Source organism: Sphaerisporangium album (genome assembly GCF_003323745.1).
Lineage (GTDB): Bacteria > Actinomycetota > Actinomycetes > Streptosporangiales > Streptosporangiaceae > Sphaerisporangium > Sphaerisporangium album.
This window is the reverse complement of record NZ_QOIL01000009.1, coordinates 115,344-172,318: the sequence shown is the minus strand read 5'-3', so window position 1 is coordinate 172,318 and position 56,975 is coordinate 115,344. Positions and strand designations below refer to the sequence as shown.

Here is a 56,975-nt window from a genome sequence, read left to right as displayed (position 1 = left end):
CCTCGCCCGGCTGGAGCCCCACGCCCTGGAAGCGGGCGGTGTCGTCCAGGCCGCCGCCCTGCTCTTCTTCGCGTTCGCGGGATACGCCCGCATCGCCACGCTCGGCGAGGAGGTGCGCGACCCGGCCAGGACGATCCCCCGGGCCGTCCCGCTCGCCCTCGGCGTCACGCTGGTCACCTACGCCGCCGTGGCGGTCGCCCTGCTCGCCGTCCTCGGCCCCGGGGGGCTGGCGCGGGCCGCCGCGCCGATCGCCGACGCGGTGCGCGCCGCCGGAGCCGCGCCGCTGGCACCGCTGGTCACGGCCGGGGCGGCGGTCGCGGCGCTCGGGTCGCTGCTCGCGCTGCTGCTCGGCGTCTCTCGGACGGTCCTGGCGATGGCCAGGGACGGGCACCTGCCGCGCGTCCTCGACGCCGTGCACCCGCGCACCGGCGTGCCACACCACGCCGAGACGGCGGTCGGCGCGGCGGTGGCCGTCGTCGCCGCGGTCGCCGAAGTGCGGGGCGCGATCGGCTTCTCGTCGTTCGGCGTGCTCGTGTACTACGCGATCGCCAACGCCTCGGCCCTGACGCTGTCCGCCGCCGAGGGCCGGCCGCCCCGCGCGATCCCGGTCGTGGGGCTGGCGGGTTGTCTGCTGCTGGCCTTCAGCCTGCCGCTGTCCGCCACGCTGACCGGCGGCGCGGTGCTCGCCGCCGGCCTGGTCGTGTGGGCCGTACGCCGGGCGCTCAAGCGGCGCTGACCCGACGTCGGCCTTGCCCCCCGGCTCAGCCGGGCTAGGAGAGCAGGGAATCGTAGGCGACCGAGTGCTGCTGCCCGGACATGAAGGACACGAACCGCCTGACGAAGGCGCTGCGCGAGTAGCCGTCGCCTCCGCCGGTCAGATCGCGGTGGAAGGCCGTGCGGAACAACGTCCGATACTCCTGGGCGTCGATCATCTGGTCGTCGTCGACGTCGGTGACGTCGAACAGCACGTCGGCGATCTTGATCAGCCCGGAGCCGGGCAGAAGGGCGGCCGAGGCGGCGTACTCCCGGCGCGTGACGCGTCCGTCGCCGTCGGTGTCGAGCTCGGTCTGCAACTCCCGCCACCAGGCGGCGTAGGCGTCGTAAAGCCGCTCCTCGTCCTGTTCACCCAGGTCGAGCCGGGTGGCGACCTCTCTGGCCATGGCGGCCAGGTCGGGCCAGGCGAGGTAGCCGTCCCCGGTCTGGTCCAGGACCTCGGCGAAGAACCGGTCGGCCGAGCGGGTGACTTGATCCATCTCGTCGGGAGCCGGGGAGAGGAGCCTGAGCAGGGCCGCGGCCTGATCGGCCCTGCGGCGCACGTTCTGCCACGGCCCGGAGCCACCGGCGTGGTCGGGATCCAACAGGCTCATGAACGAGCCGACGTGCGTCCAGCCGTCAGGAAGCAGGCGGGTGGCGAGCCCGGTGGCCAGGTAGGCCCCGTGCATGAGCGCCCGCGCCCCTGGGAGGTCGGGCAGGGCGGCACGCCGGCAGAACGATTCCGGCAGGGACGCGATGGTGATCGCGGCGGCCACAGGGCCTGCCACGGCCCGGCCCGCGGCCCACACCGCGGGATGGCCGCGCAGCAGGGGCGGCGCGGGCACGTTGGCGAAGAGCCGGTAGAGGATGACGCGCACCGCCTCGGTGTTCTCCAGGCGATGGTCGATCATGTCGTCGTAGTAGTCCCAGAACTCCCGCAACGTCGCGGGGAGCCGGTCGCTGTCGCCCTCGATCAGGGCCAGGACCGTACGGAACTCGGCGTAGAGCCGTTCCATCGCCGGCCCGTCGAGGGACTCGCCGCTCAGCCGGTACATCGTCACCGCCGACTCGAACAGGGTCGCCACCACCCAGGCGCGTGCCTCGGCGTCCATCGCGTCGTAGCGGCGGCCGTGCGGGTCGGTGCCGGAGATGCGGGCGTGCAGGCGGTTGAGGCGAGCCGCCTCTCGGCCGCGAACGTGCCGGTCAGGGTCGAGCATCCGCTGCGTGCTCACCACGGTGTTGCGCAGACGCCGCCACGGATGCGTCACGAACGTCGAGTTGCCGATCAACGCCATGCCGATCTGCGGGTGCGCGGCCTCCAGAACCGTGGCGCGGGCGACCGCGAGGCTCCAGCGTGCCTCGTTGACGAGGCGGCGCAGCATCGAGTCCGGCCCGAAGACGTCGACGGTCTCCTCCGCGGTGGTCTGGTTCATCGAACTCCCTCTCCCGTCGTGGCGGCCGGCCGGCGGACATCGCCGAAGCGGCGCTGGCGCCGCCGGTAGGCGTCGAGGCATTCCCAGAGGTGGGTCGCGCGAAAGTCGGGCCACAGCACCCGCGGGAAGACCCATTCGGCGTAGGCCACCTGCCAGAGCATGAAGTTGGAGATCCGTTGCTCTCCGGAGGTACGGATGACCAGGTCCACATCCGGCGTGTCGGAGTAGGGGAGGTGCCGGGCGAAGGTGGCCTCGGTGACCTGCTCGGCGGGCACGGCCGCGCGGATCAGCGAACGGGCGGCCTCCACGATGTCGCGACGTCCCCCGTGGTCGAAGGCGATCGTCAGCGTCATTCGCCTGTTGTCACTGGTGAGCGTCGTCAGATCGGTGATGTCCTGAGCCAGCGGTGGTGGGATCCGCGGATCGGCCATGCCCAGGAACCTGCACCGGACGCCTCGCGCGTGCAACGCCGGTGCGTGCTTGCGGATGGTCCGGCGCACGAGCCTCATCAGGACGTCGACCTCGCCCGCCGGCCTCTGCCAGTTCTCGGTGGAGAAGGCGTACAGGCTCAGCCACTGGATGCCGGCCGAGCGTGCCGCCTCGATCGTGTCGATCACGGCGGCCTCCGCCGCCTCGTGGCCCGCGGTGCGCGGCAGCGATCGCCGCGCGGCCCACCGCCCGTTCCCGTCCATCACACAAGCCACGTGACGTGGCAATCCGCTGACAATCTCCATAGCTAGGCGTGACTATAGCATTACCAAGAGTATCGCCGAGTCCGTAACCGCCGGACAGCGGCGGAGCCTGGGTACCCGGCCGGAACGGCTCAGAAGAGCCAGTCCAGCAGGCCGCCGCTTCTCTTGCTCTTGGTGGGGCTCGGCGCGGGCTGCGGCGCCTCGGTCGTGGGCGGCGGCGGAGGAGGCGTGGGGGACGCCGACTTGGTCGGCTCGGGCTCGTCGGAGGTCTGCGGGTCCGGCACCTCCGGCTCGGCGGTGCCCCGCGGCCGCTGCGGGTCCTGCGTGCGCTCGCGGGTGCGGGTGGGGGACGGCCGCGTCGTGGGCGGGTGGCTGACCCGCGCCGGAGCGGTCGTCCGCGGCGCTCCGGTCGTCTCGCCGGGCGAGGGCGTGGTCGCCTCCGGCGTCGGGGTCGGCACGTCGGTGGGACCGGCCGTGGGGTCGAGGCTGGGCTCGGTCGTCGGGGAGTCGCTCAGCGCGGGCAGCGGGTCGCCCGCGGGGGCGCACTTGGACGGCGGCGAGCACGCCGCCTGCGGCTTGGAGCCGACCGAGGACGAGACGATCCAGCCGCCGGAGACGGCGAGGACGACGATCGCCACCATGGCGAGGATGAGCCGCCGGTTCTGGCCGCCCTTCTCCTCCTCCTCGGGGTCGCTCTCGCCCGTCCAGCCGGAGCCGAGGAAGCCCGTGCGCGGCTCGGACTCGGGGTCGTACTCGGTGCGGTCGGGGCCCCAGCCGTCGTCGTCCGGGCGCGCGTAGCCTTCCGGCCGGTCGTAATCCTCGGCCGTGTCGTACGCGCGCTCGCCCGCCTGCGGTTCGTCGCCGTGCTCGCGGTCGTCCTTCGCGTAGTGGTCGGCGCCCTCGTACACGGAGCCTTCGTACGCGGAGCCTTCGAAGGCCACGCCCTCGTAACCGGTGCGGTCGTAGTCCGAGTGCTCCCGGTTCTGCGTGTCGTCCCCGGGCAGGTGGGAGGGCTCGTGGCCCGGAGTCCAGCCGTCGGACAGGACGTCGCCCGCCGGGGTCTCCGGCTCGCCGGTCCACGTGACGCCCAAAGGACCGGTCTGCTTCAGAGGATCCTCTTCGTGGGATCTCGGGGTGCCGTCGCGGTCCATACCGAGCCTCTCTGTTGTACATTTCGGCCGCGCATCTTCTTAGCAGGTCCGACAGCGCGTGTCCGGAAACTTCACAGATTTTCGCATGAATCGCAACCTTTCCATGACTCCCATCTGTCACGTCCGTCACCCCCTGGAGCGCGGAAAACGGGACCTGACCGGCGGAACCTGCGAAGCTTGATCCCGGTCCCTGAACGCAATGGAGCCTGCCGTGTTCGACGAAGACCGTCCCGGCCGCGTGCTGGCCGGGCTGCGCGAGTTCTACGAGACCCGCCCGGCCACGACCCCCGGCCCCGGCGCCGAGACGGCGCTGGCCCTGTTCCACGATGTGGCGGCGACCGTCCCCGCCTACGGAAGCTTCCTGCGCGACCACGGGGTCGACCCGGCGGCCGTCCGCACCGTCGAGGACTTCGCGCGCCTGCCCCTGCTGGACAAGGAGTCCTACCACCGCCGTTACCCGCTCCCGCAGCTGTGCAGGCACGGGCGGCTGGACGCGTGCGACATGGTCGCGGTCTCCTCCGGCTCCTCCGGCTCGCCGACCGTCTGGCCGAGGTCCGTCCTCGACGAGCGGCACGTCGCCGCCCGCTTCGAGCAGGTCTTCCGCGACGGCTTCCGCGCCGCCGGGCGCAGCACGCTCGCCGTCATCTGCTTCGCGCTCGGCAACTGGGTGGGCGGCATGTACACCGCCGCCTCCTGCCGCCACCTCGCCGCCAAGGGCTACCCGATCACCGTCGCCACGCCCGGCAACGACCTGGACGAGATCCTGCGCGTGGTCGGCGAGCTCGGGCCGCACTTCGACCAGGTGGTGCTGCTGGGCTACCCGCCGTTCGTCAAGAACGTCGTGGACGCCGGGCTGGCCCGGGGCGTCGACTGGCCCGCGTACGACATCCGCCTCGTGCTCGCCGGTGAGGTGTTCAGCGAGCAGTGGCGCGACCTCGTCGGCGGCCGGGCGGGCATGACCGACCCCTGCCACGACTCGGCGTCGCTCTACGGCACCGCCGACGCGGGGGTGCTCGGCAACGAGACGCCGGTCAGCATCCGCGCGCGCCGGTTCCTGGCCGGTCGTCCCGAGGCGGCGCGCGAGCTGTTCGGCGACTCCCGGTTGCCCACCCTCGTGCAGTACGACCCGGTGAGCCGCTACTTCGAGACCCGGGACGGCACGCTGCTGTTCACCGGCGACAACGGGGTCCCGCTGATCCGCTACCACATCGCCGACGAGGGCGGCGTCGTCCCGTTCGACGCGATGGTGGAGTTCTGCCGCAAGCACGACTTCGATCCCACGGCGGGGCACTCCGGGGACGAGGCCGTGCCCAAGCTGCCCTTCGTGTACGTCTTCGGGCGCTCGCTGTTCACCGTGTCGTTCTTCGGGGCCAACGTCTACCCCGAGAACGTCACCGTCGGCCTGGAACGCGCCGACATCGGCGAGAAGGTGACCGGCAAGTTCGTGCTGCTGGCCGAGGAGGACGCCGACCGCGACCGCCGCCTGTCGGTCGTCGTCGAGTTGGCGCCCGGCGTCCGGCCGGATCCGGGCCTCGCCCCCGTGATCGCCGAGTCGATCAGGGCCGAGCTCCTGCGGCTCAACAGCGAGTTCGCCCACTACGTCCCGCCGGAGTACCAGACTCCGGCGGTGGTGCTGCGGGGGACCGGCGACCCGGAGTTCTTCCCTCCCGGGGTCAAGCACCGCTACACCCGTCCGAGCGGGGCCAATTAAGTCCAGGCGATTCCGGTACGAGTCCGGCATCCGGCCCGGCCGCGAGGTGAGTTTTGGATTTCTTTGGGCTTTCCGGCCCGCATAGTGGGCAGTTCACGACCGGATCGTCACCCGCGGCGTGCGCGCGTTTCCGCGGGGCGTTCCGTCGGCGGGCCGGTATACCACCGGCTCCCGCGGCGTCGTACGTTAGGGGTTAGGTGGTCACCATGCGTAGGAAGGCGCAGGTGGCGGGCAGGGCCGAACGTCCCGCCGTGAGGCGCCGTAAGACCCTGTCGGGTCGCTCGTCCGTACCCGACGCTGGATGGAGATTCCCTGACAGGGAGGTGCAATATGCGATCCTTGGCCAGGTGGACGACGCGGTGTGTTCGCCGTTATCGGTTCGACCACAACCCGCTGCGCCGGCGATCTGATCGGGTCGAGTCCGTCGCGGTTCTCATCACGCTGCTGGCCCTGATGGTGAGCCTGTGGCCCGCCCTCGTGGCCGGCCGCCTCGTCTACGAGCGCGGCCTGACGGCCGAGCGCGTGGAGCCGGGCCTGCGCCAGCCCGTGACGGCCGTCCTGCTGGAGGACGCCCACAGCACGAGCCCCGTCTCCTCCCAGGGAGCCGTGCTCGGGGTCAAGGCCAAGGCCCGCTGGTTCCTCCCCGACGGGAGCGCCCGGGAGGGCGTGATCTCGGTGCCCCCGCACGCCAAGGTGGGCTCCTCGCTGGAGATGTACGTCGACGGTTCCGGCAAGCCCACGGCCGCCCCGCGCACGCACGCGCAGACGGTCGCGGACGCCGTCGTGGCGGGCTTCGGCGTCGTCGCCGGGGCCGGAGGGCTGCTGTTCCTGAACCTCGCGCTCGTGCGGTGGATGCTGGACCGCCGCCGCTACGTCGAGTGGGAGAACGAGTGGAACGCCGTCCACGACCGCTGGCGGCGTCCGAGGCAGCCGTGAACGACGTGTCCCGGCAGCGCCGGGAACCGACGCCCCGGCGGTAGCCGCGGGGGAGGAGGCACCATGAGCGGACACGTCACCGTCGGCGTCGACGGCTCGTCCGCCTCGATGGCCGCCGTCCGCTGGGCCGCCGACGACGCGTCGCGCCGCCGCGCCGGGCTGCGGCTGGTCCACGTCACGGAGCCCTGGGTGTACATGCAGCCGCCGGCCATGCCGTCCGGCGTGGAGGAGTCCCTGGCGGAGGCGTCGCGCGCGCTGCTCGCGCGGGCGGCGGAGCTGGCGCGCGAGCGCGTCCCGGGCCTGGAGGCCGAGACGGTGTCCCGGCTGGGCGACGTCCGCACCGAGCTGCTGCGCCAGGCGCGCGACGCCGAGACGCTGGTCGTGGGCCGCAGGGGGCACGGCGGGTTCATGGAGCTGGTGCTCGGCTCGGTGTCCATGGGCGTGGCCGGTCATGCCGCCTGCCCGGTGATCGTGGTCCCGCATGCGGAGGACGCGCCGGAGGAGCCCGAGGAGTCGTTCGAAGAGCACGGCGAGATGGTCGTCGGCCAGGACGGGGCTCCGGAATCGGAGCCCGCGCTCCGGTACGCGTTCGAGGAGGCCGCGCGGCGCGGATGCCGGCTGCGCGCCGTCTACGCGTGGGAGGAGTCCGTCTTCCTGCCCATGTTCGCCAGCTACACCCCCGACCTGGAACGACTGTACGACCTCGGGCAGCGGGCCGCCCGCGAGCAGCTCCTGCCGTGGGAGGAGAAGTACCCGCAGGTCGAGGTGGTGGAGTCGATGGTGCGGGCGCATCCGATCGAGGCGCTGTCGCGGGCGTCGTCCAGGGCCGACCTGGTCGTCGTCGGGTCCCGGGGCAGGGGCGCGCTCGGCTCGGCGATCCTCGGATCGGTCGGCCACGGCGTGCTCCACCACGCCCGGTGCCCCGTAGCCGTCGTACGGGTGTGCCCCGCCTCCCAGGACGACGCCTCTCAGCAGGTCGCCGCCTCTCAGGACGCCGCTTCGCCGGGGGGCGGGCGGAAGGAGGGCCAGGGCACATGAAGCAGAGCCTGCGCCTCGGACGCGTCGCGGGCATCCCCGTGGGGGCCCACTGGTCCACGCTGCTGATCGTGCTGCTGATCGGGGGAGTGCTGGCGAGCACCGTGCTGCCGCAGGCGATCCCCGGCCAGCCCCCGGGGCGCTACTGGGTCGTGGCGGCCTTCACCGCGATCCTGTTCCTGGCGTCCCTGCTGGGGCACGAGCTCGCGCACGCCCTCGTCGCCCGACGCAGGGGCGTGCCGGTCACCTCGATCACGTTGTGGCTGCTCGGCGGGGTCACCGAGTTCGCCGGGGAGTCGAGGACGCCGAGGGACGAGTTCCGGATCGCCGTGGCCGGGCCGCTGGTCAGCCTGATCCTGGGCGCCGTGTTCTTCCTCGCCGCCACGCTGCTCGCCGGTCCCGCGCTGGTGGTGGCCGCCGTCCGCTGGCTGGCGCTGATGAACGGCGTGCTGGCCGTCTTCAACATGCTCCCCGGGGCGCCGCTGGACGGCGGGCGGGTGCTGCACGCCGTCCTGTGGCGCCGGACCGGGGACCGGGCGCGCGCGGACCGGGCGGCCTCGCGGTCCGGGCAGGGGCTCGGCATGGCGCTGATCGCCGTCGGAGCCGCCCAGCTCGTCCTCGCCGCCTGGACGGGCGGGCTGTGGATGATGCTGATCGGCTGGTTCCTCGTCAGCGCCGCACGCGGCGAGGGCATGATCAGGGCCGCGCAGGAGGGGCTCAAGGGGTGGCGGGTCCGCGACGTGATGACGCCGTCGCCGGACGTCGCCCCCGCCTGGCAGGACGTCGACGACTTCATCACCACCACCGCGCTGCGCTCCCGCCAGAGCGTGTTCCCCGTGGTCGACTTCGCCGGCGGGTCGGCGGGGGTGCTCACGCTCCAGGCCCTCACGGCGGTCGCGCCCGAGAGACGGCACGACCTGCGGATCGCCGCGCTGGCGCGCCCGCTGACCCCCGAGCACCTGATGTCCCCGGACGACGACGCGAGCCGCATCCTGGAGCGGTCCGCGTCCTCGGGCGAGCTGATGGCCGTGGTGACCGAGGCCGGTCACGTCGTGGGCATGGTCACCAAGGCCGACTTCACCCGCGCGCTCCAGCAGGCGGTGCTGCGGACCATGACGGAGCCCGAGCACGCGCCGGACGCGCGGCCCGGCCAGCCGGGCGAGCCCCTGCGTGACGGTCCCGGCGGCTGAGCGCCTGTCCCGCGGCGGGACACGTTCCGGCCGGCCGGGGTCACCCGTCGCGGAAGCGGAGCAGCAGCATCGCCGCGTCGTCGTGTAGGGGCGCGTCGACGTGGTGGACCAGGTCGAGCCTGAGCGCCTCCAGCGCGGCCTCCGGGTCGTCGTCCTTGAGCAGGAACGCCCGCTCGGCGAGGGGGTAGAACCGCCCGGCGCGGTCGCGCGCCTCGATCACCCCGTCGGTGTAGAGCAGGATCTGGTCTCCCGGCCCGAACGCGACCTGGTGGGGGTTCGGGCCCTCGACCTCCAGGACGGCGAGGCCCAGCGGCGGCGCGCTGTCCGCCGGCTCGGCCAGCGTGATCGTCCCGTCCGCGTGGATGATCAACGGCGGCGGATGCCCGTAGTTGAGCAGCGTCAGCTTCCCGGCCGGATCGGCGTCCACCAGGATCGCGGTGACGAACTCCTCGCCGGACAGCCGCCGGTTGAGCGCCTTCTCCAGGCGGCCGCTCACGCCGCGCAGGTCGGTCTCGTCGTGGGCCGCCTCGCGGAACGCGCCGAGCACGAGCGCGGCGGTCTCGACGGCCTCCAGCCCCTTGCCCTGGACGTCGCCGACGATGGCGCGAACGCCACCGGGGCCGGTCACGACCTCGTACAGGTCGCCGCCGATGCGGGCCTCGGCGTTGGCCGAGGTGTACGACACGGCCGCACGTAAGTGGCCGGCGCGGCGCGGGACCGGCCTGAGCAGCACGCGCTGGGCGACCTCGGCCACCGACCGGACGTTGGCCAGCTCGCGCTCGCGCCGCTGGCGGCCCACCGTGGCGAGGATGCTCGCCGCGGTCACACCGGTGATGCTGACCAGGCTCATGTTGCTCTGCCGGTCGCCGAGCAGGCCGTTGTACCACGCGAGCACCAGCGAGGTGACCAGCGCGATCACGCCGATCAGCACGGTACGGCGCACACCGCCGACCAGGCTGGCGAACGCGGGCCCGACGGCCAGCAACGACAGATAGCCGAGGTCCGGCCCGGTCAGGACGTCGACCGCCGCGACGACGCCGAGCGACGCGAAGGGCAGCGCGCCCATGAGGCGTTGCGTTCTGCGGTTCACCTCGGCCATCGGCACTCCGCAGCCGTGACGGTCGGGGGACGCTTCAGGTCGCTCGTCACAGGGTGCCTCCGCGGGATTGGTCATTTCGGTCGATTGTCGACCAGACTTCCCGGTGCTCCGCGGCCACTGTAACAAGACCGGGAATCGGCGAACAGCGTGGCGACCTTACGTGCGAGTCACAGGTATGAGTGGTACGGGTTCGGGCGCGACCGGCGGGAGCGCGTCGCGTGGCCGGAAAAGGGCCCGGAAACGGGCATCGCGGAAGGCGCGGTGGCGACGCCCGCGTATGCCAACGGTGAACGGGATGGAAGCGGGATAATTTTGACCATTTCGCGCCTACGTGAGCAAGCACTCGACGACCTCACAGAACCTACGAACCGGACGCCGGTGGGCGTCTGAAAGCCGGACCGAGCCTGCCCGAGCGTGATTCGCGCCGGGAGGTCTCTGAAGGGCTCATGAATCGAACCTTACTCTGGGATCAGCCAACTGGGACCGATTCGATATAGGTCTTGAAGTTTCCGCGCGCAGTACAGGCTAAATTGGGCCTATAACCCGATCGCGCGAAATATGCGGATCAAATGGGAAATTGTGGCGCGATCAATCAGGGCGTCGCCTCGTCCCGCGCGACGGGCCTGAGGTGAAGTTCGTCCAGCAGGGCCTGCGTCGCCGCCGCGATCGTCTCCACGGCGCGGTCGAAGGCCTCGGCGTTGCGGGCGGACGGGGCGCGGAACCCCGAGATCTTGCGGACGTACTGCAGGGCCGCGGCCCGCACGTCGTCGTCGGTGACGTCGCTGGTGTAGGGCTCACGCAGGGTTTTGATGCTTCGGCACATGCAATGGACCGTACGTCATCCGGGGCGGGGGCCGCGGCTCGTACACGAGGCCGGGGGAAAGTCCAGGTCAACCATGGTTACCGGACATGTCGGCAGGGGGATGTCCCTAACCGTCCCGACTCAGGAGGCCCGCCATGGCGCAGACGACTACCACCGCCCCACCCCGCCAGACGCGTGCGCGGACGACGGGCACGACCCGGGGCCCCGCCTCCGGCGCCGCCGCCACCCGCCGCGGCGAGGACAGGCGGCACCACCGCCTTCCCGTGGGCGTCATGTACGAGATCAGGCTGCCGTTCATCGGCATGGTGGCGATCCCGTCGATCGAGAGGCTCACGTACTACGCGGCCCTGGCGGCGCTGGCGGCGTTCCGGCTCATCGACTGGCGGCTGGCGCTGATCATCGGTCTCGGGCACGCGCTCGCCGAGCAGAACCTGTTCCGCTCGCTGAAGGGCATCGGGCAGGCGGCCGAGGCCGTCTAGGCAGCCCTCGGGCAGGCGGTGCAGGCCATGAGCAGATCGTCCGTCCGCCGGCTCATCGCGGCGGGGGCACTGGCGGGCGCGGCGGGGACCACCGCCCTCTACACGGTCACCTACCTGGACCAGGTCGTCCGGGGCCGGCCCTCCAGCGACCTGCCCGCGCAGACCGCGCGGAAGCTCGCCGGGACGGTGGGAATCGAATTCGGCGAGGACGAGCGCGCGCGCAGCCGCGAGGAGGGCGCGGGCGCGCTGCTGGGCATCCTGGTGGGGGTCGGGCTCGGGGCAGCGTACGGGCTGCTGCGCGCCTCCGGCCGGGAGATTTCCGCGCCGGTGGCGGGCGTTGGGCTGGGCCTGGTGGCGATGGCGGCGGCCGACGCGCCGATGACGCTCCTCGGGCTCACGGACCCGCGTACCTGGGGGGTCGCGGGGTGGCTGTCCGACCTGATCCCTCATCTCACGTACGGGCTGGTGACCGTGTACGCGTTCCAGCTGATGGCCGAGGAGCGGCGGTCGCCGCGGGGACGGGCGCGGTAGGGCCGCGACTTCCGGTGTTCACGGCTCCGGCGGGGGTCGATTCGATGAACGGTGGATTAATCCAGGGTGAATGACCGGCAATGTCATCACCCAACCGACCGTCCGAACCTGAAATGCGCAGAACCGCGCGCCGGCCGGGGAATCGGTGTGAGGTACCGCCCCAGACGCGTTCCTGAAGCTTGGCGTGTCACTCTTTCGCCGTCGACTCAGAACAGAGCCGGAGTAGTCACGACTTTTCCCTGTTTATCGGCAATCCGGAAGCGTGCGCGACCCCTCGGGGGCCGCGCACAAACCGGTCAGTCGCCCTCCTTTTTCCCCATTGCCCGCCGGATGACGTCCCGGGCCCGGTCCATGATCGCGGCCGGCGTGCCCAAGACGATGTTCTTCGTCGCCGACTCCACCCCCGGGTGGGGATGCGTCGGGGCGAGGGACTCGGCCGCCTTGACGCCGAGCGCCATCGTCCGGCGCTCGCTGTCGCTGGTCTTCCTGACCAGCTCCGCGAACTCGTAGCGCTCCTCGTTGTCGGCGTGCTCGATCACGGACGTGCGCAGCTGCCGCAGGTTGGCGGGGAAGGACGCGTCGTCGGTGCCCTTCTCCTCCATGATCGTGAGCAACTGCTTGGCCTCGTTCTCTTCGCGCAGGCGCGCCTCCACGATGGCGTCCCCGTCGTCGATCGTCCGCCTGGCGTACGGATGGACGATCTCCTCCTCGGCCGTCTCGTGCACGGCGAGCAGGCGGACGAGCCGCTCGAAGGACTCGGCCCGCGCGCCGCCGGTCGCCCGCTCCACCTCGCCGAACAGTTCCTTGATCATCTCGTGCTGGTGGACGAGGAGCGCGACAACGTCGTTCTCGTCCATCAGTTCCGGGATCGTCTTGCCCTCTGCCATGAAGTTCCCCCGTGGTTCACTGCGGTCATGGTGGAACGGCCGGCAGCCACCGCTGGTCCGGTGGCCGCCGGCCGTCACCCGGCGCGATGGTGGATCGCCGCCTACTTGGTGCTGTCCGCCAGGTCGGTGAGCGCGACGGCGGTGCGGAAGTATTTGTTCCTGCCAAGGTCCCCGACCGTATTGATCTTGAATGCTTCCTTGAGGAGCTTGGCGTCGCCTTCGCTGACCCCGGCCAGCGCCGATACGGGCGCCTTAACGATCTCCGGGAGGCTCTTGTCCTCGAATTCCTTGTCGAGGAGCTTGGCCAAATCCGCCGTCACTGCCATGGATCCCCCACTGGTGTCGCCGGCCCGACGGGAGTGCCGGGCAATGAAAGCCTTCCCCGCCGGGATGCGAAACACGGACATGTGCGGAAAAGAGAGGGCAAAGAGGCTGTAGTGAAGAGGGCTGTCAGGAGCAGGTGTAGTCCGTCGGAACCTTGGTGTCGCCGTCCGGCCGGCTCGCCTGGAACCCGAAGCTCGCCGAGGCGTTCGGCGCCAGCGTCCCGTTGTACGACACGTTGCGCGCCGTCACCGACTGCCCGGACACCGTCGTCTGCGCGTTCCAGGCGTTGGAGAGCGTGTGCCCCGGCGGCAGCGTGAACTTCACCGTCCAGCCGGTGATGCCCGCGGTGCCGGTGTTGGTGACCTTCACCTCTACGACGTAGCCGTTGCCCCACTGGCTCTGCGTGGTGGCGTTGACCGTGCAGGTGCCCCCGCCGCCGCCCCCGGCCGTCGTGGTGAACGTGACCAGCGCCGAGTCGGGGGACACGTTGCCCGCGCCGTCGCGCGCCCGCACGTACACCTGGTACTGCGTGCTCGGCGTCAGGCCGGTCAGGGTGATCGAGTTCGTGGTGCTCTGGCCGAGCCGCGTGTCGGTGGCGCCCTGCTCGCGGTACACGTCGTACCCGGCGAGGCCCGAGCCGCCCGCGTCGGTGGAGGCCGTCCACGAGAGCGTCGCCCCGCTGGAGGTCACGGCCGAGGCGGTGGGGGTGCCCGGCCGGGTCGGGGGCGTCGTGTCCGGCGTGGTGCCCCCGAAGATCGCCGCCTCGCGGGAGGTCTGCTTGATGCCGTCGGCGCCGTTGAAGATGCGCTGTCCCCAGGGGGTCAGGCTCGCGGCGTTGAAGTTGGTGACCATGTCGAGGTACTCGACGCCGCCGCCGTTGCCGCTCCACGACCAGCCGATGTACCCGACGCCGCGCGCCCGCGCCTGCGCCATGATCGTGTCCTCGTCCGGGTTGCCGTCCGAGTGCATGTCGCCGAACTCGCCGATCACCAGCGGCAGCCGGGCCGTCCGGAAGGCGTCGAGGTAGGCGTTGATCTCCGCCGCCGTGTCGAAGACCCCGTACATGTGGATGGAGAAGACGGTGTTGTGCTGCGGGTCGGCGTTGAAGACGCTCGCCGCCGTGTCGCGCATGGTGAAGCCCCAGTCCTGTCCCCAGTTGGGCGCGTCGACCATGAGCAGGTGCTGGAAACCGGCGTTGCGCATCCGGGTGACGGCGCTGGTCGTGGCCTGGGTCCAGTTCGGGGTGACGGCGTTGTTGCCGAACGGCTCGTTGCCGATGTTGATGACGACGTAGTTCTCCTGGCCGGTGAGGGCGCTCTGGACGCTGATCCAGTAGTTGACCGCCGCGTCCAGCGTGACGGCGCCGCTCTGCTCGCCGTACCCGGTCGTGTCGTGGTTCTCCAGCACGCAGATCAGGCGGTTGGCCTTGCACTGGGCGACCACGTTGGCCACGTCGGCGGCGTTGTTGGCCGGCCACCGCCCGCCGCTGAGCACCACGCGCACGACGTTGGCGCCGAGGGACTTGATGCCGGCGAGTGAGGAGGTCGTCTGGGAGGCGTACCAGGCATGGGGGTGGCTCACGCCGCGCATGAGGAAGGTGCTGCCGTTCGCCTCGACGATGTCGGTGCCGCTCACGCGAAGGCCCACGGCGGCGTGGGCCGGGCTCGCGGCGGCGAGCATCGAGACCAGGAGGGCGAGGAGAGAGAGCAACGCTCCCCCTGCCGTCCGGAGTCGTTGTGTCATCGGTGGCCTTTCCTGTGCATTAACCGGTTAAGCTTGGGAGCGCTCCCATTCTGCGGAGAGGGCGCGCGGAAGTACAGAAGCCCGGCCCCGCGCGGGCACTCCCCGGCGTGAGCGGCCCGCCGCCGCGACCCGTCCGGCCTGCGCGGACGTGCCGCGCGCCATGACGGTGATCTGCCCGGCCCGGCGCGAAACGCTGAAAGTTTCAGGTGCCGGGATGCGGCGTCCTCGGGCCTGCGCCCATCCGGCCAGGGTGCGCACGCGGGAAGAACCGCGCCGCGAAGCCCGGTGTTAGCGTGATCGTGATCCGGACGAGGGGGACGATTTGCCATGGCCAGAGCCCACGAGCAGTGGCAGACCGTCCGTGCGACGGTGGAAGAGGCAGGCGACCGCTTCGCCCGCCTGCTGACCTCCGCCGCGCCCCAGGCGATGGCGACGCGCGACTGGACCGTCGCCGAGACCGGCGCGCACGTCGCGTCGATCGCGCGGCTCTACACCGCCATCGTGCGCGACGACGGCACCCCGCACCCGTTCCCCGAGCTCGCCGGGCCGATCGCGAACACCAACGTCGACACGGTGGCCGACGTCAACGACCTGGCCCTGCGCTCCTACCCCGAGCGCGACCCCGTCGAGCTGGCCCGGCGGCTGCGCGCCGACCTCGCCGAGGTGCTGCGCGTCACCGAGCACCTGGACCCGGCGACGCCCATCCCCTGGCTCGGCGAGGCCCGCGTCCCGGTCGCCGGGGTGCTCGCCCACATCGTGAACGAGATGCACCTGCACGGCTGGGACATCGCCCGCGCCGTCCGCGCGCCGTGGCGGATCCCGCCGCGCGAGGCCGCCCTGTTCTTCGACCTGTTCCTCATCGGGATGATCCGCGGCGACTACGGCCGGCTGATGGACACGGCCGGGCCCAAGCGGCGCGGGCGCATCGCCGTCCAGTTCCACTCCCGGTACACCGCCCCCGCCACGCTGGTGCTGCACGACGGGCGGGTGTCGGCCGAGGACCCCGGCCCCGGCACCGACATCCACCTGCGCTTCGACCCCTCGACCCTCAACCTCATGCTGTTCGGCCGCGTCAGCCGCCCGAAGGCCGTCCTCACCGGCAAGATCGCCGCCTGGGGCCGCCGCCTGTGGCTGCTCCCGCCGTTCCTGCGCGAGGTCCGCCTCCCGGCCAACCGCCGCCCCCGCCACCACTACGCCTGATCCCCTTCGAGACCCCCAAAGCACCCCGAACCGCCTAGCGGCCAGCAGTGGTGGCAACCTGGGATGCCAGCCGGTGTCGGGAGCGGGGCCGTGCAGCCGGCGGCCGCGCGCCCGCTTGGCGGTGTCGTGGAAAGCCCGGTCGGCGCGGAAGTGCTGGTTGAGAGTGGCCGGGCTCACTCCGAGCCGGCCGACCGCCGCCTTGAAGCTCAGCCCGTCCTCCACCAGGCGCAGGAATTCCGCGTGCCAGCCGGTGTCTCGACGCCTCGCCATCACCGGGCCCGCCCCAGCAGGACGAGTTCCCACAGGTCCGCGATGGGTGCGTACCGCATCCGCGAGGTCTGAACCGCCGTTTCGCCGGGGCCGGTCCGTTCGATGTACCCCCGTCCGCCGGAGGTGATCAGGTAGTACACGACCGGCCGGCACTCGCAGGTCCAGCGCAGCACCTTGCGCCGGGCCTCGCCCCGGGACGCGGGCATCCAGGCGACCGCCTCGCAGCCGGGCTGCGGGTCCAGGACATGGAAACCATGCCCGGCGGTGCCGTCCGTCGGTTGCAGGACGGTCACCGCAGACCGTCCTTGTCCCGGCTACCGGTGACCACCGTGGCGCATTCTTCGCACATCAGCACACCGGGCATCCAGATGACGCGCGACCCGGAGATGTCCACCACGCGTGCCCGAATGCCGCAGGCGGCAGGGGTCGTGGCGCCAGGTACGGCCAGTGACCACGGCACGGCGTGCTCGGTCCAGGACAGGGTGACCATCGCCACCGCGAACAACCGGCCGCCACCGACCGTACGGCCCACGGCCTCCGACGGCCCCTGCGTGCGCGGCCCGCTGGTGCCGGGGAAGTAGCCGCCCACCGAGACCCTCGCGGACGGCCCGAAACCGTACGGATCGCTTGCTTCGGGCTCGGCGGACGCGGCGGGCTCGGCCGATGCGATCGGATCGGCGGATGCGGCGGGTCCAGTGGGTGCGGCGGGGGACGTGGGCTCGGGGAGGTCTCTGCCGGGGGCGGTCATGCGACCCACGCCCACGGGCCGCCGACCCGTGCCATCGCGCCGAGCTCCGCCTCGCGCATCATCTCGCGCAGCTCCTCCACCGAGGCGGCCTCGACCCGTAGCGGTGCCGGACTGCGCCAGGTCGCGATGGCGAAGAACCGGCGGCTCCCCACGCCATAGGAGACGAACCACGCCGGCTCCATCTGGTCGAGCTGATGGGCCGCCGCCCGTTTGGCCAGGTCCCAGCGTCGGGATTCCACCTGGACGGGCGGCGTGCCGACCCGGTGCCGCCCGGGCTCGCGGCTCACGCGGCGACCCCACTGCGATACGGCTCCCGGCGGTACGGTTCGCGTGAGTACGGCTCGCGTGAGTACGGTTCGGCGCGGGACGGCTGACGTAGATACGGCTCCAGCCGAGCGGCCAACGGTGTGTCCCGCCCATGTGGAATCGCGGCGGGGGCGGGCCGAGCGTGCCTTCCTGGATAGGGATCGCCCAACGGAGGGATCATCCTCGGGCGTACGGGCGCCGCCGTCGGAAGCGAGCCGCACAGGCCGAGCCGGCGCCGCGCGTCCAGCCGGGCCTGCATCTGCGCCGCCGTCGGCTGCTCCCACTGGTGGTGACGCCGGTGCGGAAGGCTGGCGGCGTCGTGCGCGTACGGCGGATGCCCGCACCACCGGCAGCCGAGCGGCATCGGCGGAGCGTCGGCGTGGTGCCGCAGACGTATCAAACGCGCCACCGGGCGGTTACCGGCGGTCATAGCATGGGGCATGGTCGCAGCTCCGATGCGATCGAGGGCCCGTCCGGCGTCAGTAGCGCCGTGCGGGCCCGTCTTTTCACGGGTGGATCCATCAGAACGCTGCGTAATAAGTTTGCGACAGAGGATAACTTCGGATGCGTCGGGATATCCCCTGCATCCCCGTGAGGTGCGCGAATATGAGCGATCTCCCCACCTGGGCCGTCCGGCTGCGCGAAGAGCGGCAATTGCGCGATTGGTCCCTCCCGGACATGGTCCGGAGGTTGACCGACGCCGCCGATGTCCGCACGCGGGCACACCTGCCGACTCGCGACTCTTTGGTGCGAATGCTCCGCTCCTGGGAGGCGGGAAAACACCGGCCACGCGAGCCTTATCCCAAGTTGTTCGCCCGAGCCTTCGCGATCTCCGAAGCGGACCTGTTCGCGGATAACCCGGATACGACAGGGGAGGATACGTATCCGATGTATCCCCCGTCGGAGACTCACCAAGTCCCCGACGTCGCGCGTACCCTCGAAGTAACTCCTCCTACGTTCGTGGACACGATTGACATGGAACGTCGCGCTGTAATGCAGCTCCTTGCCGCGATCAGTGCTGGGGCGGTGATTCCCGCAGGCACCTTGGAGACCGTTCTGTCCGGGATAGAACATGCCCTAAGCAGTCATACCGACGTGGATGAATGGGAGGCCACCGTCCAGGAATATGACGAGTCGGCCAACGTACGCCCGATCGGGTCGCTGATCCCGGATCTGACCGCTGACATGCTCGCCGTAGGACGCCTGCTGGGCCGGGGGAACCCGCCGCTGGTGCAGGCGGGGTTGATGCGCGTCAGCGCGGGTCTGGGATGGTTGCTGGCCGCTCAGCTCGAAGACATCGGAGACCGGCGGGCCGCGCGCGTCACCTGGGGAACCACTCGCCGTGCCGCCGACGCCTCCGGCGACCGCGACATGGCGGTATGGGTCCGCTCCAAGGAAGCCAGCATGGCGCGCTGGAGCAACCGGCCTCCTACCGTCGCACTGACCTTGGCCAACGAAGCGATCAGCATCGCGAACGGGCACCCGTCCAAAGGTCTCGTGCAGGCGTACGTGGTGCGGTCCTGCCTGGCCGCCAGGCGGGCTGACGCAAGGGAGACAGAGACCGAGCTGAACGCGTTGGCCGAGACGTCAGAGCACCTCGGATGGTCCAGGTGGTTGTACAGGGGGCAAGGATACGCTTACAGCCTCCTGGGCGACCGCCGTGCGGAGACCGTACTGGACCACGCGCTCGCCCTCTACCCGCCTGACGCCACAGACCACATCGCCTCACTACGCATGATCCAGGCGATGGGCATGGTCCGGGAGCGTGAGATCACCGAGGGCCTTGAGCACGCGCTCACCAACATCAGAACCCCGATGAGCGCCCAAGGCCGCTTCGTGGTCGGCGAGATCCTCACCGCCCTCCCGGAAAAGGCCCGCAACCTTCCCGCCGCCCAGGAGTTGCGTGCGCTGACGGCATAAGGGCGGCGCGGGTATCGTCCACGCCATGGTCGAGGTGCGCCGTGCGGTTGTTGACGATGCCTGGGAATTGGTGAGGCTGCGTGGGGTGATGCTGGCGGCCGTGACGGGGGTGGCGCCCGCGCCGGGTCCCTGGCGGGAGGTCGCGGCCGGGTCGTTGCGCACGCGACTGGCGGATCCGGACGGCATGCTGACGGCATTCGTCATCGACAAACCGGACCGGCCTGGAGAGCTCGCGGCGTGTGCGGTCGGCGCCATCGATTGTCGGCTGGGCGGCCCGGACAACCCCAGCGGTGATGTCGGGTGCGTGTTCAACGTGGCCACCGACCCCGGCTACCGCAGGCGTGGGTACTCGCGGGCCTGCGTGGAGGCGTTGCTGCGCTGGTACCGGGGACGCGGGGTGGCGTGGGTCGATTTGCGGGCCTCACCCGAAGGGGAGCCGCTCTACCGGGCCTTGGGCTTCGTGCCCCTGTCCTCTCCGGCGATGCGGCTGACGATGCCGCCATAAGTCGGCATAAGTCGGTTTATGGCGGCATCGTTTGATCGACAGCCGGACTGATGGAACAGGTCCCGGCGCATGAGGAACAGCGGTCAGTCGCCGAGTGGGGCGATATAGACGTTCGCGAACCACGTGCCGACGTAGGCCGCGTGAAGGTGGCCGCATACGGCCTTGTTGCCCTCCACGGCCATCACGGCGTGAATGTGCGGCTTACCGTCCACGATCTCCCCCGTACCGGTCATTTCGGCAGGCTGCCCGCAGGTCGTGATGATGTCCGTCGTCGCGTCGTCGGCCGGCATGGTGGAGATCCGGAACGAGTCCACGGAGCCGATGAGTGAGACGATCGCGCCGTTCGTGATGCCCATCTCCGCGGCACGTGCCGCGAGAGTGTCGATCAACTCGCCGCTCTCAACCCGGATCAGACGCACGGATCGACCCCGTTCACGATGATCCCGAGCCCCCGCCCGTTCTCGGGATGAGGCTCAGATCATAGAGCCGCTCGGAGCGCCGGCACGGGAACGACGCTCGGAGCGTCTCCGAAGCCGAGCGCCCGGTTCTCGGGACCAGAGCTCACCGCTTGCGAGGCTGGCTGAAGCGCAGCATGTTGCCGGAGGGATCGCGGAAGGCGCAGTCGCGGACGCCGTACGGCTGGTCGATCGGCTCCTGGAGCACCTCGCCACCCGCGGCGCTGATGCGTTCGAAGACGGCGTCGCAGTCGTCGGTCCTGAAGATGACGCCGCGCAGCAGTCCCTTCGCCAGCAGTTCGGCCATGGTCTCCTTGTCGGCGGCCGAGGCGTTCGGGTTCGCGAGCGGCGGTTCGAGGACGATGTCCACATCGGGCTGCGACGGCGCGCCGACGGTCACCCAGCGCATCCCCTCGAACCCGACGTCGTTGCGCACCTCCATGCCGAGAACGTCCCGGTAGAAGGCGAGCGCCTTGTCGTGGTCGTCGACGGCGATGAAGCACTGTGAGAGCTGAATGTCCATGCCTCTCACGCTACGGGCGGCGGGCGGGTTTCGCTTCTCCGTTCCTGATCGGGCGCGTGTGGATCTTGGCTACGCAGGCCGGGATGGCGGCGCCCTCGTCATGGCGGCGGGCCCGGTACGAGCTCGGGCTCTCGCCGACCAGCTCGGTGAACCGCGAGCTGAACGACCCCAGCGAGGTACAGCCGACCGCGAAGCAGACCTCCGTCACCGTCAGGTCACCCCGCCGCAGCAGCGCCTTGGCCCGCTCGATGCGGCGCGTCATCAGGTAGCTGTACGGCGTCTCCCCGAAGGCGGCGCGAAAGCTGCGGGAGAAATGGCCCGTCGACATGAGGGCGACGCGCGCCAGCGCCGGAACGTCGAGCGGCTTGGCGTAGTCGCGGTCCATCAGGTCACGGGCCCGGCGCAGCCGGACGAGGTCCTCCAACGTCACACGACCACCATCCCACAGCGCCGGGCCCCGCCCGGTGCCGCCCTGGTGGAGCCCTGGCCACCCACCGCCGGTCCCGCTCAGACCGTGCGCCAGTCGCCGGACGTGACGGCGCTCGCGGCCTGCGGGCCCATCAGCGACAGGCCCCCGTCGACGAACATCGACGCCCCGGTGACATAGGACGACGCCGGAGAGGCGAGGAAGGCGATGAGCGTGGCGACCTCGCGGGCGTCGCCGGGACGGTCGATCGGGAACCCCGGCCTGCTCCCGGGCACGGGAGGCCGATCCTCCTGGCCCGTCATGGGTGTGGCGATCTCCCCGGGCGCGACGGTGTTCGCGGTGATCCCGTACTGCGCGAGCTCGATCGCCAGCACGCGCGTCAGCATGCGCAACCCTCCCTTGGCCGCGCAGTACGGCGCCGCGCCCACCCGGGGGTACTCCTCGTGGACGCTGGTGACGTTGACGATGCGTCCCCCTCGGCCGGTGTCCACCATGCGCCGCGCGGCCCGCTGGGCGCAGAGGAACGGCCCGTCCAGATCCACCGCGAGCACCGAGCGCCACGTGCCGAAGTCCATCTCCAGGACCGGGGTTCTGGACCCGGTCCCGGCGTTGTTCACCAGCACGCCGAGACCGCCCAGTTCGTCGGCCAGCTCGTCCACCACCGCGGACGCCGGCTCGGGGTGGGTCAGGTCGTGCCCGCGTACGGCCGCCGCCCGCCCGCGCTCGCGCACGAGCTTCGCTGTCCGCTCGGCCCCCGCCTGGTCGGTGTGGAAGGTGATCCCGACGTCGAACCCCTGCTCGGCCAGCTTCACCGCGGTCGCCCGGCCGATGCCGGAGTCGGCTCCGGTGATCACGGCGACGCTGTCGTACTCGCCGGAGGAGATCGGTGCCTCGCCCATCTCGATGCCTTTCCTTCACAACGGGTCCTTGGCGTACTGCCCGGGGAAAAGCAGGACCACGCCGAGGCTGACCTGCGCGGATGTCCTGCTCCGCGATCAGGCCCCGACGCTGGGGCGTTCCCGGCGCGGGGGCGCGGGCCATCGACGGCGCGGGTTTCAGGCCAGCGGCTCGGGGCACGCGGAGGAGACCTTCAGCCGTCCAACGGGAGGAGCGAGGATGCCGACCGCGCGAGAGATCATGACCCCGGACGTCGAATGCGTGACCACGGACGAGACGGTCTTCGAGGCCGCCGAGAAGATGGCACGGCTCGACGTCGGTTCCCTGCCGATCTGCGGAACCGACGACAGGCTCAAGGGAGTGCTCACCGACCGCGACATCGTGATCAAGGTCCTGGCGAAGGGCAAGGACCCCAAGGCGTGCCTGGCCGGGTCCCTGGCCCAGACCGAGGCGGTGACCATCGGCGCCGACGACGACGCCAAGGAGATCCTCCGCACCATGGCCAAGCACAAGATCCGCCGCCTTCCGGTCATCGACGGCCACCAACTGGTGGGCATAGTGGCCCTGGCCGACGTGGCGAGAGCCCTCCCCGACGCCCCGGTGGGCGACCTCCTGGACGCCATCACCGTCGACTGAGCCGATCTCGGCGAACTCCAAGAAGAGCCCCGGTGCGGAACGTCCCGCCCGGGGTTCCGCCGTTCCGCGGCAGAGGGTGTGCGGCCGTGTCGGCCTGACGGGCGGCCGTGGTGCTCGGGCGGCATTTGGCGCTCGCCTCGCGTGCGAGAGCTATTTAGGTCCGGCCCTGATTAAGGGCGATCAAGCCGTGATGTGGCGAGGGCCTCTAATCGGGGATCGGGCATTCGAAAGGACGCGTCCCCTATTCGCCTGGCAGGTGTCGCTCCCGCGGGTGGGCCGGACCCCAGAGACCCCCCGTAATACGCCCGTCCGGCGGGCGAGTGGTTCCAGGCCAACCACGTGCTCTTGTATCCTCGGGTTTCAAGCTGAGAGGCGCTGCGATGGATGCCAAGGCCCGCCGAACTTGGCCGGAACTGCTCCTCAAGGGCGCCTTCCGAATGGGGAGGTGGTCCGGTGGGAGGGCTCTTGAACCGCGGTGACGAGCATGAGGGTGGCGCCGTCCGGGTGGAGTCGGGCGCCGCGGCGGCGGGGAGGACTCAGGCTCTGCGGGAGCTTCTGGGGCAGCGAGTCGTGGTGCTGGACGGGGCATGGGGAACCATGCTCCAGGGTGCCCGGCTGACTCCCGACGATTATCGCGGTGAGCGCTTCCGAGATCATCCGTTCGACGTGACCGGTGATCCCGACCTGCTGAACCTGACCCGTCCCGATGTCGTGCTCGACGTGCACCGGCAGTACCTGGCGGCGGGCGTGGACATCACCACCACGAACACGTTCACCGCGACGAGCATCGGCCAGGCCGACTATGGGCTCCAGGCGCTGGTGCGGGAGATGAACCTGCGCGGCGCCCAGCTGGCGCGCCAGGCCGCGGACGAGGCGGGCGGGCGTTTCGTCGCGGGCTCGATCGGGCCGCTGAACGTGACCCTTTCGCTGTCCCCTCGTGTGGAGGATCCGGCGTACCGCGCGGTGTCGTTCGACGACGTGCGCGCCGCCTACGCCGAGCAGATCAAGGCGCTTGACGAGGGCGGGGTCGACCTGCTGCTCATCGAGACGATCTTCGACACGCTCAACGCGAAGGCCGCGATCGCCGCCGCGCGTGACGTGGCGCCGCACCTGCCGCTGTGGATCTCGGTGACCATCGTCGACCTGAGCGGGCGCACGCTGTCGGGGCAGACGGTCGAGGCGTTCTGGAACGCGATCGAGCACGCCGAGCCGCTGGTGGTCGGCGTGAACTGCTCGCTGGGCGCGGAGGAGATGCGTCCGCACGTGGCCGAGTTGTCGCGGCTCGCCGGTGTCTACACGGCGTGTCATCCCAACGCCGGCCTGCCGAACGCGTTCGGCGGCTATGACCAGACGCCGGAGGAGACCGCCCGGCTGCTGGGAGAGTTCGCCGCGTCGGGCATGGTGAACATCGTCGGCGGGTGCTGCGGGACGACGCCCGCGCACATCGCGCGGATCGCGTCCGCCGTGTCGGGCATGCCCCCGCGCCCGGTTCCGGAGCCGGCGGCGCGCACCAGGTTCAGCGGCCTGGAGCCCTTCGAGATCGGCCCGGACACCGGTTTCGTGATGATCGGAGAACGCACCAACGTCACGGGGTCGGCGCGGTTCCGCCGGCTGATCGAGGCGGGTGACTACCAGGCCGCCGTGGACGTCGCGCTGGAGCAGGTACGCGGCGGGGCCAACCTGCTCGACGTCAACATGGACGCCGACCTGCTCGACAGCGAGCAGGCCATGACCACCTTCCTGAACCTGATCGCGACCGAGCCCGAGGTCGCCCGCACCCCGATCATGATCGACAGTTCGCGGTGGAGCGTGCTGGAGGCCGGGCTCAAGTGCGTGCAGGGCAAGGGCGTGGTCAACTCGATCAGCCTCAAGGAGGGCGAGGGCCCGTTCCTGGAGCAGGCCCGGCGCATCCGCGACTACGGCGCCGGCGTGGTCGTCATGGCCTTCGACGAGCAGGGCCAGGCCGACACCACCGAGCGCAAGGTGGCGATCTGCGCCCGCGCCTACGACCTGCTCACGCGGGAGGCCGGCTTCCCCGCCGAGGACATCGTGTTCGACCCCAACGTGCTCGCCGTCGCGACCGGCATCTCCGAGCACAACGGCTACGCGAAGGCGTTCATCGACGCGCTGCCGCTGATCAAGGAACGCTGCCCCGGAGCGCGGACCAGCGGCGGCATCTCCAACCTGTCGTTCTCCTTCCGTGGCAACGACGTCGTCCGCGAGGCCATGCACTCGGCGTTCCTCTTCCACGCCGTGCGCGCCGGGCTGGACATGGGCATCGTCAACGCGGGGCAGCTCGCGGTCTACCAGGACATCCCCGCCGACCTGCTGGAACTCGTCGAGGACGTGCTGTTCGACCGCCGCCCCGACGCGACCGACCGGCTCGTCTCGTTCGCCGAGACGGTCAGCGGGACGGGCACCCGGCGCACGGTGGACCTGTCCTGGCGCGAGGCGCCGGTGGCGGAGCGCCTGGCCCACGCGCTCGTGCACGGCATCGTCGACTTCATCGAGGCCGACACCGAGGAGGCCCGGCAGCAGGTGACGCGCCCGCTCCAGGTGATCGAGGGGCCGCTGATGGACGGCATGAAGACCGTCGGTGACCTGTTCGGCGCGGGGAAGATGTTCCTGCCGCAGGTGGTGAAGAGCGCGCGGGTGATGAAGCGCGCGGTCGCCTACCTGGAGCCGTACATGGAGGCCGAGAAGGAGCAGGCGCGGCTGGACGGCCGCGCCGACGTCGTGCGCGGCAACGGAAAGGTGGTGCTCGCCACCGTCAAGGGCGACGTGCACGACATCGGCAAGAACATCGTCGGCGTCGTGCTCGGCTGCAACAACTACGAGGTCATCGACCTCGGGGTCATGGTGCCCGCCGGTGTCATCCTCGACACCGCGATCGCCGAGGGCGCCGACGCCGTGGGCCTGTCGGGGCTGATCACCCCGTCACTGGACGAGATGGTCGGCGTCGCCACCGAGATGAAGCGCCGTGGCCTGAAGCTCCCCCTGCTGATCGGCGGCGCCACCACGTCGCGCCAGCACACCGCGGTGCGCATCGCCCCCGCCTATGACGGCACCACGGTGCATGTGCTCGACGCGTCCCGCGTCGTCGGCGTGGTCTCCGACCTGCTCGACGCCGACCGGGCCGAGGCGCTGGCCGTGAGCAACCACGCGGAGCAGGAGCGCCTTCGCGAGCAGTACGCGAACCGCGAGCAGCGTCCCCTGCTGACCCTCGCGCAGGCCCGTGCGAACCGTGAGCAGGTTCCGTTCGACGACCTGCCGGTCCCCGCCTTCACCGGCATCCGCGCGGTCGAGCCGGATCTCGCCACGCTCCGCGAGATGATCGACTGGCAGTTCTTCTTCCTCGCCTGGCAGTTGAAGGGCAAGTATCCGGCGATCCTGGAGCAGCCGGCCGCCCGCGAACTGTACGACGAGGCGAACGTCCTGCTGGACCAGATCATCGCGGACGAGTCGTTCCGCGCCCGGGGGGTCTACGGCTTCTGGCCGGCCCACTCCGAGGGCGACGACCTCGTGATCGTCACCGAACCGCAGGAGGCGGGCGACCGCGGCGTGCTGCGCCTGCCGATGCTGCGCCAGCAGACGTCCAAGCCGGCGGGCCGTCCCAACCGGAGCCTCGCCGACTACGTGGCTCCGGCCGGGGACCACCTCGGCGGGTTCGCCGTGAGCGTCCATGGCGCCGAAGAACTCGCCCGCACCTTCGAGGCCCGGCAGGACGACTACCGGGCGATCATGGTGAAGGCCCTGGCCGACCGCTTCGCCGAGGCGTTCGCCGAGTACGTCCACCTGGAGGCGCGGCGCGCCTGGTACGAGCCGGACGCCGCCCCCCGGGTTGAGGAACTGCACGCTGAGCAGTTCCGGGGTATTCGCCCCGCCTTCGGTTACCCCGCGAGCCCGGACCACAGCCAGAAGCAGGACCTGTTCGACCTGCTCGACGCCAAGCAACTCGACATGGGCCTGACCGAATCCTTCGCGATGACCCCGGCCGCCAGCGTCAGCGGCCTGCTCTTCGCGCATCCCTCGTCGCGGTATTTCACCGTGGGGCGCATCGGCCGCGACCAGGCCGAAGATTACGCCGCGCGCAGAGGTCTCGATCTTTCCGAGGTCGAGCGCTGGCTGCGCCCCAACCTCGCCTACGACCCCGAGTGACCTCGGGTGGGTGGACGAACCCGGCGACCTGAGCGGGCGCGCTTGTAGATGGGCGTGCTCGGGGTTCGCCGGGGGGCGGGCGTAAAGATCGCGTCAAAAGTGGGCACGGTGGCGTAGGGAGGGCGTCAAGAGGCGCAAAAGTTCGCGAATCCGGCTATTTCCTGGCTTTGAGGCTGTTCGAGGTGGACAGCCAAGTGCTAGTGGTTCCGGATTTGAGGAGTGGGGATGGCTGACGTCATCTTCGTCGCCCTGACGATCGCGATCTTCGTGATCCTCGGGTTCGTCGTCAAGGCGGTGGAGCGCCTGTGAGCGCTGTCAACGCCGCGGGGCTGGTGGTCACCGCCGGTCTCGTGATCTTCATGGTCGCGGCCCTCCTGTTCCCGGAGCGCTTCTGATGTCGTCGACCGGCGCGGGGATCCTGTTCATCGGATCCCTGATCGTCGCCCTGGCCGTGACGCACCGGCCCCTCGGCGACTACATGTACCGCGTCTACACCGGGACGCGGCATCTGGCGGTGGAGCGCGTGCTCTACCGGCTCGTCGGCGTCCACCCGGAGGCCGAGCAGCGGTGGAGCGCGTACGCCCGCGCGGTGCTGGCGTTCTCGGCCGTCTCCGTCCTCTTCCTGTACGCCTTCCAGCGGCTCCAGGACAAGCTCTTCCTGAGCCTGGGCTTCCCGGCCGTGCCCGACCACGTCGCGTGGAACACGGCGGTCAGCTTCGTCACCAACACCAACTGGCAGGCGTACTCGGGTGAGTCCACGATGGGTCACCTGGTGCAGATGGCCGGCCTGGCCGTGCAGAACTTCATGTCGGCGGCGGTCGGCATGTCGGTGGCGGTGGCCCTGGTGCGCGGGTTCGCCCGCAGGAACACCGAGGACCTGGGCAACTTCTGGGTGGACCTGATCCGCGGCACGGTGCGCATCCTGCTGCCGATCGCCTTCGTCGGGGCGATCGTCCTGGTGGCCGGAGGTCTGATCCAGAACTTCGCCGAGCCGCACACCGTCACGACCCTGACAGGCGGGCAGCAGGCCATCACGGGCGGCCCGGTGGCGAGCCAGGAGATCATCAAGGAGCTGGGCAACAACGGCGGCGGCTTCTACAACGCCAACTCCTCCCACCCGTTCGAGAACGCCACCAACTGGACGAACTGGATCGAGGTCTTCGCGATCCTCATGCTGCCGTTCGCGCTGCCCCGCACGTTCGGCCGCATGGTGGGCGACAGGCGGCAGGGCTACGCCATCGCGGCGATCATGGGCATCCTGGCCCTCACGAGCATCGTCGTGCTGACCGGGTTGGAGATCGCGCACCACGGGACCGTCCCCCAGGCGGTCGGGGCCGCGATGGAGGGCAAGGAGGTCAGGTTCGGTGTCCCCAACTCGGGCACGTTCGGCGCCGCCACGACGCTGACCTCGACCGGGGCGGTGAACTCCTTCCACGACTCCTACACCGCGCTCGGCGGCATGATCACCATGGTGAACATGATGCTGGGCGAGGTCGCGCCCGGCGGCGTCGGCGCGGGCCTGTACGGCATGCTGGTGCTCGCGGTGATCACGGTGTTCGTCGCGGGCCTGATGGTCGGCCGCACGCCCGAGTACCTCGGCAAGAAGATCGGCTCCCGCGAGATCAAGCTCGCCTCGCTGTACTTCCTGACCACGCCGGTGCTGGTGCTCATCGGCACGGCGCTGGCGATGGGCTCCCCGACAGAGCGCGCGAGCATGCTGAACACCGGCCCGCATGGCCTGTCCGAGGTCCTCTACGCCTTCACCAGCGCCTCCAACAACAACGGCTCGGCGTTCGCGGGCCTCACCGTCAACACGCCTTGGTACGACACCGTGCTCGGCCTGTGCATGGCGTTCGGCCGTTTCCTGCCGATCGTCTTCGTGCTCGGGCTCGCGGGTTCGCTGGCCAGGCAGGCGCCCGTGCCGGCGTCGGCGGGCACGTTGCCCACGCACCGGCCGCAGTTCGTCGGGATGGTCGTCGGCGTGACGGTCATCCTGGTCGCGCTGACCTTCCTCCCCGCCCTGGCGCTCGGGCCGCTCGCAGAAGGAATTCGGTAATGGCTACCCCAGTGGTCCACGCGCCGGGCCGTCCCCCCGTGCCGCACAAGAACGCCAAGGTGGGGGGTGGCCTGCTCGACCCCAAGCAACTGGTCAGGTCCCTTCCGGACGCGCTGCGCAAGCTCAGCCCGGCCACGCTGTGGCGCAACCCGGTCATGTTCATCGTCGAGATCGGCGCGGCGTTCACCACCGCCCTGGCGATCAGCGGCCCGTCCCTCTTCGCGTGGGCGATCGTCGTCTGGCTGTGGCTGACGGTGATCTTCGCCAACCTGGCCGAGGCGGTGGCCGAGGGCCGGGGCAAGGCGCAGGCCGCCACGCTCCGCGCCGCCAAGCGCGACACGATGGCGCGCCGGCTCACCGGCTGGACCCCCGGCCAGACGTCCCTCATCGAGGAGCCGGTGGGCGCCCCCGAGCTGCGGCAGGGGGACGTCGTCGTGGTCGAGGCCGGGGGGATCATCCCCGGGGACGGCGACGTGGTGGAGGGCATCGCCAGCGTGGACGAGTCCGCCATCACGGGCGAGTCGGCGCCGGTGATCCGCGAGTCCGGCGGCGACCGGTCGGCGGTCACGGGCGGCACCAAGGTGCTGTCGGACCGCATCGTCGTCAGGATCACCCAGAAGCCCGGCGAGAGCTTCATCGACCGCATGATCGCCCTGGTGGAGGGCGCGAACCGGCAGAAGACCCCGAACGAGATCGCGCTCAACATCCTGCTGGCCGCGCTGACGATCATCTTCCTGGTCGCCACCGCCACCATGCAGCCGCTGGCCATCTACTCCAAGGCCCAGAACCCGGGCATTCCCGACTCTCTGGCCCTCACCGGGGACGGCGTCACCGGGATCGTCCTGGTCTCGCTGCTGGTCTGCCTGATCCCGACGACGATCGGCGCGCTGCTGTCGGCGATCGGCATCGCCGGAATGGACCGGCTGGTGCAGCGCAACGTGCTGGCGATGAGTGGCCGCGCGGTCGAGGCGGCCGGGGACGTGGGCACGCTGCTGCTGGACAAGACCGGCACGATCACGCTGGGCAACCGGCAGGCGTCCGACTTCTCCCCGGCCCCGGGCATCGCGGCCGACGACCTGGCCGCCGCCGCGCAGCTCGCGAGCCTGGCGGACGAGACCCCCGAGGGCCGCTCGATCGTGGTGTTCGCCAAGCAGGCGTACGGCCTGCGGGAACGCGAGCCGGGCGAGCTGGCGCACGCCGAATGGATCGTCTTCACCGCCCAGACCCGCATGTCCGGGGTGAACCTGGAAGGCAGGCAGGTGCGCAAGGGCGCGGCCACCGCCGTCATGAAGTGGGTGCGCGACAACGGCGGTCACCCCACCGACGAGGTGGGCCACCTGGTGGACGGCATCTCGGCCTCGGGCGGCACGCCGCTGGTGGTCGGCGAGGTGCTGGACGGCAAGGCCCGCGTGCTCGGCGTGATCCACCTGAAGGACGTCGTCAAGCAGGGCATGCGCGAGCGGTTCGACGAGATGCGCCGGATGGGCATCCGCACCGTGATGATCACCGGGGACAACCCGCTGACGGCGCGGGCCATCGCCGAGGAGGCGGGGGTGGACGACTTCCTGGCCGAGGCCACCCCGGAGGACAAGCTGGCGCTGATCCGCGAGGAGCAGGCGGGCGGCCGTCTGGTCGCGATGACGGGGGACGGCACCAACGACGCCCCCGCGCTGGCCCAGGCCGACGTCGGGGTGGCGATGAACACCGGCACCTCGGCCGCCAAGGAGGCCGGGAACATGGTCGACCTGGACTCCAACCCGACCAAGCTCATCGAGATCGTGGAGATCGGCAAGCAGCTGCTGATCACGCGGGGCGCGCTGACGACGTTCTCCATCGCCAACGACATCGCCAAGTACTTCGCGATCATCCCGGCGATGTTCGCCGCCGTCTACCCGGGCCTGGACGCGCTCAACATCATGCGCCTGGCCAGCCCGCAGTCGGCGATCCTGTCGGCGGTGATCTTCAACGCGATCGTCATCGTGGCGCTGATCCCGCTCGCGCTGCGCGGCGTCCGCTACCGGCCCTCGACGGCGTCCAAGCTGCTCAGCCGCAACCTGTACGTGTACGGGCTGGGCGGCATCGTCGTCCCGTTCATCGGGATCAAGATCATCGACTTGGTCATCCACTTCCTTCCGGGGATGTCGTAATGGAACGCCTGCCCAGCTGGATCCGCCAGCACCTCGCCGCGCTGCGCGCGCTGCTCGCCCTCACCCTGCTGACGGGGGCCCTCTACCCGCTGGTGATCACCGGCATCGCCCAGGGCCTGTTCAACGGCCACGCCAACGGCTCGATCGTCCAGAAGGACGGGAAGGACGCCGGAAGCGCGCTCGTCGGCCAGCTCTTCACCGACGCGAACGGACAGCCCGTCAGGAAGTACTTCCAGAGCCGTCCGTCGGCGGCCGGCGCCGGGTACGACCCGATGTCCACCGGCGCGAGCAACCTCGGCCCGGAGGACATCGTGGACACCCTGCCCGTCTCCGGCGCCAAGGACGACAAGGGCAACCCGGACACCGGGCGGCAGAGCCTGCTCACCCGGGTCTGCGCCCGCAGCAAGGCCGTGGGCGCGCTGGAGGGCGTCAGCGGCGCCCGGCCGTACTGCACGCCCGACGGGGTGGGCGCGGTGCTGAAGGTCTTCCCCGCCGTCGGGACGCCCACGCGCGCGGTCAGCGTCAACCAGGCGTGCCCCGCCGCCCCCTTCGTCGCCGTCTACCAAGGCGTGAAGGTGGAGTGCGGCAAGCCGGGTGAGGACTACGCGGCCGGGCGCACGGTCGCGGTCCGGGGGACGGGCACGGCCGTGGTGCCGGCCGACGCGGTCACCGCCAGCGGCTCCGGCCTGGACCCGGACATCTCGGTCGCCTACGCCGACCTTCAGGCGGGCAGGGTCGCACGGGAGCGCGGCCTCGCCGCCGATCAGGTCAGGGCCCTCATCGAGCGGAACACGACCGGCCGCGGGCTCGGCTTCATGGGGGAGCCGGCGGTGAACGTCCTCCAACTCAACCTCGCCCTGGACCGGCTCAGGCGGTGAGCAGGCCGAAGAGGTAGAACCGGATACACCGAACACGTCGGCACAGCCAAAGGAGAGGGCGATGAGCGCGGCCCGCGGCCGGTTGCGGATCTACCTGGGAGCGGCCCCGGGCGTGGGCAAGACGTTCGCGATGCTCGGCGAGGCCCACCGGCGGCTGGCCCGGGGCACCGACGTGGTGGTCGGCTTCGTCGAGACCCACGGACGGCCCCGCACCGCCGCGCTGCTGGACGACCTGGAGGTGGTCCCCCGCAAGACCATGGTCTACCGGGGGACCACCTTCACCGAGCTGGACGTCGAGGCGGTCATCGCGCGCGCCCCCAAGCTGGCGCTGATCGACGAGCTGGCGCACACCAACGTCCCCGGCTCGCGCAACGCCAAGCGCTGGCAGGACATCGAGGAGATCCTGGACGCGGGGATCGACGTGGTCTCGACGGTCAACATCCAGCACCTGGAGTCGCTCAACGACGTGGTCCACGAGATCACCGGCGTGCCGCAACGCGAGACCGTCCCGGACGAGGTCGTCCGGCGGGCCGACCAGGTGGAGGTCGTGGACATGGCGCCCGAGGCACTGCGCCGCCGCATGGCGCACGGCAACATCTACCCGCCGGAGAAGATCGACGCCGCGCTGTCGAACTACTTCCGCGTCGGCAACCTGACCGCGCTGCGCGAGCTGGCCCTGCTGTGGGTGGCGGGCAAGGTCGACGAGCAACTCGATGGCTACCGCGCCGCCCACGGCATCTCGGGCACGTGGGAGGCGCGTGAGCGGGTGGTCGTGGCGCTGACCGGCGGCCCCGAGGGCGACACGCTGGTGCGGCGGGCGGCCAGGATCGCCGCCCGCACCAAGGGCGCCGACCTGCTGGCCGTCCACGTCACCCGGTCGGACGGGCTGCGCGGCGCCGACCCGGCGAACCTGTCGCGGCAGCGCACGCTGGTCGAGAGCCTCGGCGGCACCTACCACCAGGTCGTCGGGGACGACGTGCCGCACGCGCTGGTCGACTTCGCGCGCGGCGTGAACGCCACCCAGCTCGTGCTCGGGGCCTCCCGGCGCGGCGGACCGGCCCGGCTGGTCTCGCGCGGCGTCGGGGTGACGACGACGATCCTGTCCGGCGCGATCGACGTCCACATGGTCACCCACCCGGAGGTCAGCAAGGGGACGCGGCGGTCGGGCTCCAGGGCCGCGCTCACCCGCACGCGCCGCGTCGCCGGGTGGGCGATGGCCGTGCTGATCCTGCCCCTGCTCACGGCCGCGCTGCTCCCGTACCGGGGCGAGCTGGCGCTGCCGACCGAGATCCTGCTGTTCCTGCTGACGGTGGTCGGCGTTGCCCTGGTGGGCGGCATGCGGCCCGCCGTCACCGCGGCCGTGGCCGGGTTCCTGCTGCTCAACTACTTCTTCACCCCTCCGGTCGGCCGGTTCACGATCTCCGAGCCGGAGAACCTGCTGGCCCTCGGCGTGTACGTCCTGGTGGCCGTGATGGTCAGCGCCGTGGTGGACGTCGCGGCGCGCAGGACCCGGGAGGCCGCCCGCGCGGGCGCCGAGGCCGAGGTGCTCTCCACCCTCGCCGGGCACGTCCTGCGCGGCGAGGCGGCGCTGCCGTCCCTGCTGGCCCGGCTGCGTGAGACCTTCGGCCTGACGTCGGTCACCCTGCTCGAACGGACCGCCGAGCCCAGCCCCGACGACCACACCGAGCCCGAGGCCTGGCGCATCGTCGCCACCTCCGGCGGCTCCCCCTGCACCTCGCCCTCCGGGGCCGACACCGACGTGACCATCGGCGAGGACCTCGTGCTGGCCGTGCGGGGACGGCTGCTGGACGCCTCCGACCGCCGGGTCCTGGAGGCGTTCGCCGCCGAGGCCGCCATCGCGCTGCGGCAGGAACGCCTGCGCGCCGAGGCCGAGCAGGCAAGGCCCCTGGCCGAGGCCGACAAGATGCGCACCGCCCTGCTCGCCGCCGTCAGCCACGACCTGCGCACCCCCCTGGCCTCGGCCAAGGCCGCCGTCGAGAGCCTGCGCAGCACCGACATCACCTGGAGCGAGGAGGACCGCCGCGAACTGCTCGCCACCGCCGACGAATCGCTCGTCAAACTCGACCGCCTGGTCGCCAACCTCCTCGACATGAGCCGTCTGCAAGCGGGCGTGCTCGGCCTGACCTCCGAGCCGACCGCGGTGGAGGAGATCATCCCGCGCTCGATCGACGACCTCGGCCCGATCAGGGACCGCGTCGAGGGCGACATCGCGCCCGGCCTGCCCGAGGTGGACGCCGATCCGGCGCTGCTGGAGCGCATCCTGGTCAACGTCATGAGCAACGCGGTGCGCTACAGCCCGCCGGAGGACCCGGTGCTGGTCACCGCGAGCCGGCACAGCGGCTATGTGGAGATCCGCGTCATCGACCGGGGGCCGGGCATCCCGCCGGAGGACCACGACCGGGTCTTCATGCCCTTCCAGCGCATGGGGGACCGCGACAACCACACCGGTGTGGGGCTCGGTCTCGCGCTGTCGCGGGGCCTGGCCGAGGCGATGGGCGGCACGCTCGTCCCCGAGGAGACGCCCGGCGGGGGGCTCACCATGGTGATCACGTTGCCGATCGCGGCCCGGCCCGGCGCGCTGCCGGTGGAGGAAGGCGCGTTTACCGGCGACAGGGCAGGAGACAATGCGAATAGTCACCTGTGACTACGCTATGTCACTTAATCGTGGAGCGTGAACATGATCAAGACTCTTCTCATCGCCATGGCGCTCGCCGTCGCGGCGCTGCTGACCTTCGGCCTCGTCTCCGGCTTTCGGGAGAACTCCAAGGCCAGGCCGAAGCGCCGCTGAGGCCCATCGAAGACCGCCTGCCCTCATGTCGACGAGGGCAGGCGTCGACGTTTCCGGCGTGATCGGCGTTTCCGGGCGTACCGCACCCAGGCCTGGTCGGCCTTCCGGGCCTATGCCTGCTCCTCCACAGAATTCACAGCATCCACACAATCCACGGGCTCCGCGGGCTCGCCGGCGAGCGGCAGCCGCATCTCGAAGCGCGCGCCCCCGGCCTCCGACCGCTCCACGCGGATCGTCCCCCCATAGGCGCGCACCACGTTGTCCACGATGGCCAGGCCCAGCCCGGTGCCGCCGTGGTCGCGGCTGCGGGCCTCGTCCAGCCGGGTGAACCGCTCGAACACCCGCGCCCTGTCGGCCTCGGGGATGCCGGAGCCGTCGTCGCTGACCGTCAGCAGCGCCTGGTCCCCGTCCCTGCGCACCGCGACCTCCACCTCGTGCCTGGCGTGCCGTTGCGCGTTGTCGAGCAGGTTGGACAGCACGCGCGTGAGCTGCGTGAGGTCGGCCTCGACCGCGACCCCGTCCGTCAGCGCGAGCCGCGTGGGCAGCCGGTCCACACGGCGGCGCAGCTCCGCGCGCACCAGGCGCGCCAGGTCCACCGCCTCGCGGCTGTCGGGTGGTGTGCCTTCCAGGCCGGTGAGATAGAGCAGGTCGGTGACGATCGCCTGAAGACGGTCGACATCGTGGAGCGCCCGCTCGATCAGTTTCTCCAGCTCGGTCTCCCCGGGGTGCATCCGGGCTTCCTCCAGTTGGAGGCGCAGCCCGGCGATCGGCGTGCGCAGCTCGTGTGAGGCGTCGGTGACGAACCGCCGCCGCACCTCCACGGCGCTCTCCAGGCGGGCCAGCGTGCCGTTGATCGTGCGGGCGAGCCGGGCGACCTCGTCCTCGCCGACCGGCTCACGGACACGGCCGCTCAGGTCCTTGAAGGTGATGTCGGCGAGCTGCGACCTGATCGCGTCGACCGGCCGCAGCGTGTGGCCGGTGACCTGCCAGGTCGTCCAGCCGACCAGCACGATCAGCGCGACGGTCTGGGCCGACACCGCCGTGTCGACGAGGCCGGTGGACAGCATGCCGCCCACGCGCCCGGCGTAGACGACCGGCGAGTTCGCCGCGGGGTCGACGCGCAGCGCGGTGAGGCGCAGGCATCCCGGCCCGTTGGAGAGGCAGGTCTGCACGTCGTCGATGGGATCGTCGGCGGTGGGCCAGATGGTGCTGATCGGCGGCTCTCCCTTGGCCTGGGGGGAGGAGGCGATCACGTGCCTGCCGGGGCCGAGTACCTGTACCAGGTCGATGCCGGGCACGACGGGCGTGATCTTCGCAGGCAGGTGTCCCGCGCGTACCGTCGTGGCGACCGCCATGGCCTGGGCGCGGGTGTCGTGCCAGATCGCGTCGGCCAGCACCCGCTGGATGGCCGAGTTGAGCACCAGCGCCATCGGAACGAGGATCAGAGCGGTGATCAGGACGGTCAGCAGCGTCACGCGTCCGCGGATCGACCGTGGGCGCAGTCTGAAGGAACTACGACCCATATTCCCACGCTATGCCGCCCTGGGGATCGATCACCAATACTGGACGGAAACCTCTGACCAAACCGGCCGGGTCTCAGCCCGCGTCGGGGCGCCGCCTGTTCAGGCGTCGGCCGAGCAGTCGCAGTCCCGCGAAGAGGACGAGGCCGGCCGCGAGCCCTCCGGCGGCGTACCAGATCTGGATGGGCCTGTCCCCGTCCCCGTCCCCGGACGCGACCGGCGACGCCTGGGGCGTGGCGGAGTCCGCCGGGGGCGCGTCCGAGGGACGCTTCGGCGTGCCGAGGGCCGTGATCAGCGCCGCGTCCACCGGGTCTCCTGACGTAGCGGGGACGCCCGCGCGGAGCGGGGCCGTCCCGCCGGAGACCTGCCGGTTTCCCGCGCACTGGCTCGTGTGCAGCGGCACTCCGGGCACGGGCGGCACCAGGCCCGTCCGTTCGGACGACGCGAACACCAGGTACCGGCCGCCGGTCGTGAACTGGTAGCCGCACGCGGGGGTGTCGGCGTTGGAGGCCACCTCGAACCGCACGACCGGGTCGCCCTTGTAGACCTGGTCGGCGCGGAAGGTGTAGACGATCGGGGGCGCCACGCCGAGCGGGTCGCCGCCTTCGGCCTGCCGCGAGGCCACGACGGTGCCGGTGAAGACGGCCGCCGACCGCTTCATCTGGTCGGCGGGCGGCTGGGGAGCGCAACTGCACGCGCACGCCGCGTTCGGCGCCGTGACGAGGAACCCCGCCGCGAGCAGCACGACGGCCGTCACTCGACTTCTCATGACCTCAGAACGTACCCGGAGCCGGGACGGTTCGGCCCGCGTGGGCGGGCGGCGGCACGTCGAAATTTCGCACCGCCCTGCGGTTCGGCCGGCGCCGGGGCCAGGCGGCGCGGCGGCGCCCAGAAATTTCGCACCGTGCTTGCGATGCCTCCGCGGATCGGGCTCGCCGAGGGGCGTTCCCGGGCACACCGGGTAGGGGCCGGGCGAACCTCGCCCGATCCCTGTGGTGCCGGTGCCGACAGCGGTCTTGTCCCCCCTCTGCGCGGGGTCCACTACGGCTGACAAGCCATTATTGGGTCTACTCTAAAGTTTCTTTACTTATTAGGCTCATGGCGTGGATCTAGAAGTGCGTCATCTGCGCGCGGTCTGCGCCATCGCGGACCACGGGAGCATCTCCAAGGCCGCTGCCGTGCTGAAGACCTCCCAGCCGTCCCTGGCGGCTCAGCTCCGGCGCATCGAGTCGATGTTCGGCAGCCCGCTGTTCGAGCGCGGGCGGGAGGGAGCCTCGCCCACGCCGCTCGGCGAGTGGGTGCTGGCACGCTCCCGCTCGCTGCTGCCCGCGTTCGAGGAACTGCGGCGCGACGGCATGAGGTTCGCCGGCCGCAGGGTGCTGCGCGTGGGCTGCATGTCGAGCCACCTCGCGCCGCACATCATCGGAACGCTCCGGGAGCTGCTGCCGGACGCCGAGGTCACCCTGCGGACGGAGGAGGCGATGGACGTGCTGCCCAGCCTGCTGCGCTCGCGGCGACTGGAGCTGGCGACGCTCGCCGACTACCCCGGCCTCCCGCTCGCGCCGCCCGCCGGCGTCGGGTACGCGCCGGTCGCGTGGGAGCCGATCTTCGTGGGAGTCGCCGAGTCGCACCCCCTGGCCGCCCACCAGGAGATCGAGCTGGCCGACCTCGCCGAGGAGGAGTGGTCGCTGCCGGTGATGATCGAGGTCGGCCACCGGGAGCACTTCGGCGAGGCGTGCGCACGGGCGGGGTTCGTCCCGAAGATCGGTTGCGAGGCCACCCTCAGCGTGGCGGTGGACCTGATCGCCGCGTCCCGCTGCGTCGGGATGTTCCAGGCGACCACCCGGGGCTACCCGGGCATCGTGGTGCGCCCGCTGGCCGGAACGCCGCTCAGTTTCCGCCACCTGATCGGCTGGACCGAGGCCGGACCGGTGGACCCGCACATCGCCGAGCTCGTGACGGCGGTACGCCGCGCGTACTGGGCCGACGCCGAGAAGTCGGCGGTGTATCAGGACTGGCTCAAGCGTCACGGAACCCTTCCTCAGCCGCAGTCCCTGGACCCCTATACCGCGACCGTATAGGAAGTTGCGGGGTTACCCGCCTCCCGCCGCGGATGTCACGGTGTGCTTCAGCCCCGGCCGGGCTCCTCCCCTCAACCCCCCAAGGGACGGAGTCACCAGGAGTGAAACCCCCTCTAAGGTCAGCCGCGCTCGCCGTACTGACGGCGGCAGCCCTGACCTCGTCATCCCTCGCGGGAACGGCGACCACGCCGGCTTCCGCGGCCAGCGCCCCGGCCTCACCCGGCCCCCAGGCGCGCGCACTCGCCAGCGCGGCAGGCGCGCTCTCCGCTCACGCGGACGCGCTGCACACCGCGCCCTCGGACGAGTACACCCTCGCCCGCACCGTCACCGGCGCGGGCGGCCTGCAGTACCTGACCTACACCCGCACCCACGCGGGCCTGCCCGTCTACGGCGGCGACGTCATCGTCTCCACTGACGCGTCCGGGCAGTCCGTGCAGGTCGTCACCACAGGTCAGCGCACCGAGCTGAACGTCTCGCAGGTGCCCAGGGTCACCGAGGCGCAGGCCGCCGTGAAGGCGCGCGGGCTGCTGGCCTCCGTCGAGTCCGTCAGCGCGCCGAAGCTCCTCGTCGACGCCGCCCTCGACACGCCGAAGCTGGCGTGGGAGACGGTGGTCACCGGCAAGGCGAAGGGCGGCGTCCCGAGCATCCTGCACGTCTTCGTCGACGCGGTCACCGGCAAGGTGGTCGACTCCTACGACGACGTCAAGGCCGGCACCGGGCACAGCTACTACAACGGCAACCCGGTGACGATCCAGACGTCGGGCTCGGCCGGCAGCTACACGATGCGGGACACCACGCGCTCCGGCCTGCAGTGCGGCGGCCAGAACGGCACCGCCTACACCGGTCCTGACGACGACTGGGGCAACGCCTCGGGCACCAACCTGGAGACCGCCTGCGTCGACGCGCTCTACGCGGCCCAGACCGAGTGGAACATGCTCCGGGACTGGCTCGGGCGCAACGGCGTCAACGGCTCGGGCGGCGGGTTCCCGATCCGGGTGGGCCTCAACGAGGTCAACGCCTACTGGAACGGCAGCTACACCACGTTCGGCCACAACCAGGCGAACAACCAGCAGGCCACCCCGATGGACGTGGTCGGCCACGAGTTCGGCCACGCCATCGACCAGTTCACCGGCTCCGGCGCGGGCAGCGGCAACGAGGCCGGCGGCCTGGGCGAGTCGACCGGTGACATCTTCGGCGCGCTGACCGAGGCGTACGCCGACAACCCGAACGACCCGCCGGACTACCAGGTCGGCGAGGAGGTCAACCTCGTCGGCCAGGGCCCGATCCGGTACATGTACAACCCGTCGACCAACGGTGACCCGAACTGCTACAGCAGCTCGATCCCGAACACCGAGGTCCACGCGGCGGCCGGGCCGCAGAACCACTGGTTCTACCTGCTCGCGGAGGGCACCAACCCCGGCGGCGGCAAGCCGGGCAGTCCCGTCTGCAGCGGTCCCTCGTCGCTGACCGGCATCGGCATCCAGAAGGCCGGCAAGATCTTCCTGGCGGGCCTGAACCTGAAGACCAGCCCGCGGACGCACGCCAAGGCGCGCATCAACACGCTGAACGCCGCCAAGTCGCTGTTCCCCGGGAGCTGCACGGAGTTCAACGCGGTCAAGGCCGCCTGGACCGCGGTCAACGTCCCGGCCACCAACGACCCGACCTGCACGGCGAACCCGGGCGGCAACGACTTCTCCGTCTCGCTCAGCCCGGCCTCCGGCAGCACGCAGGCGGGCCAGGCGGTCACCTCCACGCTGAGCACGACGGTCACCGCGGGCAGCGCCCAGCAGATCACGCTGCGGACCAGCGCCCTGCCCACCGGCGTCACCGCGACGTTCACCCCGGCCACCATCACCGCCGGGCAGACCTCGCAGCTCAGGCTGGCCACGGCCGCCACAACCCCCGCGGGCACCTACCCGATCACGGTCGTCGCGGACGGCGTGGACGCCGACAAGCAGGCGACGTACTCGCTGACGGTCGGCTCCAACCCGCCCGACCCCACCACACCGGACATCCCGGTCGCCAACATCAACGCCCACCTCCAGCAGCTCCAGTCCATCGGCAACCGCCCCTCGCCGTCCACCGCGTACACCAACGCGCTGAACTACGTGAAGGGCAAGCTCGACGCCGCCGGGTACACCACCCGCACGCAGAACTTCACCTACAACGGCCAGACGCACACCAACCTGATCGCCGACTGGACCGGCGGACCCGCGAGCCCGACCCTCATGCTCGGCGGCCACCTGGACAGCGTCGCGGCGGGCCCCGGCATCAACGACAACGGGTCCGGCTCCGCCTCGCTGCTGGAGATCGCGCTCACCCTCGCCGCCAAGAACCCGACCCTCACCAAGCACGTGCGGTTCGCCTGGTGGGGCGCCGAGGAGCTGGGCATGCGCGGCTCGACGTACTACGTCCAGAACGGCGGCGCCGCCGGAGTCGAGACCTACCTCAACTTCGACATGACCGCCTCGCCCAACGCGGGCTACTTCGTCTACGACGACGACCCCGCGCTCCAGAGGCTGTTCAACGACTACTACGCCACGCTGAGCGTCCCGACGGAGATCGAGACCGAGGGCGACGGCCGCAGCGACCACACCCCGTTCAAGAACGCGGGCGTCCGGGTCGGCGGCGTCTTCACCGGCGCGGAGACGGTCAAGTCCGCGGCCCAGGCGCAGAAGTGGGGCGGCACGGCCGGGCAGGCGTTCGACCGGTGCTACCACTCCGCGTGCGACAGTTACCCGTCCAACATCAACACCACGGCCCTGGACCGCAACGCCGACGGCATCGCCTACGTGCTGTGGAAGCTCGCGGCCGGGCAGGGCCCGCCGCCCACCGACGACTACACCGTGACGGCGAACCCGTCCTCGGCGTCGGTGCGGGCAGGCCAGTCGACCACCACGACGCTGTCCACCCAGGTCAGCTCGGGCAACGCCCAGCAGGTGACGCTGTCGGCGTCGAGCGTCCCCGCCGGGGTTTCGGTCACGTTCTCGCCGCAGACGATCACCGCGGGGCAGTCGTCCTCGGTGACGATCGCGACGACCGCGGGCGCGACGGCGGGCACGTACACCATCAACCTCAACGCCGACGGGACCAGCGCCGACCGCTCGGCCTCCTTCTCCCTCACCATCGGCGGCGACCAGGGCGGCACCACCTGGAAGGAGTGGACCGCGTACACCGCCGGCCAGACGGTGACCTACGCGGGCGTGACCTACCGGTGCCTCCAGTCGCACACCTCGCTGCCCGGCTGGGAGCCGCCGAACGTCCCGGCCCTCTGGCAGCCCGTCTGACCGTCCGGAGCGGGCGGCCCCCTCGCCCGGCCGCCCGCTCCCGGACCTCCTGACCACACGACGTCGTCCGCCGCCCGACTCCGCAGGGGCGGGGCGACGTCTCCCGACCGGGCGGAGCCGTGTCCGCCCGGGGAGGAGTCAGGGCGGCGGACCTCGCGGGGAGGCCGTCCGTCCTGACTCCTCCACAAACCAACCGGAACCAGGACTCACGTGGAGGAACCCATGGAACCCAGGGACCCGAAAGACGAAGAGAGGGCCGGCGGGATCACCCGCAAGACCCTGCTCAAGGCCGCACTGATCGGCGCCCCGATCCCGATCCTGGCCGGCAAGGTGGCGCACGCCTCGCTCGCCCGCGACGTGGCGGCCGCCGGCGAGCCCCTGCTCCCCACGCCGTTCTGCGACGACGGCGACGACCCGACGATCCCGCAGACCGAGGGCCCGTACTTCAAGCCGAACTCCCCGCAGCGCACCACGCTGCCGGGGACCGGTACACCCCTGACGATCAGCGGGTACGTCTTCGGGCTCTCCTGCCGGCCGCTCCCCAACGTGCTGCTGGACTTCTGGCAGGCGGACAGGAACGGCGCCTACGACAACTCCGGCTTCAACTTCCGCGGCCACCAGTACACCGACGCCAACGGGGCGTACAAGCTGACCACGATCGTCCCCGGCCTCTACCCGGGACGGACGCGGCACATCCACGTGAAGGCGCAGGCCCCCAACAAGCCCGTCCTCACGACGCAGCTCTACTTCCCCGGCGAGCCGCGCAACAGCACCGACACGATCTACGACGCCCGGCTGCTGATGACCGTCCGCACCAACGGCACCGGCCGGGAGGCGACGTTCGACTTCGTGCTCAACGTCCAGGGCGCCCCGCCCTCCCCGACCGCCGGCCCCACCGTCAGCCCGACCACCAGCCCCACGGCCGGTCCCGGCGGCACCTGGCAGGCCGGCCGTACGTACGCGGCCGGCGACACGGTCACCTACGGCGGCTCGACCTACCGCTGCGTCCAGGGCCACACCGCCCAGGTCGGCTGGGAGCCGCCGGTCGTGCCGTCGCTGTGGCAGCGCGTCGGCTAGTTCGCGGACCCCAGTGAGAATCCCTGATCTCACTGGCCGGGTACGGCTCACGCGTGACCGGCCGGTGTTGTGTGGACACCCTCGACGTCACGCGGCGGCCGTGCCGCTCTCCCCATGAAACACGAGGCCCGGTCACCGCCGACCGGGCCTCGTCCCCTGTCAGGCCGTTCGGCCTCACGGTTCGACCTGACCGTTCGACGTCACTGTTTCGGCGTCACTGTTTCGGCGTCACGTTGGACGTCACCGTTCGACGTCAGGCCACGGTTTCACGTGAACCACGCCGCCGGGAGCGCCCCGCCGCGAGGGCCACGGCGGTGCCGGCTTCGGGGGATCGCATAATCTGACCAGGTCAGATGGGGTTCCGGGGAGCGCCGAGGGGAGAGCCGTACATGATCATCGGGCTTTCCCTGGCGGCGGCCTGCCTGCTCGGTCTCGGATTCGTCGCCCAGCAGCACGCCGCGTACCGCGAGCCCCTGAGCGAGATGCTGCACTGGCGCCTGCTGCTGCACCTGATCCACACGCCCCTGTGGCTGGCGGGCATCGGCCTGATGTTCTGCGGGCAGATCCTCGGTGCGATCGCGCTCGGGCAGGCGAGCCTCTCGGCGGTCGAGCCGCTTCTGGCGACGAGCCTGCTGTTCGCCCTGGTCGCCGCGCACCTGATCTACCAGCAGCACTTCGCCTGGATCGAATGGCTCGGCGCGGTGCTGGTGAGCGGGGGCGTGGCGCTCTTCCTGGCCTTCGGCCAGCCGCGCCGGGCGCGGAAGCCCGGCCTTCCCGACCCGGGCTCGCCGCGCTGGCTCGCGATGCTCGCGGCGCTCGGGCTCTCGGCGATCCTGGTCGTGATCGCGCTGCGGGTGTCCCTGCAGGTCAAGGCCATGCTGCTGGCCGCCTCGGCGGGCGTCCTGTACGGAATGCAGGACGTCCTGACGCACAGCACGCTGGTCATGCTCGACAACGGCCTGGGCGCGGTCGCGCGGACCTGGCAGCCGTACGCCGTGCCGTGCGTGGCCCTGGTGGGGCTGCTGCTCAACCAGAGCGCGTTCGACGCCGCGCCCCTGCGGGTCTCGCTTCCCGCCACCACCGCCACCGAGCCGATGATCGGCATCCTGCTCGGCATCGCCATCTTGTCCGAGCGGCTGCGCGTCTCGCCGGGCGCGCTGGCGGCGGAGGTCGCCGGCCTGTCGGCGATGGTAACCGGCATCCTGCTGCTCGGGCGGTCCCCCTTCCTGTCCAAGCCCGAGGACGGCATGCTCGTGCGCCAGGCCGGGGAGCGGCGATGACGCCGATTCTCCTGGCGGTGTGCGCCGCCGCGAGCAACGCGCTCGCCTCCGTACTGCAGCGTCGCGCCGCCCGCACGGTGCCCGAGCAGAAGGCGTTCCGGCTGTCGCTCTTCCTCGCCCTGATCCGCCATCCGGTCTGGCTGGCCGGAATCGGCGCGCTGATCGCGGGGTTCGCCTTCCAGGCCGCCGCGCTGTCGGTGGGGGCGCTGGCGCTCGTGCAGCCCACCCTCGTGGTCGAGTTGCCGTTCACGATGCTGCTCATCTCGTGGATGTTCGGCATCAAGCTCGACCGCCGCTCGTGGGCCGCGGTCGGGGTGATGACGGCCGGGCTGGTGACGTTCCTCGCCAGCGCCGCGCCCGGCCCGGGCCGCCATCCGCCCACCTCGGCGCTCTGGCTCATGGCGGGCGTCGCCACCGTGGGCACCGTGATCGGGCTCGTGATCGTGGCCCGGCTGTTCCTGATCGGCGCCGGGCGGGCGGCCGTTCTGGGCGTCGCCGCCGGCATCGGGTTCGCCTTCACCGCGACGTTCATGAAGGAGAGCACGTCCATCTTCGAGTCCGAACCCGGCGCCCTGGCCACCTCGTGGCAGCTGTACGCGATGGTCCTCGCGGGGTTGTGCAGCCTGTTCCTGCTGCAGAACGCGCTGCAGAGCGGGCCCCTGGTGGCGGCTCAGCCGGCGCTGACGATCAGCGATCCGGTGGCCGGCATCCTGTACGGCACCACGCTGTTCGGGGAGTACGTGCGCACGGGGCCGTGGATCATCCTGGAGGCGGCCGGCATCGGGATGATCATCTACGGGAGCTTCCTGCTGTCCAAGTCGCCTCCGATCCGGGCGCACGAGCTCGCGCCGGAGCCGACGCAGGAGCCGGCCTGAGCAGGGGGCCGGGCAGGGGCTCGACCAAGGGGACGAGCAGGCTCTCGGCAGGCGGCGACGCGAACAGGGCCGAGGCGCGGGCGACCTGGCGGGCGCGGTGCGTGGCGTCCCCGAGCCGGTCGAGCGCGCGCAGCAGGTCCGCGCCGCGCCGGGCGTGGACGGTCACCCCGGCCCGCGCCATCGCCCGCACGCCGTCGCGCCCGTGCCCGGCGATGGGACGGTAGGAGACCACGGGCAGCCCGGCGGCGAAGGCCTCCTCGCAGGTCAGCCCGGCTCCGTTGTCCACCAGCGCGTACGCCGCCTCCATGAGCGCGGGCACGTCGTCGCGCCAGCCGAGCGCCGGCCCGTCCCCGGCGGCCTGTAGGCGGCGGCGCAGGTCGGCGTTGCGCCCGCACAGGACGACGGGCGTGTACCGGCCGGAACGCGCGAGGATCCGCGCCGCCCGCGCCACCGGCCCCACTCCCCACGAGCCCGCCGAGATCAGCACCAGCCGGTCGCCGGGGCGCGCGCCGATCCGGGCGCGCACCGCCGCGCGGCCGTCTGCGCGGTCGTCTGTGCGGTCCTCCGCGCCGTCGTCCGCGCGGCTGACCGGGCTCGTGAAGGCCGGCCGTACCACCGGGGCGCAGGGGACGGCGGGACGGCCGGTCGCGGCCGTGATCCGGCCGGTCATGGCCGGGTTCGGGCACAGGTGGCGGTCGTTGCCGGGGTGCAGCCACATCCGGTGCACGGCGAAGTCGGTCACCAGGACCGTGCTGCGCGCCCGCAGCCGCCCGCGCTCACGCAGCCGTCCGGTCGCCTGGGCGGCCAGGTGGAACGTCGGGACCACCTCGTCGTACCGGTGCAGACCGGGCAGGCGGCCCAGGCGCGCGGCGGCCAGGACGGTCAGCGGCGAGGCCGACGGCGCCCGTTTGGCGATGAAGAAGACCTGGTAGATGACGTCGTAGAGCCACGACGCCCGCGTGATCATCCAGTGGTACCACCGGCGCAGCAGCGTTCCCAGCCCGAGGGGGAGAAGCTGGAGGACATCGACGATCTCCGCCTCGGCGCCGTCCGCGACCAGCCGCCGGGCCAGCTCCGCGGCGACGCCGTCGTGGCCGGCGCCCATGCCCGCGCTCACGATCAGCACCCGCCGCCCGCTCACGGTGCCGCCCGATGATCCGCGCGCTGGCGGGGACCGCCGCGGGGCTGGCGGCCGTGCACGCCGGGCCCGCCGCGACGTGGCTGCCCGGCGTACGACGGCTGCTGCCGGGGCTCGCGGGGGTGGGCGCGCCCGGCCACGTGGCGCTGACCTTCGACGACGGCCCCGACCCCGCTTCCACGCCGCGCTTCCTGGACGAACTGCGGCGGCTCGGCTGCCGGGCCACGTTCTTCGTGCTCGGGGAGATGCTCGAACGCCACCCCGAGGTGGGCCGCCGCGTCGTCGCCGAGGGCCACGAGATCGGCGTCCACGGCTGGCGGCACGACAACGCCCTCGGCATGCGTCCCGGCCGGGCGGCCAGGGAGATCGGCGCCGCGTGCGACCTGGTCCACGAGGTCACCGGCGTCCGTCCCGCCTGGTACCGGCCGCCCTACGGCGTGCTCAGCGCCGAGACGCTGGTCGCGGCCCGCGCCCGCGGCCTGCGCCCGGTGCTGTGGACGGTATGGGGAAGGGACTGGACGGCCACGGCGAGCCCCGCGTCGGTGCTGGCGGCCATGCTGCCCGGCCTGCGGGGCGGCGCCACGCTCCTGCTGCACGACTCCGACCACACCTCCGCCCCCGGCTCCTGGCGGGCGGCGCTCGGCGCCCTGCCCGCGCTGGTCGGCCGCTGCCGCTCCCTGGGGCTGCGCGCCGGGCCCCTGCGCGAGCACGGCGTCGCGCGGGCCGGGCGGCGTGCCCGGGACCCCGAGATACGGCGATGGGCTCGTCATGTGCTCCTCGATGACCGCGTCGAAATGACCATCTCCGGCGGCCGGTATCGGTAAAAGCGCGATCGCGCCAATGCTCGCCAAGGCGGCGGGGGCCGGACCGGTGGCCGCCTTTACCCGCGGCGCGGGGCCGCCCCGGCAACGCGTAAATTTATCGCCGAGGGAGCGCAATAGGTGTCGGTGAGCAGGGCATTCGTCGTTTGGTGGCGTCTGTCGGCGGAAATTCCGTACCGGTGTCATCGCGGCAGGACGGCAAACACGGCATCGTATTCAGGGCCACCGGTGAAAATTTTCCGGTGGCCTTACGGTTATTGCCGCGCGCGTATCGGGACCACCTGCTGGCGGTCTACGGATTCGCACGCTTCGTCGACGACATCGGCGACGAGGCAAAGCCGGGCGATCGGATGTGGCTGCTCGACCTCGTCGACGCCGACCTCGACCGCCTGTACGCCGGGTCGGCCCCCTGCCTGTCCGCCGTCCAGGAGCTCGCGCCCACCGTCGAGGCGTGCGCAATCCCGGCCGAGCCGTTCCAGAAGCTGGTGAGGGCCAACCGCCGCGACCAGACCGTCATCCGCTACGAGACCTTCGACGACCTGCTCGCCTACTGCGAGCTGTCGGCCAACCCCGTAGGGCACATCGTGCTGCACGTCTTCGGCCAGGCGAGCCCCGAGCGGCTGCCGCCGTCCGACCGGGTGTGCACGGCGCTGCAGATCGTCGAGCACTGCCAGGACGTCGGCGAGGACCATCGGCGGGGCCGCGTCTACCTGCCCGCCAAGGACCTGCACGACTTCGGCTGCGCCGAGGAGGAGCTGGCGGGCGCCACGACGTCGCCGGCGCTGCGCCAGGTGGTGGCCCTGCAGACGCAACGGGCCGCGCGGCTGCTGGAGGAGGGCCGCCCGCTGGTGGCGACCCTCAGCGGGCACGCGCGCCCGGCCGTCGCGGGCTACGTCGCCGGGGGCCTGGCCACGGTCGCCGCGCTGGAGCGGGCCTCGTACGACGTCCTCGGCCGGGCCGTGCGCCCGCGCCGCGGCCGGTGGCTGGCGTCATGGCTCCGACTACTAGCGAAGGGGAGGTGAACGGGTGACCGTCGCACTCGCGTACCGCCGCTGCGAGCACATCGTCCGCACCCAGGCGAGGAACTTCTCCTACGGCATCCGCCTGCTGCCCGCCCCCAAGCGCCGGGCGCTCAGCGCCGTGTACGCCTTCGCGCGGAGGATCGACGACATCGGCGACGCCGACGGCCCCGCCGCCGAACGGCTGGCCCGCCTCGCCGAGGCGCGCGCGGCGATCCGGCGTCCCCACCCCGACCGCGATCCGGGCGCGGACGACCTGGTCCTCATCGCCCTGCTCGACGCGGCCCGCCGCTACCCCATCCCGCTCACCGGCTTCGATGAGCTCATCGACGGGTGCGCCGCGGACGTGCGCGGCGCCGCGTACGAGAGCTTCGACGAGATGCTCGCCTACTGCCGGTGCGTCGCCGGCTCGGTCGGGCGGCTGTCGCTCGGCGTCTTCGGAGCGCCGGACCCGAAGGCCGCCGCGCCGCTCGCCGACGCCCTGGGCGTGGCGCTGCAGATCACCAACATCCTGCGCGACGTGCGCGAGGACCGGCTGGCCGGCCGCGTCTACCTTCCGGCCGAGGACCTCGAACGCTTCGGCTGCACCCTCACCCTGGACTCCTCCGGGACGTTCACCGACCCGCCGCACCGCCTGGCCAAGCTGATCCGGTACGAGGCCGGACGCGCACGCGAGTGGTACCAGCGCGGCATGCGGCTGCTGCCCATGCTCGACCGGCGCAGCGCCGCCTGCACCGCGGCGATGGCCGGCATCTACCGCAGCCTGCTCGAACGCATCGCGGCCCAGCCCGCGCAGGCGATGTCGGCCAGGTCGTCCCTGCCCACCTGGGAGAAGGCGATGGTCGCCGCCCGCGCGCTCGCGGGGGCCGGCCGATGAGCGCCGCGCCCGTCGCGATCGTCGGCGGCGGCCTCGCGGGCATCGCCGCCGCGGTCGCGCTCGGCGAGGCGGGCCTGCCGGTGACGTTGTACGAGGCCCGCCCGAGGCTCGGCGGCGCCACCCACTCGTTCCGGCGCGACGGCCTGACCGTGGACAACGGCCAGCACGTGTTCCTGCGCTGCTGCACGGCGTACCGCGGCCTGCTCGACAGGATCGCCGGCCCCGGCCAGGTGCGCATGCAGGACCGGTTCGACGTGCGCGTCCTCACCCCGGAGGGACGGTCCGGACGCCTGCGGCGCGCCGCCCTGCCCGGCCCCTTCCACATGATGCCCGCCATCGCCGCGTACGCCCTGCTCAGCCCCGCCGACCGGCTGCGCGCCGTCCGCGCGTCCGCCGCCCTGACCCGGCTCGACCCCGCCGACCCCGCGCTCGACCGGGTCGACCTCGGCACCTGGCTGGCCGCGCACGGCCAGCGCGCCCCCGCCCGCGAGGCGCTGTGGGAGCTGTTCACCGTGGCGGCGCTGAACGTCGCCAGCGGAGAGGCGGCCCTCGGGCCCGCGGCGAAGGTGTTCCAGACCGCGCTGCTCGGGCGGGCCGACGCCGCCGACATCGGCGTCCCGGCCGTGCCGCTCGGCGTGCTGCACGGCACGGGAGCCCTGGCCGCGATCCGGCGGCGCGGCGGCGAGGTGCGCCTGTCGGCGAAGGTCACGGCCGTCGAGCGCGGCCCCGCGATCGTCGTGGACGGCGCGCGGGTCGCCGCGTCCGCGGTCATCGTCGCCACGCCGCACGAGCAGGCCGCCAGGATCACCCCGCGCGACGCCGCGCCCGACCGGGACCGCTGGAGCGGCCTCGGCGCCGGCCCGATCGTCAACGTGCACGTGGTCTTCGACCGGCCCGTCACCGCCCTGCCGTTCGCCGCCGTCGTCGGCTCGCCCGTGCAGTGGGTCTTCGACAAGACCCACGTCGCCGGGCTGGACCGGGGGCAGTACCTCACCGTCTCGGTGTCCGCCGCGAGCCGCTGGATCGACCTGCCCGTCGCCAAGATCCAGGCCGAGTTCGTCCCCGCGCTCGAACAGCTCTTCCCCGGGCGGGCGCGGCTCATCGACTTCTTCGTCACCAAGGAGCGGCGCGCCACCTTCCGCCAGAGCCCTGGCAGCGGCGCGCTCCGTCCGAGGGCCGCCACTCGGTGGCCCGGCCTGTACCTCGCCGGCGCGTGGACGAACACGGGCTGGCCCGACACCATGGAGGGCGCCGTGCGCAGCGGACTGGAGGCGGCACGCCTCGTCAGGCGGCATCTTCGGCAGGGGATCCCCACGTGACCCCGGTCGTCCCGGCGGCGGTGGAGGCCGCCCGAGGGCTCGTCGACCCGGTGATGCGCGAGGCCGTCGCGCGGCTGGACCCGATCACGGCGCGCGTCGCCGCCTACCACCTCGGCTGGGCCGACGCCGCCGGGCAGCCCGTCTCGCACGGCGGAAAGGCCCTGCGTCCCGCGCTGGCCGTGCTCTCGGCGCGGGCCGCGCGCGGCGGCGCGGACGTCGGGGCGGTGGTGGGCGCGGCGGTGGAGCTGGTGCACGCCTTCTCGCTGCTCCACGACGACATCATGGACGGCGACCGCGTGCGCAGGCACCGTCCCGCCGCGTGGACGGTGTTCGGCAGGTCCGAGGCGATCCTCGCGGGGGACGCCCTGCTGGCGCTGGCCGGGGAGCTGCTGGTCGAGCCCGGGACGCCCGGCTTCGTGGACGCGGCGCGGGCCCTCGGCCGCACCACCCGGGGGCTGATCGCCGGGCAGGCGCTGGACCTGGAGTTCGAGCGGCGCGACGACGTGACCCTGGAGGAATGCCTGCGGATGTCGGCGCGCAAGACCGGCGACCTGCTGGCGTGCGCCTGCTCGATCGGCGCCACGGCCGTCGCGGGACCGGGGCCGCTGGTGTCGGCGCTGGCCGCCTTCGGCATGGAGGCCGGGGTGGCCTTCCAGCTCGCCGACGACCTGCTTGGCATCTGGGGCAGCCCCGAGGCGACCGGCAAACCCGTCCTGTCCGACCTGCGCGCCCGCAAGAAGACCCTGCCCGTCGTCGCCGCCCTGACCAGCGGCACGGCCGCCGGCGAACGCCTCGCCCGGCTGCTCGCGCTGCCCGGCCCGCTGCCCGAACCCGACCTGCGGGACGCCGCGCGCCTCGTCGAGGAGGCCGGCGGCCGCGCCTGGGCCGAGACCGAGGCCAAACACCGGCTCGACGCCGCCGGGCTGCACCTCGACACCGCCGGTATGCCCGCCGACGTCCGCGCGGAGTTCCTCGACATCGTCCTCTACCTCACCGGCCGGGACCGCTGACATGACCACCTACCTGACCACGGTCGACGTCCACCTCCCCGACTCCAGCGCCGGGCTCGCCCTCGGCGCCGCCTGCGACCACCTGATCCGCCTGCGCTCGCCGCAGGGCTGGTGGAAGGGCGAGCTGCAGACCAACGTGACCATGGACGCCGAGGACCTGCTGCTGCGCGAGTTCCTCGGCATCCGCACCGAGCACGACACCGCCGAGGCGGCGCGGTGGATCCGCTCCGAGCAGCGCGCCGACGGCACCTGGGCCAACTTCCACGGCGGGCCCGGCGACCTGTCCACCACCGTCGAGGCCTACGTCGCGCTGCGCCTCGCCGGGGACCCCGTGGACGCGGCGCACATGCGCGCGGCCGCCGCGTACGTCCTGCGCTCCGGCGGGATCGAGGCGACCCGCGTCTTCACCCGCATCTGGCTGGCCCTGTTCGGCGGGTGGCGGTGGGAGGACCTGCCCGTGATGCCGCCCGAGCTGATGTACCTGCCGTCGTGGGCGCCGCTCAACGTGTACGACTGGGCGTGCTGGGCCCGCCAGACGATCGTCCCGCTCACGATCGTCAGCGCCCACCGGCCCGTGCGTCCGCTGCCGTTCGGACTGGACGAGCTGCGCACCGGACGGCCCGTCCCCCGGCGCCGGGGGCTCGGGTGGGACGGGGTGTTCGGCGGGCTCGACCGGCTGCTGCACCGGTACCAGCGCCGGCCGGTCCGCGGTCTGCGGGAGGCCGCGCTGCGGCGGGCCGCCGAGTGGATCGTCGCCCGCCAGGAGCTCGACGGCTCCTGGGGCGGCATCCAGCCGCCGTGGGTGTACTCGCTGATCGCACTCCACCTGTCCGGATACCACCTCGACCACCCGGTCATGCGCCGGGGCCTCGAAGGGCTCGACCGGTTCACCATCAGGGACGGGCGGGGGCGCCGGCTGGAGGCGTGCCAGTCCCCGGTGTGGGACACCGCCCTCGCCGTCAACGCCCTCCTCGACGCGGGCGTGCCCGCCGACGACGCCGTCATCGCCAGGGCCGCCGACTGGCTCGTCGGCGAGGAGGTCAAAGGCCCCGGTGACTGGGCCGTACGCCGTCCCCACCTGCCGCCCGGCGGCTGGGCGTTCGAGTTCCACAACGACGGCTACCCCGACACCGACGACACCGCCGAGGTCGTCCTCGCGCTCCGCCGCACCCGCAGGCCCGGCGCGCGGCAGGCCATCGACCGCGCCGTGCGCTGGATGGAGGGCATGGCCTCGCGCGACGGCGGCTTCGCGGCCTTCGACGCCGACAACACCCGCACGCTCTGCACCAGGCTGCCGTTCTGCGACTTCGGCGCCGTCATCGACCCGCCGTCCGCCGACGTCACCGCCCACGTCGTCGAGGCGCTCGCCCACGAGCGGCCCGCCGGGTCCGAGACGCTGCGGCGGGCCGTCATCTGGCTGCTCAAGGCGCAGGAGCCGGACGGGTCCTGGTTCGGGCGGTGGGGCGCCAACCACGTCTACGGCACCGGGGCCGTCGTCCCCGCCCTGGTCGCGGCGGGCGTACGGCCGGAGAGCACCTGCGTGCGGCGGGCCGTCGCCTGGCTGCGCGCCCACCAGAACGACGACGGCGGGTGGGGCGAGGACCTGCGCTCGTACACCGACCCCGCGTGGATCGGGCGCGGGGAGTCCACCGCGTCGCAGACCGCTTGGGGGCTGCTGGCCCTGCTCGCCGCCGGGGAGCGCTCGGACGAGGTCGACCGGGGCGTGCGGTGGCTGGTCGACCACCAGCGCCCGGACGGCACGTGGGACGAACCGTACTTCACCGGCACCGGCTTCCCCGGCGACTTCTACATCAACTACCACCTCTACCGCCTGATCTTCCCGATCAGCGCCCTGGGCCGCTACCTCCACGCCCGCGAGGCCGACGCGGCGGCGGGTTTCCGCGCGAGAGGGACGCCGCCGGTCCACGATGGAGCGGGGACACGAAGGGCCCCCGGAGGCGACGCGACCGCGAAGGCCGGCACACGCGACGGCATCTGGAAACTCCGCGAAGGCGACAAATCGGGCGGACTCCGTGATGGGTCCTGTGGGGTTGGTGATGGGTCGGGCGGGGTCCGCGATGGATCGGGCAGGGTCCGTGATGGATCGGGCGGGGTCCGCGATCGGTCCGGTGGGGTCCACGATGGACCCGGCGGGGTCCGCGATGGTGGCACGGCGGGGACGGCGGCGTCGTGACCCGGCTCCTGATCTGCGCGGCCCTCGGGATCGAGACGAGGGCTCTCCGGCGCGGTCTTGCGTCCGTGCCGGACGACGCGCGCGTGATCAGGACCGGGGCCGGGCCGCGCCGGGCTGCTCGCGCGGCGCGCATGTTGCCCCCGTATGACGTCATCGCCGTGGTCGGGTTCGGCGGCGCGGTCGATCCGTCCCTGCGGCCGGGCGACGTCGTGGTGGCGGACGAGGTGCGCTACGGCGGCCATGTGTACCCGTGCCCGACCGCGCCGCAGCTCGCCCGCGAGCTGGCGCGCGACGGTCTGCGTACCCACATCGGCCCCCTTCTGACCTGCGACCACGTGGTCAGGCAAGCCGAGCGCCCCCGCTTGGCCGACCTCGGGGTGCTCGCCGTCGACATGGAGACCGGGCCGCTGGCCGAGGCGGCGCGCGGCCGTCCGCCGGCGGCGGTACGCGTGATCGTCGACGCCCCCGGAACACCCCTGCTCGGTCTCGCCGTAGTTCGCGCGGGCCTCGCCGCCCGCCGCGTCCTGGGCCTCGTCGCCCCGGCCCTCGCCTGCTGGGCGTCCGCAGTGGACCCCCACCGGAACACGGCTCCAGCGCTTCGGCCGTCCCGTGCCGAGCACACCATCCGGTTCTCACCTCCTGAGGAGGTGCGGTTGTCATGACGATCCCGGTTCGTCAGAGCCTTCGTGTCGGCGGCTACATCCTTCGCCAGAAGCTGCGGCGGCGCGAGAAGTTCCCACTGCTGGTCGAGTTGGAGCCGCTGTTCGCCTGCAACCTGGCCTGCGCGGGCTGCGGCAAGATCCAGCACCCCGCCGGCGTCCTCAAGCGGCGCATGCCCGTCGAGCAGGCCATCGGCGCCATCGAGGAGTGCGGCGCGCCGATGGTGTCCATCGCGGGCGGGGAACCGCTCATGCACCCGCAGATCGCGGAGATCGTCCGCCGGCTCGTCGCCCGTAAGAAGTACGTCTACCTGTGCACCAACGCGCTGCTCATCCCCAAGAAGCTCGACCAGTTCACGCCGTCGCGGTACTTCGCCTGGACGGTCCACATCGACGGGCTCCGGGAGCGCCACGACGCGTCCGTGTGCAAGGAAGGTGTGTTCGACGAGGCGGTCGCCGCCGTCCGCGAGTGCCGCAGGCGGGGCTTCCGCGTCACCACCAACACGACCTTCTACAGCGGCGACTCTCCGCAGACCGTCATCGACGTCCTCAACTACCTCAACGACGACCTGCGCGTGGACCAGATGATGATCTCCCCGGCGTACGCCTACGAGAAGGCTCCCGACCAGGAGCACTTCCTCGGGGTCCGGGAGATCCGCGACCTGTTCAGGAAGGCCTTCGCGGGCGGCAACCGCCGCAGGTGGCGGTTCAACCACTCGCCGCTCTTCCTGGACTTCCTCGAAGGCAAGGTCGACTTCCCGTGCACGGCCTGGGCGATCCCGTCGTACTCGCTGTACGGCTGGCAGCGGCCGTGCTACCTGATGTCGGACGGGTACGCCCGGACCTACCAGGAACTGGTCGACGAGACCGCGTGGGAGTCCTACGGGCGGGGCCGCGACCCGAGGTGCGAGAACTGCATGGCCCACTGCGGCTACGAACCCACCGCCATCTTCGCCACCCTGGCCTCCCTGAAGGAGAGCCTCCGCGCCATCCGCACCCACTGACACTTCCCCGTCGCACCGGAGCGGGGCTGATCAGCCGAAGCGCCGGGTGAGCGCGCGGAACACGCCGGGCGCCGAGCCGCGCAGGCGTGCCGGAATCCACATCCACCCCGGAACGTACGATTCGGCCCGCCCGCGCTCGACCGCCTTGAGGACGCATCGCGCCACCCGCTCGGGCGGGATCGGCGTGGGCCAGGCCCGGTCGTAGGGTTCCCCCCGCCGCCGGAAGAACGGCGTGTCCACCACCCCCGGGACCACCACCGACACCCCGACACCAGGCACCTGCCGCACCTCGTCCCGCAGCGCCTCCGCGAACACGAGAAGCCCCGCCTTCGCCGCCGAGTACACCGCCTCCCGCCCCACCCCGACCGCCCCCGCGATCGACGCCACGAGCACCACGTGCCCCCGTCCCGCCTCCACCATGTGGGGCAGGAGCAGCCGGGCCAGATGCATCGGCGCCGTCAGGTTGACCGCCACCACCTCGTCCAGCGTGTCCGCCGGCATCTGGGTGAACGACCCCGCCCATCCCACGCCCGCATTGCTGACCAGCACGTCGACCTTTCCCACCCGCTCGGCCAACAGCTCCCGGTCCTTCACAACGTCGGCGACCACGGCCGACCCTCCGGTCCGCGCGGCCACCGCCTCCAGCCGCCCCCGATCTCGCCCGGCCAAAACCAGCTCGGCCCCGGCCGCGGCCATCACCCCCGCCACGGCCGCCCCAACCCCCGACGAAGCCCCCGTAATGAGCACCCGAGCCCCCGCCACCCGCATAACCGCAGGCTAACCTCCGTCCCTCAGCCCTTCGAGGACTCGACCCCACACGGCGTGCCCCCCACCCGGGGCCTGGGAGCTCGCTCGCCGGGGAACACCCGCCGCCCCCACCCGCGGCGGGTGTTCCTCCGCTCACGGCATCGGCATCCCGAACGGCGGTCCTAGCCCCGGACGGCGCCCGCCGGGTCGCCCGCGCCGACCGGGGTCGGGGAGGACGGGCGGTCGGACTGGCAGCGCAGCTTCTCCGCCGGGGTCATCGGGCCCGTCCGCTGGTACACCCGGTCGGACAGCGTCGTCGCGGCGTAGTCCAGCACGGTGTAGAGCCGCCACTCGGAGTTCGGGTCCGCGGCGGCCGGGGTCTGGGTGAACCAGCCCTCGGTCCGCCTGCGGCCCGCCTGCGTCTCGATCCAGGACGCCTCCGAGGGCTGCACGACCTCGTTGACGTTGCGCGTGTTGGTCGTGGTCCAGTCGGGAGAGGTTGCCGTCCCGGCCGAGAACTGCTGCGCCATGTTGCTCACGGTGGTTCCCGTGCCGGGCAGCCCGGCGTTGGCGGGCAGGTCGCCGTACGAGCGCCCGGTGAACGTGACCGGCCTCGTCCGCTTGAGGACGTTGCGCGTGCAGTTGATGTAGGTGTCGCTGTTGACCTGCGCGGGCTCGTAGTAGGCGTACGAGTAGTCCTTGTCCGGGGTGAACGCGCACCTGCCGGTCGCGCCGGCGCAGTAGTTCACCGCGTCGGCCACCGGCCTGCTGTCGTTGCCGTAGAAGGCCACGGAGGGCGGCAGGGCGGTCTTCGGGATGGTCTTGTCCACGGGCGGCGGCGTCTGCGTCGCCCGCACGTCGGCGATCATCGGCCCGCACCAGCCGCCGGCGTTGAAGGTGTTGGGCACCTGGGACGTGAACGTGAGCAGCGGCTCGTACTCGCTCGCGGTGAACGTGTAGGTCTGCCCGGTGCGCCAGACGCCCTTGCCGAGGGTGTTGGCCTTCTTGTCCGGGTCGGGAGCGGTGGTCCGGGTGCTGGACGCGCCGCCGGCGGCTTCGACCGTGTAGGGCTGGCCCTCGGCGAGCGCGGCCGGGGTGCAGTTGGCGGAGACCCCGGGGCTGTCGTCGAAGGTGACGGTGACCTGCGCGCCGGGGCGTACGCCGCGCAGCCGCTGCTTGAAGGCGTAGGAGGCCAGGGGGAAGCGCAGCATGACGGCCGTCTTCCCGGCCGGGTGCCCGGAGTTGGCGCCCGAGAAGCGCCCGACGCCCGATCCGGTGCCGGATCCGTTGGTCGAACCCACCGACCAGCCCTGGACCGCCAGCCAGTTGGGCTCGCCGCCGGTGA

At 71.9% G+C, this 56,975-nt stretch carries 50 protein-coding genes (2 of these 50 cut by a window edge); 30 read left to right on the top strand and 20 right to left on the bottom strand.

The window, feature by feature from the left end; genetic code table 11:
- Positions 1-736, top strand: partial view of an APC family permease gene (locus DQ384_RS17665; RefSeq protein WP_114029932.1) — the 3' portion only. 533 nt of this gene lie to the left of the window's left edge; the window shows 736 of its 1,269 coding nt (coding positions 534-1,269); the start codon falls outside the window, past its left edge; it ends in the stop codon at positions 734-736.
- A gap of 34 nt (positions 737-770) precedes the next feature.
- On the opposite strand, the gene DQ384_RS17660 is transcribed toward DQ384_RS17665, so the two are convergent.
- The 3 genes from DQ384_RS17660 to DQ384_RS17650 all read right to left on the bottom strand — a co-directional run bounded on the left by DQ384_RS17660 (position 771) and on the right by DQ384_RS17650 (position 3,969).
- A complete protein-coding gene (locus tag DQ384_RS17660) occupies positions 771-2,186 on the bottom strand; it encodes an EF-hand domain-containing protein (RefSeq protein ID WP_114029931.1) in 1,416 nt (471 codons plus the stop codon).
- Entirely contained in the window at positions 2,183-2,920 is a 738-nt protein-coding gene (gene uppS / locus DQ384_RS17655; RefSeq protein ID WP_181871267.1) for a polyprenyl diphosphate synthase, read from the bottom strand. The genes DQ384_RS17660 and uppS overlap by 4 nt, the downstream gene beginning before the upstream one ends.
- Positions 2,921-3,009: 89 nt before the next feature.
- On the bottom strand, positions 3,010-3,969 hold the full coding sequence (locus tag DQ384_RS17650) for a hypothetical protein (protein WP_147268813.1): 960 nt from the start codon (positions 3,967-3,969) through the stop codon (positions 3,010-3,012).
- 271 nt (positions 3,970-4,240) lie between these two features.
- Between DQ384_RS17650 and DQ384_RS17645 the strand changes: the two genes are divergently transcribed.
- The 4 genes from DQ384_RS17645 (at position 4,241) to DQ384_RS17630 (ending at position 8,901) form a co-directional block, all read left to right on the top strand.
- On the top strand, positions 4,241-5,740 hold the full coding sequence (locus DQ384_RS17645) for a phenylacetate--CoA ligase family protein (protein ID WP_245966562.1): 1,500 nt from the start codon (positions 4,241-4,243) through the stop codon (positions 5,738-5,740).
- A 330-nt stretch (positions 5,741-6,070) separates the two neighbouring features.
- The gene (locus DQ384_RS17640) at positions 6,071-6,676 is read left to right on the top strand and encodes an Rv1733c family protein (RefSeq protein WP_147268812.1); all 606 of its coding nucleotides are present in this window, start codon (positions 6,071-6,073) and stop codon (positions 6,674-6,676) included.
- A gap of 63 nt (positions 6,677-6,739) precedes the next feature.
- On the top strand, positions 6,740-7,714 hold the full coding sequence (locus DQ384_RS17635) for a universal stress protein (RefSeq protein WP_114029926.1): 975 nt from the start codon (positions 6,740-6,742) through the stop codon (positions 7,712-7,714).
- The gene (locus tag DQ384_RS17630) at positions 7,711-8,901 is read left to right on the top strand and encodes a site-2 protease family protein (protein ID WP_114029925.1); all 1,191 of its coding nucleotides are present in this window, start codon (positions 7,711-7,713) and stop codon (positions 8,899-8,901) included. The genes DQ384_RS17635 and DQ384_RS17630 overlap by 4 nt, the downstream gene beginning before the upstream one ends.
- A 40-nt stretch (positions 8,902-8,941) precedes the next feature.
- On the opposite strand, the gene DQ384_RS17625 is transcribed toward DQ384_RS17630, so the two are convergent.
- The gene (locus DQ384_RS17625; protein ID WP_114029924.1) at positions 8,942-10,000 is read right to left on the bottom strand and encodes a PP2C family protein-serine/threonine phosphatase; all 1,059 of its coding nucleotides are present in this window, start codon (positions 9,998-10,000) and stop codon (positions 8,942-8,944) included.
- 592 nt (positions 10,001-10,592) lie between these two features.
- Positions 10,593-10,823, bottom strand: a complete 231-nt coding sequence (locus tag DQ384_RS17620) for a DUF2277 domain-containing protein (RefSeq protein ID WP_114029923.1) — start codon at positions 10,821-10,823, stop codon at positions 10,593-10,595.
- A 134-nt stretch (positions 10,824-10,957) separates the two neighbouring features.
- Between DQ384_RS17620 and DQ384_RS17615 the strand changes: the two genes are divergently transcribed.
- Both DQ384_RS17615 and DQ384_RS17610 read left to right on the top strand, forming a co-directional pair.
- Positions 10,958-11,302 carry a hypothetical protein gene (locus DQ384_RS17615; protein WP_114029922.1) on the top strand — a complete coding sequence of 115 codons (345 nt, stop codon included), beginning with the start codon at positions 10,958-10,960 and terminating at the stop codon, positions 11,300-11,302.
- A gap of 27 nt (positions 11,303-11,329) precedes the next feature.
- Positions 11,330-11,833 carry a hypothetical protein gene (locus DQ384_RS17610; RefSeq protein WP_114030071.1) on the top strand — a complete coding sequence of 168 codons (504 nt, stop codon included), beginning with the start codon at positions 11,330-11,332 and terminating at the stop codon, positions 11,831-11,833.
- Positions 11,834-12,129: 296 nt separating this feature from the next.
- Here the strand turns inward: DQ384_RS17610 and DQ384_RS17605 are convergent, their stop codons facing one another.
- The 3 genes from DQ384_RS17605 to DQ384_RS17595 all read right to left on the bottom strand — a co-directional run bounded on the left by DQ384_RS17605 (position 12,130) and on the right by DQ384_RS17595 (position 14,787).
- The gene (locus tag DQ384_RS17605; RefSeq protein ID WP_114029921.1) at positions 12,130-12,720 is read right to left on the bottom strand and encodes a hemerythrin domain-containing protein; all 591 of its coding nucleotides are present in this window, start codon (positions 12,718-12,720) and stop codon (positions 12,130-12,132) included.
- Positions 12,721-12,821: 101 nt separating this feature from the next.
- Complete coding sequence (locus DQ384_RS17600; RefSeq protein WP_114029920.1) at positions 12,822-13,046, bottom strand: hypothetical protein; 225 nt, start codon at positions 13,044-13,046, stop codon at positions 12,822-12,824.
- Positions 13,047-13,170: 124 nt separating this feature from the next.
- On the bottom strand, positions 13,171-14,787 hold the full coding sequence (locus DQ384_RS17595) for a cellulase family glycosylhydrolase (protein ID WP_114029919.1): 1,617 nt from the start codon (positions 14,785-14,787) through the stop codon (positions 13,171-13,173).
- A 327-nt stretch (positions 14,788-15,114) separates the two neighbouring features.
- Here DQ384_RS17595 and DQ384_RS17590 point away from each other — a divergent pair, with 327 nt between their 5' ends.
- Entirely contained in the window at positions 15,115-15,987 is an 873-nt protein-coding gene (locus DQ384_RS17590; protein ID WP_114029918.1) for a maleylpyruvate isomerase N-terminal domain-containing protein, read from the top strand.
- A gap of 269 nt (positions 15,988-16,256) precedes the next feature.
- Here DQ384_RS17590 and DQ384_RS17585 read toward each other — a convergent pair whose 3' ends face one another.
- The 3 genes from DQ384_RS17585 to DQ384_RS17575 are packed head-to-tail and all read right to left on the bottom strand — an operon-like array spanning position 16,257 to position 17,292.
- Positions 16,257-16,550, bottom strand: a complete 294-nt coding sequence (locus DQ384_RS17585; RefSeq protein WP_114029917.1) for a hypothetical protein — start codon at positions 16,548-16,550, stop codon at positions 16,257-16,259.
- Positions 16,547-17,005, bottom strand: a complete 459-nt coding sequence (locus tag DQ384_RS17580) for a hypothetical protein (RefSeq protein ID WP_114029916.1) — start codon at positions 17,003-17,005, stop codon at positions 16,547-16,549. Before DQ384_RS17580 ends, DQ384_RS17585 begins: the two co-directional genes overlap by 4 nt.
- Positions 17,002-17,292, bottom strand: coding sequence for a hypothetical protein (locus DQ384_RS17575; protein WP_114029915.1), 291 nt, complete (start codon positions 17,290-17,292; stop codon positions 17,002-17,004). Before DQ384_RS17575 ends, DQ384_RS17580 begins: the two co-directional genes overlap by 4 nt.
- A 625-nt stretch (positions 17,293-17,917) precedes the next feature.
- Between DQ384_RS17575 and DQ384_RS17565 the strand changes: the two genes are divergently transcribed.
- Positions 17,918-19,231 (top strand): XRE family transcriptional regulator, encoded by a 1,314-nt coding sequence (locus DQ384_RS17565; RefSeq protein ID WP_245966561.1) that lies wholly within the window; start codon positions 17,918-17,920, stop codon positions 19,229-19,231.
- 25 nt (positions 19,232-19,256) lie between these two features.
- Positions 19,257-19,736 (top strand): GNAT family N-acetyltransferase, encoded by a 480-nt coding sequence (locus tag DQ384_RS17560; RefSeq protein ID WP_114029914.1) that lies wholly within the window; start codon positions 19,257-19,259, stop codon positions 19,734-19,736.
- Positions 19,737-19,819: 83 nt separating this feature from the next.
- Here the strand turns inward: DQ384_RS17560 and DQ384_RS17555 are convergent, their stop codons facing one another.
- From DQ384_RS17555 to DQ384_RS17540, 4 genes are all read right to left on the bottom strand, one after another.
- Entirely contained in the window at positions 19,820-20,155 is a 336-nt protein-coding gene (locus tag DQ384_RS17555) for a PCC domain-containing protein (RefSeq protein WP_114029913.1), read from the bottom strand.
- A gap of 142 nt (positions 20,156-20,297) precedes the next feature.
- Positions 20,298-20,714: a VOC family protein gene (locus DQ384_RS17550; RefSeq protein ID WP_114029912.1), complete on the bottom strand. Its 417-nt coding sequence runs from the start codon at positions 20,712-20,714 to the stop codon at positions 20,298-20,300.
- Between the two features lie 10 nt (positions 20,715-20,724).
- On the bottom strand, positions 20,725-21,099 hold the full coding sequence (locus DQ384_RS17545) for a helix-turn-helix transcriptional regulator (protein WP_245966580.1): 375 nt from the start codon (positions 21,097-21,099) through the stop codon (positions 20,725-20,727).
- A gap of 122 nt (positions 21,100-21,221) precedes the next feature.
- A complete protein-coding gene (locus tag DQ384_RS17540; protein WP_114029910.1) occupies positions 21,222-22,040 on the bottom strand; it encodes an SDR family oxidoreductase in 819 nt (272 codons plus the stop codon).
- Between the two features lie 217 nt (positions 22,041-22,257).
- Here DQ384_RS17540 and DQ384_RS17535 point away from each other — a divergent pair, with 217 nt between their 5' ends.
- The 7 genes from DQ384_RS17535 (at position 22,258) to DQ384_RS17500 (ending at position 34,578) form a co-directional block, all read left to right on the top strand.
- Positions 22,258-22,674: a CBS domain-containing protein gene (locus tag DQ384_RS17535; RefSeq protein ID WP_114029909.1), complete on the top strand. Its 417-nt coding sequence runs from the start codon at positions 22,258-22,260 to the stop codon at positions 22,672-22,674.
- A gap of 453 nt (positions 22,675-23,127) precedes the next feature.
- Positions 23,128-26,832, top strand: a complete 3,705-nt coding sequence (gene metH, locus DQ384_RS17530; protein ID WP_245966560.1) for a methionine synthase — start codon at positions 23,128-23,130, stop codon at positions 26,830-26,832.
- Positions 26,833-27,137: 305 nt separating this feature from the next.
- The gene (gene kdpF / locus DQ384_RS17520; RefSeq protein ID WP_114029906.1) at positions 27,138-27,227 is read left to right on the top strand and encodes a K(+)-transporting ATPase subunit F; all 90 of its coding nucleotides are present in this window, start codon (positions 27,138-27,140) and stop codon (positions 27,225-27,227) included.
- Positions 27,227-28,888: a potassium-transporting ATPase subunit KdpA gene (gene kdpA, locus DQ384_RS17515; RefSeq protein WP_114029905.1), complete on the top strand. Its 1,662-nt coding sequence runs from the start codon at positions 27,227-27,229 to the stop codon at positions 28,886-28,888. Before kdpF ends, kdpA begins: the two co-directional genes overlap by 1 nt.
- Positions 28,888-31,035 carry a potassium-transporting ATPase subunit KdpB gene (gene kdpB, locus DQ384_RS17510; RefSeq protein ID WP_114029904.1) on the top strand — a complete coding sequence of 716 codons (2,148 nt, stop codon included), beginning with the start codon at positions 28,888-28,890 and terminating at the stop codon, positions 31,033-31,035. Before kdpA ends, kdpB begins: the two co-directional genes overlap by 1 nt.
- The gene (locus DQ384_RS17505; protein WP_114029903.1) at positions 31,035-31,913 is read left to right on the top strand and encodes a potassium-transporting ATPase subunit C; all 879 of its coding nucleotides are present in this window, start codon (positions 31,035-31,037) and stop codon (positions 31,911-31,913) included. Before kdpB ends, DQ384_RS17505 begins: the two co-directional genes overlap by 1 nt.
- A 61-nt stretch (positions 31,914-31,974) precedes the next feature.
- Entirely contained in the window at positions 31,975-34,578 is a 2,604-nt protein-coding gene (locus DQ384_RS17500) for a sensor histidine kinase (RefSeq protein ID WP_114029902.1), read from the top strand.
- A gap of 254 nt (positions 34,579-34,832) precedes the next feature.
- Here the strand turns inward: DQ384_RS17500 and DQ384_RS17495 are convergent, their stop codons facing one another.
- On the bottom strand, positions 34,833-36,197 hold the full coding sequence (locus DQ384_RS17495) for a sensor histidine kinase (protein WP_114029901.1): 1,365 nt from the start codon (positions 36,195-36,197) through the stop codon (positions 34,833-34,835).
- A gap of 121 nt (positions 36,198-36,318) precedes the next feature.
- Complete coding sequence (locus DQ384_RS17490) at positions 36,319-37,011, bottom strand: hypothetical protein (RefSeq protein ID WP_114029900.1); 693 nt, start codon at positions 37,009-37,011, stop codon at positions 36,319-36,321.
- A gap of 334 nt (positions 37,012-37,345) precedes the next feature.
- Here DQ384_RS17490 and DQ384_RS17485 point away from each other — a divergent pair, with 334 nt between their 5' ends.
- From DQ384_RS17485 to DQ384_RS17465, 5 genes are all read left to right on the top strand, one after another.
- Positions 37,346-38,323, top strand: coding sequence for a LysR family transcriptional regulator (locus DQ384_RS17485; protein ID WP_245966559.1), 978 nt, complete (start codon positions 37,346-37,348; stop codon positions 38,321-38,323).
- Between the two features lie 101 nt (positions 38,324-38,424).
- Positions 38,425-41,610: a M28 family peptidase gene (locus tag DQ384_RS17480; protein WP_114029898.1), complete on the top strand. Its 3,186-nt coding sequence runs from the start codon at positions 38,425-38,427 to the stop codon at positions 41,608-41,610.
- Positions 41,611-41,832: 222 nt separating this feature from the next.
- Positions 41,833-42,687, top strand: a complete 855-nt coding sequence (locus DQ384_RS17475) for a dioxygenase family protein (protein WP_114029897.1) — start codon at positions 41,833-41,835, stop codon at positions 42,685-42,687.
- A 389-nt stretch (positions 42,688-43,076) separates the two neighbouring features.
- Positions 43,077-43,967 carry a DMT family transporter gene (locus tag DQ384_RS17470; protein ID WP_114029896.1) on the top strand — a complete coding sequence of 297 codons (891 nt, stop codon included), beginning with the start codon at positions 43,077-43,079 and terminating at the stop codon, positions 43,965-43,967.
- Positions 43,964-44,842, top strand: a complete 879-nt coding sequence (locus tag DQ384_RS17465; protein WP_114029895.1) for a DMT family transporter — start codon at positions 43,964-43,966, stop codon at positions 44,840-44,842. The genes DQ384_RS17470 and DQ384_RS17465 overlap by 4 nt, the downstream gene beginning before the upstream one ends.
- Here DQ384_RS17465 and DQ384_RS17460 read toward each other — a convergent pair.
- Positions 44,757-45,983: an MGDG synthase family glycosyltransferase gene (locus DQ384_RS17460; RefSeq protein ID WP_245966558.1), complete on the bottom strand. Its 1,227-nt coding sequence runs from the start codon at positions 45,981-45,983 to the stop codon at positions 44,757-44,759. The genes DQ384_RS17465 and DQ384_RS17460 overlap by 86 nt on opposite strands.
- Before the next feature lie 11 nt (positions 45,984-45,994).
- On the opposite strand from DQ384_RS17460, the gene DQ384_RS17455 reads away from it, so the two are divergent.
- From DQ384_RS17455 to hpnH, 8 genes are all read left to right on the top strand, one after another.
- Positions 45,995-46,804, top strand: a complete 810-nt coding sequence (locus DQ384_RS17455; protein WP_114029894.1) for a polysaccharide deacetylase family protein — start codon at positions 45,995-45,997, stop codon at positions 46,802-46,804.
- 146 nt (positions 46,805-46,950) lie between these two features.
- The gene (gene hpnC, locus DQ384_RS17450) at positions 46,951-47,823 is read left to right on the top strand and encodes a squalene synthase HpnC (RefSeq protein ID WP_342769412.1); all 873 of its coding nucleotides are present in this window, start codon (positions 46,951-46,953) and stop codon (positions 47,821-47,823) included.
- A 4-nt stretch (positions 47,824-47,827) separates the two neighbouring features.
- Positions 47,828-48,697, top strand: a complete 870-nt coding sequence (gene hpnD / locus DQ384_RS17445) for a presqualene diphosphate synthase HpnD (protein ID WP_114029893.1) — start codon at positions 47,828-47,830, stop codon at positions 48,695-48,697.
- Positions 48,694-50,016, top strand: a complete 1,323-nt coding sequence (hpnE, locus tag DQ384_RS17440; protein WP_114029892.1) for a hydroxysqualene dehydroxylase HpnE — start codon at positions 48,694-48,696, stop codon at positions 50,014-50,016. The genes hpnD and hpnE overlap by 4 nt, the downstream gene beginning before the upstream one ends.
- The gene (locus tag DQ384_RS17435) at positions 50,013-51,026 is read left to right on the top strand and encodes a polyprenyl synthetase family protein (protein WP_114029891.1); all 1,014 of its coding nucleotides are present in this window, start codon (positions 50,013-50,015) and stop codon (positions 51,024-51,026) included. Before hpnE ends, DQ384_RS17435 begins: the two co-directional genes overlap by 4 nt.
- 1 nt (position 51,027) lies before the next feature.
- A complete protein-coding gene (gene shc, locus DQ384_RS17430) occupies positions 51,028-53,220 on the top strand; it encodes a squalene--hopene cyclase (protein ID WP_114029890.1) in 2,193 nt (730 codons plus the stop codon).
- A complete protein-coding gene (locus tag DQ384_RS17425) occupies positions 53,217-53,882 on the top strand; it encodes a phosphorylase family protein (RefSeq protein ID WP_181871264.1) in 666 nt (221 codons plus the stop codon). The genes shc and DQ384_RS17425 overlap by 4 nt, the downstream gene beginning before the upstream one ends.
- Positions 53,879-54,883, top strand: coding sequence for an adenosyl-hopene transferase HpnH (hpnH, locus tag DQ384_RS17420; protein ID WP_114029888.1), 1,005 nt, complete (start codon positions 53,879-53,881; stop codon positions 54,881-54,883). Before DQ384_RS17425 ends, hpnH begins: the two co-directional genes overlap by 4 nt.
- A gap of 30 nt (positions 54,884-54,913) precedes the next feature.
- Here hpnH and DQ384_RS17415 read toward each other — a convergent pair whose 3' ends face one another.
- Positions 54,914-55,651: an SDR family NAD(P)-dependent oxidoreductase gene (locus DQ384_RS17415; RefSeq protein WP_114029887.1), complete on the bottom strand. Its 738-nt coding sequence runs from the start codon at positions 55,649-55,651 to the stop codon at positions 54,914-54,916.
- Between the two features lie 161 nt (positions 55,652-55,812).
- Positions 55,813-56,975, bottom strand: the 3' portion of a protein-coding gene (locus tag DQ384_RS17410; protein WP_147268811.1) for a hypothetical protein. Its footprint extends 181 nt past the window's final position; the window shows 1,163 of its 1,344 coding nt (coding positions 182-1,344); the start codon falls outside the window, past its right edge; it ends in the stop codon at positions 55,813-55,815.

Bases quoted from the DNA above. Each gene is read 5' to 3' on its own strand.
- DQ384_RS17660 (WP_114029931.1), bottom strand. From the start codon at position 2,186: ATGAACCAGACCACCGCGGAGGAGACCGTCGACGTCTTCGGGCCGGAC.
- uppS (WP_181871267.1), bottom strand. From the start codon at position 2,920: ATGGAGATTGTCAGCGGATTGCCACGTCACGTGGCTTGTGTGATGGAC.
- DQ384_RS17640 (WP_147268812.1), top strand. From the start codon at position 6,071: ATGCGATCCTTGGCCAGGTGGACGACGCGGTGTGTTCGCCGTTATCGG.
- DQ384_RS17635 (WP_114029926.1), top strand. From the start codon at position 6,740: ATGAGCGGACACGTCACCGTCGGCGTCGACGGCTCGTCCGCCTCGATG.
- DQ384_RS17630 (WP_114029925.1), top strand. From the start codon at position 7,711: ATGAAGCAGAGCCTGCGCCTCGGACGCGTCGCGGGCATCCCCGTGGGG.
- DQ384_RS17625 (WP_114029924.1), bottom strand. From the start codon at position 10,000: ATGGCCGAGGTGAACCGCAGAACGCAACGCCTCATGGGCGCGCTGCCC.
- DQ384_RS17620 (WP_114029923.1), bottom strand. From the start codon at position 10,823: ATGTGCCGAAGCATCAAAACCCTGCGTGAGCCCTACACCAGCGACGTC.
- DQ384_RS17615 (WP_114029922.1), top strand. From the start codon at position 10,958: ATGGCGCAGACGACTACCACCGCCCCACCCCGCCAGACGCGTGCGCGG.
- DQ384_RS17610 (WP_114030071.1), top strand. From the start codon at position 11,330: ATGAGCAGATCGTCCGTCCGCCGGCTCATCGCGGCGGGGGCACTGGCG.
- DQ384_RS17605 (WP_114029921.1), bottom strand. From the start codon at position 12,720: ATGGCAGAGGGCAAGACGATCCCGGAACTGATGGACGAGAACGACGTT.
- DQ384_RS17600 (WP_114029920.1), bottom strand. From the start codon at position 13,046: ATGGCAGTGACGGCGGATTTGGCCAAGCTCCTCGACAAGGAATTCGAG.
- DQ384_RS17595 (WP_114029919.1), bottom strand. From the start codon at position 14,787: ATGACACAACGACTCCGGACGGCAGGGGGAGCGTTGCTCTCTCTCCTC.
- DQ384_RS17590 (WP_114029918.1), top strand. From the start codon at position 15,115: ATGGCCAGAGCCCACGAGCAGTGGCAGACCGTCCGTGCGACGGTGGAA.
- DQ384_RS17580 (WP_114029916.1), bottom strand. From the start codon at position 17,005: ATGACCGCCCCCGGCAGAGACCTCCCCGAGCCCACGTCCCCCGCCGCA.
- DQ384_RS17565 (WP_245966561.1), top strand. From the start codon at position 17,918: ATGAGCGATCTCCCCACCTGGGCCGTCCGGCTGCGCGAAGAGCGGCAA.
- DQ384_RS17560 (WP_114029914.1), top strand. From the start codon at position 19,257: ATGGTCGAGGTGCGCCGTGCGGTTGTTGACGATGCCTGGGAATTGGTG.
- DQ384_RS17550 (WP_114029912.1), bottom strand. From the start codon at position 20,714: ATGGACATTCAGCTCTCACAGTGCTTCATCGCCGTCGACGACCACGAC.
- DQ384_RS17545 (WP_245966580.1), bottom strand. From the start codon at position 21,099: ATGGACCGCGACTACGCCAAGCCGCTCGACGTTCCGGCGCTGGCGCGC.
- DQ384_RS17540 (WP_114029910.1), bottom strand. From the start codon at position 22,040: ATGGGCGAGGCACCGATCTCCTCCGGCGAGTACGACAGCGTCGCCGTG.
- DQ384_RS17535 (WP_114029909.1), top strand. From the start codon at position 22,258: ATGCCGACCGCGCGAGAGATCATGACCCCGGACGTCGAATGCGTGACC.
- kdpA (WP_114029905.1), top strand. From the start codon at position 27,227: ATGTCGTCGACCGGCGCGGGGATCCTGTTCATCGGATCCCTGATCGTC.
- kdpB (WP_114029904.1), top strand. From the start codon at position 28,888: ATGGCTACCCCAGTGGTCCACGCGCCGGGCCGTCCCCCCGTGCCGCAC.
- DQ384_RS17505 (WP_114029903.1), top strand. From the start codon at position 31,035: ATGGAACGCCTGCCCAGCTGGATCCGCCAGCACCTCGCCGCGCTGCGC.
- DQ384_RS17500 (WP_114029902.1), top strand. From the start codon at position 31,975: ATGAGCGCGGCCCGCGGCCGGTTGCGGATCTACCTGGGAGCGGCCCCG.
- DQ384_RS17490 (WP_114029900.1), bottom strand. From the start codon at position 37,011: ATGAGAAGTCGAGTGACGGCCGTCGTGCTGCTCGCGGCGGGGTTCCTC.
- DQ384_RS17475 (WP_114029897.1), top strand. From the start codon at position 41,833: ATGGAACCCAGGGACCCGAAAGACGAAGAGAGGGCCGGCGGGATCACC.
- DQ384_RS17470 (WP_114029896.1), top strand. From the start codon at position 43,077: ATGATCATCGGGCTTTCCCTGGCGGCGGCCTGCCTGCTCGGTCTCGGA.
- DQ384_RS17465 (WP_114029895.1), top strand. From the start codon at position 43,964: ATGACGCCGATTCTCCTGGCGGTGTGCGCCGCCGCGAGCAACGCGCTC.
- DQ384_RS17455 (WP_114029894.1), top strand. From the start codon at position 45,995: ATGATCCGCGCGCTGGCGGGGACCGCCGCGGGGCTGGCGGCCGTGCAC.
- hpnE (WP_114029892.1), top strand. From the start codon at position 48,694: ATGAGCGCCGCGCCCGTCGCGATCGTCGGCGGCGGCCTCGCGGGCATC.
- shc (WP_114029890.1), top strand. From the start codon at position 51,028: ATGACCACCTACCTGACCACGGTCGACGTCCACCTCCCCGACTCCAGC.
- hpnH (WP_114029888.1), top strand. From the start codon at position 53,879: ATGACGATCCCGGTTCGTCAGAGCCTTCGTGTCGGCGGCTACATCCTT.
- DQ384_RS17415 (WP_114029887.1), bottom strand. From the start codon at position 55,651: ATGCGGGTGGCGGGGGCTCGGGTGCTCATTACGGGGGCTTCGTCGGGG.